General features: G+C 38.0%; 43 protein-coding genes and 1 pseudogene. 14 read left to right on the forward strand and 30 right to left on the reverse strand.

The window, feature by feature from the left end; translation table 11 throughout:
* The first annotated feature begins 531 nt into the window (after positions 1-531).
* Complete coding sequence (locus Rain11_RS09250) at positions 532-1017, forward strand: hypothetical protein (protein WP_101359079.1); 486 nt, start codon at positions 532-534, stop codon at positions 1015-1017.
* Positions 1018-1169: 152 nt separating this feature from the next.
* On the opposite strand, the pseudogene Rain11_RS14270 reads toward Rain11_RS09250, so the two are convergent.
* The 6 genes and pseudogenes from Rain11_RS14270 to Rain11_RS09290 form a co-directional block, all read right to left on the reverse strand.
* Positions 1170-1868: pseudogene (locus Rain11_RS14270) on the reverse strand (IS1 family transposase).
* A gap of 99 nt (positions 1869-1967) precedes the next feature.
* Positions 1968-2543, reverse strand: coding sequence for a hypothetical protein (locus Rain11_RS09270; protein WP_101359083.1), 576 nt, complete (start codon positions 2541-2543; stop codon positions 1968-1970).
* A gap of 4 nt (positions 2544-2547) precedes the next feature.
* Positions 2548-3234 (reverse strand): hypothetical protein, encoded by a 687-nt coding sequence (locus Rain11_RS09275; protein ID WP_101359084.1) that lies wholly within the window; start codon positions 3232-3234, stop codon positions 2548-2550.
* Between the two features lie 378 nt (positions 3235-3612).
* Positions 3613-4764, reverse strand: coding sequence for a glycosyltransferase family 4 protein (locus Rain11_RS09280; protein ID WP_101359085.1), 1152 nt, complete (start codon positions 4762-4764; stop codon positions 3613-3615).
* Positions 4764-6581 (reverse strand): PAS domain-containing protein, encoded by a 1818-nt coding sequence (locus Rain11_RS09285; protein ID WP_101359086.1) that lies wholly within the window; start codon positions 6579-6581, stop codon positions 4764-4766. The genes Rain11_RS09280 and Rain11_RS09285 overlap by 1 nt, the downstream gene beginning before the upstream one ends.
* A gap of 10 nt (positions 6582-6591) precedes the next feature.
* Entirely contained in the window at positions 6592-8607 is a 2016-nt protein-coding gene (locus Rain11_RS09290; protein WP_101359122.1) for a urocanate hydratase, read from the reverse strand.
* Between the two features lie 147 nt (positions 8608-8754).
* Between Rain11_RS09290 and carB the strand changes: the two genes are divergently transcribed.
* Positions 8755-11586: a carbamoyl-phosphate synthase large subunit gene (carB, locus tag Rain11_RS09295; protein ID WP_101359087.1), complete on the forward strand. Its 2832-nt coding sequence runs from the start codon at positions 8755-8757 to the stop codon at positions 11584-11586.
* Between the two features lie 3 nt (positions 11587-11589).
* Here carB and Rain11_RS09300 read toward each other — a convergent pair whose 3' ends face one another.
* From Rain11_RS09300 to Rain11_RS09320, 5 genes are read right to left on the reverse strand one after another with little or no spacing between them, the layout of a single operon-like run.
* Complete coding sequence (locus tag Rain11_RS09300; RefSeq protein ID WP_101359088.1) at positions 11590-13104, reverse strand: NAD(P)H-hydrate dehydratase; 1515 nt, start codon at positions 13102-13104, stop codon at positions 11590-11592.
* A 1-nt stretch (position 13105) separates the two neighbouring features.
* Positions 13106-13573, reverse strand: a complete 468-nt coding sequence (locus Rain11_RS09305) for a DUF1036 domain-containing protein (protein WP_101359089.1) — start codon at positions 13571-13573, stop codon at positions 13106-13108.
* A 60-nt stretch (positions 13574-13633) separates the two neighbouring features.
* Positions 13634-14431 carry an undecaprenyl-diphosphate phosphatase gene (locus Rain11_RS09310; RefSeq protein WP_101359090.1) on the reverse strand — a complete coding sequence of 266 codons (798 nt, stop codon included), beginning with the start codon at positions 14429-14431 and terminating at the stop codon, positions 13634-13636.
* Positions 14428-14640: a DUF3098 domain-containing protein gene (locus Rain11_RS09315; RefSeq protein WP_101359091.1), complete on the reverse strand. Its 213-nt coding sequence runs from the start codon at positions 14638-14640 to the stop codon at positions 14428-14430. The genes Rain11_RS09310 and Rain11_RS09315 overlap by 4 nt, the downstream gene beginning before the upstream one ends.
* A gap of 49 nt (positions 14641-14689) precedes the next feature.
* Positions 14690-15514, reverse strand: a complete 825-nt coding sequence (locus Rain11_RS09320; RefSeq protein ID WP_101359092.1) for a bestrophin family ion channel — start codon at positions 15512-15514, stop codon at positions 14690-14692.
* A gap of 126 nt (positions 15515-15640) precedes the next feature.
* Here Rain11_RS09320 and lnt point away from each other — a divergent pair, with 126 nt between their 5' ends.
* The 6 genes from lnt to dnaN all read left to right on the forward strand — a co-directional run bounded on the left by lnt (position 15641) and on the right by dnaN (position 22397).
* Positions 15641-17254, forward strand: a complete 1614-nt coding sequence (lnt, locus tag Rain11_RS09325; protein WP_101359093.1) for an apolipoprotein N-acyltransferase — start codon at positions 15641-15643, stop codon at positions 17252-17254.
* 1 nt (position 17255) lies between these two features.
* Positions 17256-18779 (forward strand): bifunctional phosphoribosylaminoimidazolecarboxamide formyltransferase/IMP cyclohydrolase, encoded by a 1524-nt coding sequence (gene purH / locus Rain11_RS09330; protein WP_101359094.1) that lies wholly within the window; start codon positions 17256-17258, stop codon positions 18777-18779.
* A gap of 12 nt (positions 18780-18791) precedes the next feature.
* Complete coding sequence (locus tag Rain11_RS09335; RefSeq protein ID WP_101359095.1) at positions 18792-19283, forward strand: DUF6702 family protein; 492 nt, start codon at positions 18792-18794, stop codon at positions 19281-19283.
* Between the two features lie 85 nt (positions 19284-19368).
* A complete protein-coding gene (gene pdhA / locus Rain11_RS09340; protein WP_101359096.1) occupies positions 19369-20397 on the forward strand; it encodes a pyruvate dehydrogenase (acetyl-transferring) E1 component subunit alpha in 1029 nt (342 codons plus the stop codon).
* 53 nt (positions 20398-20450) lie between these two features.
* Entirely contained in the window at positions 20451-21191 is a 741-nt protein-coding gene (locus Rain11_RS09345) for a lysophospholipid acyltransferase family protein (protein ID WP_101359097.1), read from the forward strand.
* A gap of 81 nt (positions 21192-21272) precedes the next feature.
* On the forward strand, positions 21273-22397 hold the full coding sequence (gene dnaN, locus Rain11_RS09350; RefSeq protein ID WP_101359123.1) for a DNA polymerase III subunit beta: 1125 nt from the start codon (positions 21273-21275) through the stop codon (positions 22395-22397).
* Between the two features lie 44 nt (positions 22398-22441).
* On the opposite strand, the gene Rain11_RS09355 is transcribed toward dnaN, so the two are convergent.
* The 3 genes from Rain11_RS09355 to tyrS are packed head-to-tail and all read right to left on the reverse strand — an operon-like array spanning position 22442 to position 25596.
* Positions 22442-23377: a Smr/MutS family protein gene (locus Rain11_RS09355; RefSeq protein WP_101359098.1), complete on the reverse strand. Its 936-nt coding sequence runs from the start codon at positions 23375-23377 to the stop codon at positions 22442-22444.
* 28 nt (positions 23378-23405) lie between these two features.
* Positions 23406-24290 (reverse strand): ACP S-malonyltransferase, encoded by an 885-nt coding sequence (gene fabD, locus Rain11_RS09360; protein WP_101359099.1) that lies wholly within the window; start codon positions 24288-24290, stop codon positions 23406-23408.
* A gap of 31 nt (positions 24291-24321) precedes the next feature.
* Positions 24322-25596: a tyrosine--tRNA ligase gene (gene tyrS, locus Rain11_RS09365; RefSeq protein WP_101359124.1), complete on the reverse strand. Its 1275-nt coding sequence runs from the start codon at positions 25594-25596 to the stop codon at positions 24322-24324.
* Positions 25597-25761: 165 nt separating this feature from the next.
* Here tyrS and Rain11_RS09370 point away from each other — a divergent pair, with 165 nt between their 5' ends.
* Together Rain11_RS09370 and Rain11_RS09375 are read left to right on the forward strand one after the other, a co-directional pair.
* Positions 25762-26262 carry a DUF6452 family protein gene (locus Rain11_RS09370; protein ID WP_101359100.1) on the forward strand — a complete coding sequence of 167 codons (501 nt, stop codon included), beginning with the start codon at positions 25762-25764 and terminating at the stop codon, positions 26260-26262.
* A 4-nt stretch (positions 26263-26266) separates the two neighbouring features.
* The gene (locus Rain11_RS09375) at positions 26267-26938 is read left to right on the forward strand and encodes a DUF6048 family protein (RefSeq protein WP_243390575.1); all 672 of its coding nucleotides are present in this window, start codon (positions 26267-26269) and stop codon (positions 26936-26938) included.
* 3 nt (positions 26939-26941) lie between these two features.
* Here Rain11_RS09375 and Rain11_RS09380 read toward each other — a convergent pair whose 3' ends face one another.
* Positions 26942-27439 (reverse strand): hypothetical protein, encoded by a 498-nt coding sequence (locus Rain11_RS09380; protein WP_101359102.1) that lies wholly within the window; start codon positions 27437-27439, stop codon positions 26942-26944.
* Between the two features lie 104 nt (positions 27440-27543).
* Here Rain11_RS09380 and Rain11_RS09385 point away from each other — a divergent pair, with 104 nt between their 5' ends.
* Positions 27544-28695: an ABC transporter substrate-binding protein gene (locus tag Rain11_RS09385; protein ID WP_101359103.1), complete on the forward strand. Its 1152-nt coding sequence runs from the start codon at positions 27544-27546 to the stop codon at positions 28693-28695.
* A gap of 2 nt (positions 28696-28697) precedes the next feature.
* On the opposite strand, the gene Rain11_RS09390 is transcribed toward Rain11_RS09385, so the two are convergent.
* From Rain11_RS09390 to Rain11_RS09415, 6 genes are all read right to left on the reverse strand, one after another.
* Positions 28698-29975, reverse strand: a complete 1278-nt coding sequence (locus Rain11_RS09390; RefSeq protein WP_101359104.1) for a DEAD/DEAH box helicase — start codon at positions 29973-29975, stop codon at positions 28698-28700.
* A gap of 111 nt (positions 29976-30086) precedes the next feature.
* Positions 30087-31931 (reverse strand): glutamine--fructose-6-phosphate transaminase (isomerizing), encoded by a 1845-nt coding sequence (gene glmS / locus Rain11_RS09395; RefSeq protein WP_101359105.1) that lies wholly within the window; start codon positions 31929-31931, stop codon positions 30087-30089.
* A gap of 18 nt (positions 31932-31949) precedes the next feature.
* Complete coding sequence (locus Rain11_RS09400) at positions 31950-33455, reverse strand: DUF4270 family protein (RefSeq protein WP_165778108.1); 1506 nt, start codon at positions 33453-33455, stop codon at positions 31950-31952.
* Complete coding sequence (locus tag Rain11_RS09405; RefSeq protein WP_101359107.1) at positions 33355-34185, reverse strand: glycogen/starch synthase; 831 nt, start codon at positions 34183-34185, stop codon at positions 33355-33357. The genes Rain11_RS09400 and Rain11_RS09405 overlap by 101 nt, the downstream gene beginning before the upstream one ends.
* Positions 34186-34313: 128 nt before the next feature.
* On the reverse strand, positions 34314-35018 hold the full coding sequence (locus Rain11_RS09410) for an ABC transporter ATP-binding protein (RefSeq protein ID WP_101359108.1): 705 nt from the start codon (positions 35016-35018) through the stop codon (positions 34314-34316).
* Positions 35011-35904, reverse strand: a complete 894-nt coding sequence (locus Rain11_RS09415) for an Rpn family recombination-promoting nuclease/putative transposase (protein ID WP_101359125.1) — start codon at positions 35902-35904, stop codon at positions 35011-35013. Before Rain11_RS09415 ends, Rain11_RS09410 begins: the two co-directional genes overlap by 8 nt.
* Before the next feature lie 119 nt (positions 35905-36023).
* Between Rain11_RS09415 and Rain11_RS09420 the strand changes: the two genes are divergently transcribed.
* The gene (locus tag Rain11_RS09420) at positions 36024-37541 is read left to right on the forward strand and encodes an Ig-like domain-containing protein (protein ID WP_101359109.1); all 1518 of its coding nucleotides are present in this window, start codon (positions 36024-36026) and stop codon (positions 37539-37541) included.
* 48 nt (positions 37542-37589) lie between these two features.
* Positions 37590-38447 carry an SGNH/GDSL hydrolase family protein gene (locus tag Rain11_RS09425; RefSeq protein ID WP_165778109.1) on the forward strand — a complete coding sequence of 286 codons (858 nt, stop codon included), beginning with the start codon at positions 37590-37592 and terminating at the stop codon, positions 38445-38447.
* Here Rain11_RS09425 and Rain11_RS09430 read toward each other — a convergent pair.
* Genes Rain11_RS09430 through Rain11_RS09445 form a run of 4 tightly spaced genes read right to left on the reverse strand, consistent with a single transcriptional unit; the run spans position 38437 to position 41432 of the window.
* Positions 38437-39579: a methionine aminotransferase gene (locus tag Rain11_RS09430; protein WP_101359111.1), complete on the reverse strand. Its 1143-nt coding sequence runs from the start codon at positions 39577-39579 to the stop codon at positions 38437-38439. The two genes, Rain11_RS09425 and Rain11_RS09430, sit on opposite strands and share 11 nt — an antisense overlap.
* Before the next feature lie 43 nt (positions 39580-39622).
* The gene (locus Rain11_RS09435; RefSeq protein ID WP_101359112.1) at positions 39623-40111 is read right to left on the reverse strand and encodes a peroxiredoxin family protein; all 489 of its coding nucleotides are present in this window, start codon (positions 40109-40111) and stop codon (positions 39623-39625) included.
* Positions 40112-40122: 11 nt separating this feature from the next.
* Positions 40123-41124: an isocitrate/isopropylmalate dehydrogenase family protein gene (locus Rain11_RS09440; protein ID WP_101359113.1), complete on the reverse strand. Its 1002-nt coding sequence runs from the start codon at positions 41122-41124 to the stop codon at positions 40123-40125.
* On the reverse strand, positions 41121-41432 hold the full coding sequence (locus Rain11_RS09445; RefSeq protein WP_101359114.1) for a YtxH domain-containing protein: 312 nt from the start codon (positions 41430-41432) through the stop codon (positions 41121-41123). Before Rain11_RS09445 ends, Rain11_RS09440 begins: the two co-directional genes overlap by 4 nt.
* Before the next feature lie 301 nt (positions 41433-41733).
* On the opposite strand from Rain11_RS09445, the gene Rain11_RS09450 reads away from it, so the two are divergent.
* The gene (locus Rain11_RS09450; RefSeq protein WP_101359115.1) at positions 41734-42831 is read left to right on the forward strand and encodes a tetratricopeptide repeat protein; all 1098 of its coding nucleotides are present in this window, start codon (positions 41734-41736) and stop codon (positions 42829-42831) included.
* Positions 42832-42891: 60 nt separating this feature from the next.
* Here Rain11_RS09450 and Rain11_RS09455 read toward each other — a convergent pair whose 3' ends face one another.
* The 5 genes from Rain11_RS09455 to Rain11_RS13915 form a co-directional block, all read right to left on the reverse strand.
* On the reverse strand, positions 42892-45321 hold the full coding sequence (locus Rain11_RS09455; protein WP_101359116.1) for a TonB-dependent receptor: 2430 nt from the start codon (positions 45319-45321) through the stop codon (positions 42892-42894).
* A 179-nt stretch (positions 45322-45500) separates the two neighbouring features.
* Positions 45501-45800 (reverse strand): hypothetical protein, encoded by a 300-nt coding sequence (locus tag Rain11_RS09460; protein WP_101359117.1) that lies wholly within the window; start codon positions 45798-45800, stop codon positions 45501-45503.
* Positions 45793-45996 (reverse strand): hypothetical protein, encoded by a 204-nt coding sequence (locus Rain11_RS09465; RefSeq protein ID WP_133121558.1) that lies wholly within the window; start codon positions 45994-45996, stop codon positions 45793-45795. The genes Rain11_RS09460 and Rain11_RS09465 overlap by 8 nt, the downstream gene beginning before the upstream one ends.
* A 111-nt stretch (positions 45997-46107) precedes the next feature.
* Complete coding sequence (locus Rain11_RS09470; protein WP_133121559.1) at positions 46108-46554, reverse strand: hypothetical protein; 447 nt, start codon at positions 46552-46554, stop codon at positions 46108-46110.
* Between the two features lie 10 nt (positions 46555-46564).
* Positions 46565-48232, reverse strand: a complete 1668-nt coding sequence (locus Rain11_RS13915; RefSeq protein ID WP_165778110.1) for a hypothetical protein — start codon at positions 48230-48232, stop codon at positions 46565-46567.
* Positions 48233-48372 lie beyond the last annotated feature (140 nt).

Raw genomic sequence — 48372 nt, forward strand, 5'->3', positions numbered from 1 at the left:
AGCTCTGCTATTTTGACCTGTTTCAGACCTTCTTTCCGTAATTTGAAAACCATATCATATAAAATTGCTCTATCCATAATTTTCTCTTTTTTCTGCAAATATAAATCTTATTATTGATTATCTATAATATCTGACTTACGCGAGCTTGGCTAATTGATAATAGCTCTGCTATTTTGACCTGTTTCAGACCTTCTTTCCGTAATTTGAAAACCATATCATATAAAATTGCTCTATCCATAATTTTCTCTTTTTTCTGCAAATATAAATCTTATTATTGATTATCTATAATATCTGACTTACGCGAGCTTGGCTAATTGATAATAGCTCTGCTATTTTGACCTGTTTCAGACCTTCTTTCCGTAATTTGAAAACCATATCATATAAAATTGCTCTATCCATAATTTTCTCTTTTTTCTGCAAATATAAATCTTATTATTGATTATCTATAATACGGAACCACAAGGCACAAATCTCTAAAATGCAGGAACTAGTGCTCTGATATTTTTGTTAAACCTTAAATTAAACTATTTTATGAAAAATATATTATTATTTGTGTATATCGTATTCATTTCAATACATGTACAAGCCCAGAACTCCACTCTTTGGTACAAAATACAAGAAATTAGACAGCAATATTTCCCTGAAACTGCTAATGAAGTCTTACACTCTACAATAGGTGGTTTCGGTACAGACCCTTATAAGTCGTATACTGGCAAATACTATAAATCACCAGTAGTCTACATTGATAATAAAGTTATCAGTTATCCAGGGCAGGCAACATCGGAGCAAGATGCTAAAGCCAAAATCAATAGTTACCAATTAACAGACATTGCAGGGATAGACTATCACGTAAAATCAAGCGTTAGTGCTGGAACTTTTGGAATGGATGGAACAAATGGTGTTATATTAGTTTATACCCAAGAATATACAGCAGCGAATCCTTGGGTGAGAGAGTTTTTCAAAATCTCTTTTGAGAATGGGCAAACGGGAGATAGAAAGAAAAAAAATGGGAAATAAACATGAAACTCAAAAGACCTCACCTTGTCAGTGTGGTCTTTTCAAAAATATTATCTCAATTGAATACAGCCCTAAAATCAGGAACCAATGCCCCTGATATTTTTGTTAAACCTTAAAAGATAATCTTTATGAAAACGATAATAGGCTGTGGTTTAGAATGTATGATAGTCATAATTCCATTGTTGAAACATAATTTTGATAGCTGCTTCGTGATACTTGTCTTTTTTAGAAAAACAAGTAGTTTTTCGTACCAAACGTCTATTTCTGGCTCGTAAAGCATTATTCACTCCCTTAATATGCCGCGTCAGATGTTTGCCAACTTGATGGTTTTGCCCTGCTAATACCTCTGCAAAAGCAGACCAATGGTCGGTACAATACTGTTCAATCTTTAAGCATTTGCAATAGTTTTTTAATCGTTTTAGCACTGCGATTGCCTATCACATAGCCTAAGACTTCATTCGTTTCAGGAGCATAAGCATAAATAAGCCATCGCTTGTGCTTTTTCTTATGCTGAACATAAGACCAAAATTCGTCAATCTGAACACTTTTGTAGTGCTTTTGCTTGGGAGTTATCACACACTTTGCAGACTGTTTAAGTAGTTGATTAACACACAAACACGACTGACTTGTAAGACCATTGCAATATCTCGTATGCCGCTATTTCTTAGCAACATACTCACTATCAGATGTTTAATTTTAGGGTCAGCTCCTTTGTACCGATAAGCCTGTTGAAACTGCTTACCACAAGATTTACACAAAAAATTTTGTGTCCCATCTTTTTTACGACCATTTTTCACTACCTTTGCACCTTGACAGTGAGGGCAGTTTACTTTTGTGAATACTTTGCACATATTACAGAAATACGCCCTCTTTATCTTTTACAAAAACATCATACAATCTTTACCACAACCCATTTTTTAATTGAAAAGTGTTAAGGTTTTTTTCATTTTTTATAGCTCTTTAAAACCAACTAACAAATATATTTTACCATCTTTATCAAAAAAAGAATAATTAGGCGTAATTACATTGTTAGGGTCAGGAGCAGGGTCATCATCATAATTCCATTGGTTGCCTTCTCTTAAGGTAAAACCTTGACAGCTTGTAGGGTCATAAATTGCATTTTTCTCGTAAGCATAGGCACCTGCAAAGCCTATTATCTGTGAAAAACATACTTGTTTAAATCTTAATTTATAGCTTTTATCTTTTTTAAGTTCTAAAGGTAGATATTGAACATCAACTTGTATTTTATTGTCTTTAATAGACTTGGGCTCAACAATTAAATTCATTAAATCCATTGAACTTCTATAATTAGTCAATAAACAAATTCCTAATTGATTGATTTTTATTTCTGTTCCTTGTGTAGTCAAAAAAGTAAGCTCTATTCTGCCCATATCCGTGGGTTTATTATATCCAAGTGGATAAGCCTTGATAGCAAGTAACCTTCCTTCTATCTCTAAAGTTTCTAAGTTTTGGGCTGAAACGGATAGAGTTAGAATTGTAAATAATAATACTAATAAATTTTTCATAACTTTATTTTTTTATGATTAAACCATTTATTACACCTTTATTTTGAACTTTATAGTTTAGTTCTTGTTTTTCAGTAGTTGGATTTACTACCATTGTTGTTATTACTTTACGTATATTTTCAAATTCGTAAATAACACTACCATAAATATACTGTACTTTTACAGTTGTTGTTGCACCTCCAACATCAAAAGTATTACCTACTATATTTGTAATCGTTTCTGTATCTTTTCTTGTTGTTACTCCTGATAAACCAAGCATGGCTGCCACTACTTCCCCTTCTTTTTGTAAAGCAATATTATGAGCTGCTGAATATACATCATAATCTTTTTTCTTGCTTTCTTCTTTGTATCCACCATCAGGTACTGCCAACCTCTCTTCAATTAAATGTACCAACAAACCTGCCAAAAAAGCGTTGTCAGGGGCTTTTTGTAAATCGGCTATATCTATTCTACCATCGGGGAAATTATCAAAAAGCACATCTGAGTCATTATTTACAATTTTGCATTCAAAAAATGTCCTCTGACCCGTTATAACATCTTCAACTAATTTGGATAGATAAGCTGATTTAGAGCTATCAGTGACATTTTCATAATCATTGTTGTTATGATTGGGGTCATTGTAAGAATTATCCCAATAAGAAGGGTTATTTTGAGCATAATCATTGGCATATTGATTATTCAGCCAAAGCAACCAATCATAATAACTACCATTGGTATAGCCATAATCAGTTTTATGGATACTTATATTTAAATAGAGTTTAGATTTTGAATCAAAAGTATGCTTTTTAACTTTATGGAGAAGGTTTTTTAGGTTATTTTTATGTTATATATTTGTGTTAAAAGTATTGTTGGGAGCTTTAAAGAAAGGTGGTTAGAACTATGCTTAACTATCTTTTATATTTTGTACCTTAAAGTTTTTCTACATTTACAAGTACGTATATTTTATCATCTTTATCAAAGAAAGACCAATTGGGGATAATCATTCAAACTATAATTTTGATTAAGTTTTCATCGTTTAAGAATTTAATCTTGAATTGTGTATGATGCAAGAGGCGAATAGTGAATAAACTCAAACATCTAATAATTCTTGATATAAACTCAGTAAGGCTTTTTTTTTCTTTTCCCAAGTAAAATGCTCTTGAATATGTTTTTGAGCATTTTTGCCGATTTCTTGGGCTTTATGTGGGTAGGCATTCCATATGCGAATGGCACGAGCCAGTTCTATTGGTCTATCAGCACGAATGAGCTTACCTAAACTTTCATTTTCAATAATTTCACGCACCACAGGCATATCTGAGGCTATCACGGGCGTGCCTACCGCCATAGACTCCAAAATTTTTAGCGGCGAACAACCTTGTTCCAAATTTCGGCTACACTCTTTCAAAGGGGCTACCGAGCATAAAGCGTGTTGCACCCAAGCCGAAAGTTCATTTTTAGCCAAGCGATATTTCCAAATGATTTTTTCTTGCAGACCTAACTTTTCGGCGAACTTATGATACATCTTACAGAAACGAGGTTTATGCGAAGCACAAATCACCAAAAAAACATCTAAATCTTGCAAAAGCCGAAAAGCACGCAGTAATGTATCTACCCCTTGCCAACTTTGTAAAGCTCCAAAATAAATAACATACTTTTCGGGCGACTCTTGGGGGCGTTCTTGGGGTAAAGGAATTTCTGCTCCATTACTGATAACACATATTTTTTCGGGCTTAATTCCTTTTTTAAGCAAAAAACCTCTGATTACCTCGGAAGGTACAACGATTTTATCACATTGCTCCAAGCAAAAATTTTCTAAATGCTGGATTTGCGTTAAAATTTTGCCCGATACTTCGTAGCGATACGATAGCTCAATGGAAGGCAAGGCATTTACCTCAAAAATTGTTCGGTAGGTTTTATGAGGATTAGCAAGTATTGGCACTCCCGACCAAATATCCCGAAAATGAACAATCTGCAAACGGGGCATTTCTTTCAAGGCAAAAGCAAGTTGCTCGCTGTAATGCTCAGTACGTTTCAAAAATTCTTTTTCTTGCAAAAATACCCTTTGAACAATGCCATTCTGCCAATTTTCCCTTTCAGGCAGTTCTTCATCTCCCAACACCCACAACAAGCCATTAGGGTAATGAGTGAGCAACAAATCGGCAAAATGATGTATATGCGTAGCCGCCCCTTTTGCCGAAGGAAAAACATCAAAGGCGGCGTATAATGAACGAATATCTTGCATTAGGATTGAGTAAGGGGCAAAATAACTTCAAAAGTGCTACTTTTTCCAAGTTCTGAAACTACATTGATTTTGCCTTGCAAACTTTCTATAATGCCCAAACTAATAGAAAGTCCCAAACCTGTGCCTTTGCCAATTTCTTTAGTGGTGTAAAATGGCTCAAAAATATGTTTGAGCTTTTCTTTATCAATACCTGTGCCACTATCGGTAATGCTTACACTTACTTTATTACCTATCAGTTTTGTCTCAATAACAATTTTACCGCTTTCTGTTTTTTTCTCCTCAATAGCGTGAATGGCATTGATGAGCAAATTCATAAATACTTGGCTGAGTTTGGTAGGGTAGGCATCAATGAGGGGTATTTGGGGGGAATATTTTTTTTCAATTTCAATCTGGTTTTTGATTTGGTTTTGTAAAAGTGCGAGCGAATTATCCAAAATTTCGTGCAAATCAGTTTTTTCTAAAACCGAATCGTTGCTTTTGGTAAAACTGCGTAAGCCTCTGACAATTTCAGCGGCTTGGTTAGCTCCTGTACGAATATTTTTGATAAGGTCTTGTGTTTCTTGCAAAATTTCCTTAAAACAAAGTTGTTCTTGAAGGTTTTGAATATTTCTTTTCTGTGAATCAAAATTTTCTTTGTTCAGTTTTTCATATTCACTGATAATTTCCAAAAGGTCATTGATATTGGCTTTCAAGCCTTCTGCACTGCCTAAAATGTAAGCAATCGGATTATTAAGCTCGTGAGCAATGCCTGCCACCAAAGTTCCCAAAGAAGCCATTTTTTCGGCTTGCACCAATTGCTCTTGCATTCTTTGAAGTTGTTCCAAAGTGGTTTTAAGCTCTTCGTTGTATTGTTTGAGGCTTTCTTGTGAGACTTTCAGTTCGGCATAAGCCGCTTTCAGTTTATCTTCTGATTCTTTTATTTTCTGAATATTGGCAATTGTACCTACAAGCCGAATAGGCACGCCAAATTTATCAAATTCTACCATTTTTGCACGATTCAGCACCCAACGATAGCTTCCATCTTTACATAGCATACGGCACTCTCGTTTGAAAGAATTGAGTTTTTTGAGTAAAAACTTGTTGTAGGCTTCTGTGAATGCTTTTCTATCTTCGGGGTGAATATAACTGAGCCAATTATCCCAAGTAATTTGGGTTTCTTGGGGCGAATAGCCTAAAATGAAATAAAAATTTTCGCTGAAATAAGCCTCTTGGTTGATTAAATCTACATCATAGATGCCGTCTTTACTGGCATATGAAACAAAGCGTAGCGTTTTTTCACTTTCTATGAGTTTTTGTTCGGCAAGTTTTCGGCTGTGTATGGAACGTAAAACACCTACTTCCAGAAAGGCTTTTCCTTGCTTTTTTCGCTTAATTTTAGAACGCAACTGATACCACTTGTATTCGCCTGTACCTGTGAGCAGAAGTAAATCGGTTTCAAAAATATCATTGTTTAGCTCTCCACGAAAAAACTTTGCTCTTTCTTGCAAAAACTTTTCTTTCTGCGAAGGTTCTATGAGGCTTAAAAAAGTTTTGGCAAATGGCGGAAAATTTTCTTTTTCGTAGCCTAAAAGGCGAATAAATTCATCAGAATACCAAATAGTTGCTTCCTCATTAAAACTTTCAGGAATAACAAATTCCCATAAGCCTTCACGCGACATTTGCGAAATTACCTTGTAGCGGTCGTAAAACTGAAAAATTTCTTCTTGCTTACTCAAAAGAAAATCTCTTTCCGCTTTTTGTTCAGTAAGCAACTTGACCAAATTTTTCAGTTCTGTTTCCGAAAGGTTATCTAAATCAAAATGAGGTAAAGCGTTCATAGTTAAGATTTCAGAACAAATTTTCCAAAAGAGTATCTTCTACTAAATTGGGCAAAGTAACTTTGAGGCGAGGTTCTTCTTGCATAGCCCGCTGAATAGCAAAAATGGCTTCTTTATTTCTTGCCCAGCTACGGCGAGCAATGCCGTTATTTACGTCCCAGTGAAGCATCATTTTGAGTCTTCTGTCGCTATCTGCCGAGCCATCAAGCACCATTCCAAAACCGCCATTGATAACTTCGCCCCAACCTACTCCTCCTCCATTGTGCAGGCTTACCCACGTAGCCCCTCGGAAGGCATCTCCTACAAAATTTTGCACTGCCATATCGGCTGTAAAACTTGAACCATCGTAAATATTGGAAGTTTCGCGGAAAGGTGAATCTGTTCCTGAAACATCGTGATGGTCTCTGCCCAGCACCACAGGGGCAGAAATTTCACCTTTGGCAATAGCTTCATTAAAGGCTTTGGCAATGTTTATTCTGCCTTCGGCATCTGCATACAAAATACGTGCTTGCGAACCTACTACCAGATTATTTTTCATAGCGTCTTTTATCCAAAGAATATTATCGGCAATTTGTTGCCGAATTTCAGCAGGAGCGTTTTCATATTGTTTTTCCAGCACTCGCAAAGCAATTTCATCAGTTTTTTGTAAATCTTTGGGGTCTTGGCTCATACAAACCCAACGGAAAGGACCAAAGCCGTAATCAAAACACATTGGACCCATAATGTCTTGCACGTAAGAAGGATATTTGAAACTCTTGCCGTCTTTTGCCCAAATATCGGCACCTGCCCGCGAGGCTTCCAGCAAAAAGGCATTGCCATAATCAAAGAAATATGTTCCTTTGGCAGTGTGGGCATTGATAAGAGCCACTTGCTTACGCAAAGACTCATACACTTTTTCCTTGAAAAGAGCAGGATTTTCAGCCATCATAAGGTTGGCTTCCTCAAAGGAAAGTCCTGCGGGATAGTAGCCTCCTGCAAAAGGATTGTGCAGTGAGGTTTGGTCAGAACCTATATCTATGAAAATATTTTCCTGCAAAAATTTTTCCCAAACATCTACTACATTCCCAAAATAAGCAAAAGAAGTGTTGGATTTTTCTTGTTGAGCCTTGCGAACTTTTTGCACAAGTTCGCTTAAATCCCTAACTATTTCATCAACCCAACCTTGCTTGTGTCTTTTTTCAAGCACTTTCCAATTGACTTCTGCAGTAACAGAAACACAACCCGCAATTTTAGCGGCTTTGGGTTGAGCACCGCTCATTCCACCTAAACCTGCCGTAACAAAAAGTTTTCCTGCAAGCCCCGAACCTGTTTTATCAATCATTCTGCCTGCGTTCAGAATGGTAATGGTAGTTCCGTGAACAATTCCCTGCGAGCCTATGTACATATACGAACCTGCCGTCATTTGTCCGTATTGCGTTACGCCTAACGCATTGAAACGTTCCCAATCATCAGGTTTAGAATAGTTCGGAATCATCATTCCGTTGGTAACTACTACGCGTGGGGCATCAGGGTGAGAAGGAAAAAGCCCAAGAGGGTGTCCTGAATACATCACGAGGGTTTGCTCGTCTGTCATTGTTGCCAAATACTGCATTGTGAGCAGATATTGAGCCCAATTCTGAAAAACAGCTCCATTTCCGCCATACGTAATGAGTTCGTGGGGGTGTTGGGCTACAGCAGGGTCTAAATTATTTTGTATCATAGCCATAATAGCCGCCGCTTGTATGCTTTTGTGCGGGTATTCGTGTATGGGGCGTGCATACATTGCATAGGTAGGGCGAAAGCGATACATATAAATTCTGCCGTACTTTTCCAGTTCCTCGGCAAACTCTTTAGCAAGCAAGGCGTGATGTTTTTTAGAAAAATACCTTAAAGCGTTGCGAATAGCGAGCTTTTTTTCGTCTTTGCTTAAAATATCTTTGCGTTTAGGGGCGTGATTGATAGTTTCGTCGTAGGCGGGCATAGGAGGCAGCTCGTCAGGAATTCCTTGTAAAATAGCCTCTTGAAAACTTTTTTCAGCAGTGAGCATATTCAAATTTATTTTTTGTTCGCTAAAAACTTGCTTAAGTTCGGAGGTTTGCAGGAATTTTGCAAGTTTTCTTTCTAAAAATATTTTACTACTTGCAAGCAGTGGCAATTTCTTAAAAATTGTATTTTTGCCGAAATTTTTACAGCAATGCCCAAAAATCCTGCTATTCGTTCTGTACTTATTATTGGTTCGGGTCCGATTGTAATTGGTCAGGCTTGTGAGTTTGATTATTCTGGCTCGCAGGCGGCTCGTTCTTTGCGTGAGGATGGTATTGAAGTTATCCTTATCAATTCCAACCCTGCGACAATAATGACCGACCCGCTCACTGCCGACCACGTCTATCTTTTACCTCTGGAACGAAAATCTATTGAATACATCTTACAACGCCACCGAATTGATGCCGTTTTGCCAACTATGGGAGGTCAGACGGCATTAAATTTAGCTATCAAGTGCCACAAAGCAGGGCTTTGGGAAAAATACGGCGTGCAGATGATTGGAGTAGATATCAATGCCATTGAAACTACCGAAGACCGCGAAAAATTCCGCTTGCGAATGATAGAACTGGGGGCAGGTGTTTGTAAAGGCGAAACTGCTACTTCCTTTTTGCGAGGCAAAGAAATTGCTCAACAAATTGGCTTTCCGCTTGTTATTCGTCCTTCTTTCACGTTGGGGGGAACAGGTGGCGGCTTTGTAAATGATGAAAAAGATTTTGATGAGGCTTTGCGTAGAGGTTTGCAGGCTTCGCCCGTACACGAAGTGCTGGTAGAGCAATCTATTTTTGGTTGGAAAGAGTTTGAGTTAGAGTTGCTTCGTGATAGCAAAGGCAATGTGATTATCATTTGCTCCATAGAAAATTTTGACCCTATGGGCATACATACAGGCGATAGCATCACGGTGGCTCCTGCTCTCACGCTTTCTGATACAACTTATCAAAAAATGCGTGATTGGGCTATCAAGGTAATGAATGGTATTGGAAATTTTGCAGGTGGCTGTAACATTCAGTTTGCAGTAAATCCGAAAAATGAAGATGAGATTATAGTCATTGAGGTTAATCCGAGGGTTTCACGCTCTTCGGCTTTGGCTAGTAAAGCTACGGGCTATCCGATTGCTAAAATTGCTGCCAAACTTGCTATCGGCTACAATTTAGACGAACTTCCCAACCAAATCACTAAAACAACTTCGGCTTATTTTGAGCCTGCTCTGGATTATGTGATAGTAAAAATTCCCCGTTGGAATTTTGATAAGTTTCGCGGAGCAGATGATAGACTTGGCTTGCAGATGAAATCGGTAGGTGAGGTTATGGGCATTGGCAGAAATTTTCAAGAGGCTTTGCAAAAGGCTTGTCAGAGTTTGGAAATCAAAAGAAATGGCTTGGGGGCTGATGGCAGAGAAATTACCGACCAACAGGTTTTACTGAAAAGTTTAGAAAACCCTTCGGGCAATCGTTTATTTCATATTTATGATGCCTTCAAAATGGGTATTTCTTTCAAAACAATTCAGAAACTTACCCAAATAGACCCTTGGTTTTTGCATCAAATAGAGGAACTTGTACTTTTGGAAAAAGAAATTCAAAAACACACTTTACAAGATATTCCTGCTCATTTGCTTTGGGAGGCAAAACGAAAAGGATATGCCGATAGACAAATTGCTCATTTATTACGCTGTTTGGAAAGTGAAGTCTATAAAAAACGCAAAGAATTAGGCATTGAGCGAGCCTATAATATGGTGGATACCTGTGCCGCTGAATTTGAAGCCGTTACGCCGTATTATTATTCTACGTTTTGTCATTCTTCGCCCCGAACTGCTCAAAAAAGTTCTCAAAGCAACAAGCCCAAAGTAGTCATTTTAGGTTCGGGACCTAACCGAATTGGGCAAGGGATTGAGTTTGATTATTCTTGCGTTCACGGTGTTTTGGCGGCGAAAGAGTGTGGCTACGAAACCATTATGATAAATTGCAACCCCGAAACGGTTTCTACGGATTTTGATATTGCCGATAAACTTTATTTTGAGCCTGTTTTTTGGGAACATATTTATGATATTATCCAAGCAGAACAACCCGAAGGCGTAATTGTGCAATTAGGCGGACAAACTGCTCTCAAACTTGCTGAAAAGCTCAATCGCTATGGTATAAAAATCATTGGTACGAGTTACGAATCTTTGGATATTGCCGAAGATAGAGGCAAGTTTTCTAATTTGCTCAAAGATTTGGGAATTCCTTATCCTCAATTTGGCGTAATAGAAGACGCCGATAGTGCCGTTGAACTTGCAAGAGAATTAGGTTTTCCGTTGCTAGTACGCCCTAGTTATGTGTTGGGCGGGCAAAGTATGAAGATTGTCATCAATGAGCAGGAATTAGAGGAACACGTCGTAAAAATCTTAAACGATAACCCTGATAATAAAATTCTGCTTGACCACTTTTTAGAAGGGGCTATTGAAGCTGAAGCCGATGCCATTTGCGATGGTGAAGAGGTGTATATCATTGGCATAATGGAACATATTGAACCTGCGGGTATTCATTCAGGCGATAGCAATGCTGTTTTGCCTCATTTCTCGCTTAATCCGATGATGATTGAGCAAATTGAGATCTATACTAAAAAAATAGCTTTGGCACTCAATACCGTAGGGCTTATCAACATTCAATTTGCTATCAAAGATAACAAGGTGTATGTGATTGAGGCAAATCCACGTGCCAGCCGAACCGTGCCTTTTATTTGCAAAGCCTATCAAGAACCTTACATCAACTATGCCGTAAAAATAATGCTCGGCAAAAATAAGCTCAAAGATTTCAGTTTCAATCCTAAACGCAAAGGTTATGCAATTAAGCAACCTGTGTTTTCTTTTGAAAAGTTTCCGAATGTCAATAAAGAATTAGGTCCTGAAATGAAATCCACAGGCGAGGCAATTCTTTTCATTGAAAACCTTATGGACGATACATTCCAAAAACTTTACGAGGAACGTAATTTGTATTTGAGTAGGTAATTTTTACGAAACAGAAAGTTTAGCAAAAGCAATAGGCAATTCCTCTAAAAGCATAGTAGGCGTAATGGCAATAGCATTTCGTTTTTGTTGAGCCAAATCGCCTGCCAGTCCGTGTGCATATACGCCTATGCAAAGAGCTTTTTCAGGCGAGTATCCTTGTGCTAAAAGGGCAGTAATGATGCCTGCAAGTACATCACCCATACCGCCTGTTGCCATAGCGGGATTGCCTGTGGGGTTGAAAAAGATTTTCCCCTGTGGTGTAGCAATTCGCGAATAAGCCCCTTTGAAAAGTACAAAACAATGATATTTTTGAGCAAAAGCAGTTTGCTTTTCTAATGCTTCGTGGTCATTTTGCCAAGAACCTGCCAAACGTTCAAATTCTTTGGGGTGCGGAGTAAGAATGCTATTGACAGGTAGTAGCGAAAGCCAATCAGGGTTTTGAGCTAAAATATTCAAGGCATCGGCATCAAGCACCAGCGGAGCTTGAGCTTTTTGTAAAAGATTTTTCAAGAAAACTTGCGTTTCCTCGTGCAAACCTATTCCACAACCCACTCCAACTGCTTTGAAACTTGAAAAATCGTGATTATCGTTGCGAATATAATTTTGAGCCGAAGAAAGTAACAGCATTGCTTCGGGAACGGCTGTTTGTAGAGGTGAGTAATTGCAAGGGGGTACTAAAAGAGTAAGCAAACCTGTACCTGCAAGCAAACAGGCTTTTGCCGCAAGAATGGAAGCTCCCCCTTTGCCTAAACTGCCTGCTACAAGCAAGCTATGACCGAAAGTACCCTTGTGAGCAAAAATAGGACGAGGCAAACGCTCCTGATACCAACTTTTTACTAAATTTTCCGAAAGTAGAAAATAATTGCAGGGCATTTCCCGCTCATATTCTTTGAGCAAGCCAATATCTAATACTGCAATTTTGCCTGCAAAATTGCCTGTTTGAGGCAAAAGCATATTGAGCTTGGCTTGATGAAAGGTAAGCGTGTAATTAGCCCTAAAAATAGTGCTTTCAGCGGGTTGGGGTTGGTCGGCATACATTCCCGAAGGGATATCAATAGCAATTTTAAGATTAGGCAAATTATTTATTTTTTTCAACAAATCAGCCAGCCAACCCTCCAAAGGACGCGAAAGCCCTACGCCAAAAATAGCATCTATGCAAACACTTTCAGCAGGAATATGCAAGTTGCAATTTTGTGCATTCAGCAATGTGATAGGAATTTCTTTGGGTAATCTTTCGTGATTGATTTGACAATCAATAGAAATTTGGGGGCTATTTTCAATCCAAAACACCTCTACTTCTTTTCCCTGATTATGCAAAAGCCGAGCAATTGCCAAGCCATCGCCACCATTATTGCCTCTGCCTGCCAAAATGGTAAAATTTTGGGTAGAAAGGTTCTGCAAAATCCATTTTACACATTCACAGGCGGCGGTTTCCATTAAATCAATGGACGAAATAGGTTTATGCGAAATAGTGAGTTTATCTAACTCACGAATTTGCGATGCGGAAAGTATTTTCATATCATTCTAAAAGATTGACCTGAAAAAAACCTTTCGGATTCCATTTCATTTCTCGGAAAGGGTAGGCTTCTAATTGTTGTATTTCTTGCTGAGAGAGTTCATTATCCAGAGCAGTTGCTAATGCAGAATTATTGGCATAAGCAATATGAAAAGGCGAAGTAGGATGCACCATATAAAACAGACTTCCGCCCCAGTTGTCATTGCGATTCAGGGTATTGTGAGCGTGGTAGAATACTCCTTTCTCTCTTTGAATATTTTTGAGCCATAAGGTTTTACTTTTCTCTTTTTTTACTTCAAACCAACCATAGGTACAAAGGGCAATATCACCTTCGGGCATACGTTTATGATAAGCCACTGCCACATAAACATTTTTCTGACTGCGATTAAAAAACGTAACCCTTACACTATCTTGCGAAAAAGCAGAAAACACTGCAAAGAAAAAAACAAAAGCAAAAGCCCAAATTTTCATAGTTTCAAGGGATTTAGAGATAGGCAAAGATACAGAAAATTTGAAAAGGGCAAATAAAAATTACAGCATCTCCAATTTCACACCCGCCCAAAGCAAAATTAGAATGAGCAGACCCACTACAATTCTATACCAACCAAAAAGACGAAAACCATATTTAGTAAGATAACCAATGAAAAACTTGATAGCAAGCAAAGCCACTACAAAGGCTATGCTATTTCCTACAAGGAGAGTAAGCCACGATTTTTGAGCTTGTTCGATGAAAATTTCTTTTGTATCCCAAATACTTTTAGCAGTAGCGGCAAACATAGTGGGTAAAGCCAAAAAAAACGAGAATTCAGCAGAAGTACGGCGGTTAAGTCCTTGCGTGAGACCTCCTACGATGGTTGCCGCCGAACGGCTCACACCCGGTACCATTGCTAAACACTGAAAACAACCTATCCAAAAGGCAGTTTGGTAGGAAATTTCTTGAAGTTCTGTGTTTTTCTCGTTTTTGGCAAACCATTTATCTACAAAAAGCAAAATGATTCCTCCTCCAAGCAAAGCAAAGGCTACCACATCAACTCTTTCTAAAAGAGTATCAATATGTTTTTTGAGTAAAGCCCCCACCAAAACAGCGGGAATAAATCCAACTAAAAGTTTAATGTAAAATGCAATGCTTTGAAAAAAGCGTTTCCAGTACAGCACTACTACCGAAAAAATTGCCCCAAGCTGAATAGCTACAATGTAAGTTTTGAAAAAATCATCGGCTTTCATTTGAGCCAAAGCGGCAGTAAGTATCATATGTCCCGTGGAAGAGATAGGCAAAAATTCGGTAATGCCCTCTACGATAGCCAGTAAAATTGCTTCCCAAAGGCTCATTTTTTAGACTTGTAAAAGATTGCCACAAATTGTACCAAAAAACCCAAAAGCAGTACGATAGGTCCTAGCGTGATACCTAAAAAGCCAAATCCATAAGGTTCTTTGTCCGAAGCCATAATGATAAAGCCAAGTAAAATAAGCAAAAGCCCAAGTATCATTATGAAATAATTGGCTCTATCGAAAGGAAAGATAGGTTGCTTGTTGGTCATAGCAAGTTTTTGGCAAAGAAAAGTGTTTTTTCGCAGAAAGACAAATTTTTTAGATATTCTGCTCTGTTTTGAAATTAGCTACATCTTTGATGCTAACGTTTTCAATCATAGTACGCATTTCGCTTAAATCTAACTGAATATCATCTTCGCCGTACTGGTCAAAAGGGTTTTCCAATTGTTCTTGAATATTGATAAGGCTTACAAATACGAAACTATACAAAACAGCTGAAATATAACCAATAACAGGGTAGGTACTATCTTTGAGATGATACGCAAAATAAGGAGCATACAACACAGGAAAACTATAAAGAAAAAAAATGGCATACACACGCAAAGAGTAAGGGGTTCGGTAATACAAAATTTTCTTCATTCGCTCAAAATCGGCAACGGCACGTGTGAAATATTGGTCGGCTCGGGAAAGTTCGCTAGGGGTTACACCTACCTTACGAAAGGTTTGAATGAAAAGTGAAATTTCATCAAAACTACGATAAATGGGCTTTTCTAATTCGGCTTGTTTTTCGGTTTGGTTGTTGGTGAAAAAGGCAATGATATGTCCCATAGTTTTGAGTAGTAAAGTAGCACTTTTTCTGCAGTAATTTTCGTGTTCGCTACTTACCCAATTTTTACTTGCATAAAAAAGCCCCATAAAATTAGATTTCATAGAGGCATAACTCATAATCGCATCTTCACGTCTGCGATAAGCACTATTGATAGAAAACACCACAGGAAAAATAATCGCCGTACCCACAAGCGTAATAGGCAAATCCCCCACAAAATTAAACTCCTTGCAGTAGTAAGTACCGATTACTGAAAGAGTAGTGATAATGAAGGTTTTGTAATTAATGATATTCCAAAGGCTTCTAAATAATTTCATTGTGATAGTGCTTTTAGCAAAATTACAAAATTAACATTAGCTTAACAATTTTTTAACAAAAAACTTTCTTTTTCGGCAACGATACTGCTGTTTTCTTGCTATTTTTGGCTCGCAATTTGAGTATTTATGCGAAAATTACTTCAAAATAATCGTATACTCGTTTTTATTATCCCTGTTTTTTTGAGCTTGGCTTGGTATGTGCCTATGGGTTTTGTGGGCTTATGGATAGGCTTTGCCTTGATTTTACAATTTGAAAAAAATTTATCACAACGAAAATTTCGTTTAATTAGATTTTGGAGCGGGGTATATCTGATACTCTTTCTATGGAACTTGCTCACTACTTGGTGGGTAAAAAATGCTACTTTGGAAGGTGCTATCGCAATGATGATTGCCAACACTTTACTGATGACTTTCCCTTTCGTGGCTTTTTATTTTGTAAAAAAACATTTGTCTTACGTTTGGGCTTTATGGGCTTTGGCTGTTTTTTGGATAACTTTTGAGTATGCTCATCTGAATTGGCAGTTAAGTTGGACTTGGCTCAATTTGGGCAATGGTTTTGCTTATTCGCATTGGGCGGTGCAGTGGTATGAATATACAGGTACTCTCGGCGGAACACTTTGGGTTTGGGCTGTAAGTATTTTGTTTTGGCAAACTTTACAAAAGGGATTTTTTCAAAAACAAATATTAATTTTGGCTTTGGTTGTTTTGTTGCCCGTACTGCTATCTTTGATTTTATACTTTTCTTATGAGGAACAAGGCAAAAACGTTGAAGTAACAGTAGTTCAGCCGAATATAGACCCTTATACCGAAAAATTTATTGGTACAGAAAAATTTATTCCTTACGACAAGCAAGCCGAAATACTGCTACAACTGGCAAGAGAAAAAATTTCCCCGCAAACCAAGCTATTACTTTTTCCCGAAACAGCTTTTGACGAAGGCTATGATGAAAAAAGTATTTTTCAGTACGCACCTATTCAGAAAATCAGAAGTTTTTTGAAAGAAAATCCACAAATTTCGGTGCTTGGTGGTACTACCTCTTGGCTTATTTACGGCAAAGAAAAACGTACTACCACAGCTCGCCAAAATGAACAAGTGGGCTTTTATGATGTGTTTAATACGGCAATGTTTTTGCGTAACGAAGTAGATAGCGTGGCTTTTTATCATAAATCTAAACTTGTACCACTTGTAGAATCAATGCCTTACGCTGAAATCATTGAAAAGATTTTGGGCAATTTGGTGATTGAATTGGGTGGAACTTCGGGAGGTTTAGGCTTTCAGAAAGAGGCTGAGGTTTTTTTTGATAATTCATTTGCCTACGCTCCCATTATTTGCTATGAGTCTATTTTCGGCGAATATGTAGCAAACTACGTAAGAAAGGGTGCAAATATTTTGTGTATCATTACTAATGACGGCTGGTGGGGTGATACGCCCGGCTACCGACAACACTGGCAAATGGCTCGCCTGCGAGCAATAGAAATGCGTAGGGCTGTGGCTCGTTCTGCTAATACAGGTATTTCGGGTTTTTTCAATCAGCGGGGAGATGTGATAGAACAAACTCCTTTTTGGGTACGTGATGTTCGTAGGCAAACTTTACAAGCCAACACAAAAAATACTTTGTATGTATTATGGGGCGACTGGCTCGGCAAAATTGCCTCTTGGATTTCACTTGCTTTTCTTGTTTGGGCTATATTGTTGAAATTTTGGAGTAAAAAAAGAAATTCGTTGCAAAACTTGGTATAAAATGAAAATTCAATCAGCTTTAATTTCGGTATTTTACAAAGACGGATTAGAGGAAATTATCCGCACCCTACACGCACAATGCGTACGATTGTATTCCACAGGTGGCACACAGCAATTTATTGAAGGCTTGGGCGTGCCTGTAACAGCCGTAGAAAATCTTACGGATTACCCATCTATTTTAGGAGGACGAGTAAAAACTTTGCACCCTAAAATTTTCGGAGGAATTTTGGCAAGGCGTTCGCATAACCAAGACCAAGCCGAACTTGCTCAATACGAAATTCCTACCATAGACCTTGTGATTGTAGATTTGTATCCTTTTGAAGAAACCTTGCAAAAAGGAGCAACTGAAAGCGAAATCATTGAAAAAATTGATATTGGGGGTATTTCTCTTATTCGTGCTGCTGCCAAAAATTTTCAAGATGTACTCATCATAGCCTCTAAAAATCAATATGCCTATTTTTTAGAGCTTTTGCAAAAGCAAAACGGAGAATTTACTCTTGAACAACGCAAATACTTCGCAACGCAAGCCTTTGCTATTAGTTCGCATTACGATACGGCAATTTTTAAGTATTTCAATGCACAGACCAACGCTCAAATAGCATTTAAGGAAAGTATTTTAGAGAGCCATCAGTTGCGTTATGGTGAAAATCCTCATCAAAAGGGCTATTTCTTTGGCGATTTAGAAAAAATGTTTGAGCAACTTAATGGCAAAGAATTGAGCTACAATAATTTAGTAGATATTGACGCCGCTGTGGGCTTGATAGATGAATTTGAACCTCATACGTCTGCCTGTGCTATTATCAAGCATACCAACGCTTGTGGTTGTGCTTTGGGTGAAAGTGTTTTAGATGCCTATCAGAAAGCTCTCGCCGCTGACCCTGTTTCGGCTTTTGGGGGAATTATTGTGTTTAACCAAAAAGTAAATACTGCAGTTGCCGAAGAGTTGGATAAACTTTTCTTTGAAGTGCTTATAGCTCCCGATTACGAAAAAGAGGCTTTGGAAAAACTCAAAACCAAGAAAAACCGCATCATTTTGTTACGAAAAATGACCGATTTACCTACTTGGCAGTTCAGAACTTTGCTCAATGGCGTAGTAATGCAAGAAAAAGACCTCAAAACTGAAAATGAGGCTGATTTGCAGATAGTTACCGAAAAAGCACCTTCGCAGAGTGAAATTAAAGCCTTGCTTTTTGCCTCCAAAATTGCCAAGCATACAAAATCCAACACCATTGTTTTGGCAAATGAAACACAACTTTTGGCAAGTGGTACGGGGCAAACTTCACGAGTTGATGCCCTTCGGCAGGCAATAGCCAAAGCCGAAAGTTTTGGTTTTTCGCTCCAAGGGGCGGTTATGGCGTCTGATGCATTTTTCCCTTTCCCTGATTGTGTTGAAATTGCTCACAAAGCAGGAATTACGGCGGTTATCCAGCCCGGTGGCTCTATTCGCGACCAAGAAAGTATTGACTACTGCAACCAAAACGGCTTGGCAATGGTTTTTACGGGCATCAGACATTTTAGGCACTAATTCGTAGCTTTTATGCTGTATCAATGGCTTTTATGGCTTTCTTTGAACCTAAACATTTGGCACGACTTTCATAGCAGTTTTGCCGAAATGTATTACAACCCACAGGAAAAAGCCTTTCAGGTTTCTCTGAAATTTTTTGCAGATGATTTGGAAAATGCTCTGACCAAATTTTCAGGCAAAAAATACTTTTTAGGAGGTTTGGGCAAAGACCGCTCTCCTGATGAGGTTTTAGTTAAGTATTTGGAGCAAAAATTTCGTTTGGTGCATAAATCCAAAAAGAAAGTTATACCTATACGTTATATTGGCAAAGAAATTGGCGTGGAAAGTGTTACGGCTTATTTTGAAATGCCTTTCACTGATAAACTTTCGCACTATGAACTTCATAATACTATTATGCTTGAACTTTTTGACGACCAAATAAACATTGTTCTTTTGCAGAAAGAAAACCAACGAAAATCTTTTGAGTTCAATAAACAGAAAACTAACACACTTTTGAAATTTTGATAAAAAGTTTTTTGCAAAAAACTTGCTTACCTAAAACTTTTCGCTAATTTCGCAAGCATAGAAACAATGATAATCTGTGAAGAATATGGCAAAAACAAAAAATTCTGCAAAGCAAGCACAAGAGGGATATAATTTTTCTAAAGAAACCTATTTGTTTTGGTTTGAAAAAATGCTCCTGATACGCCGTTTTGAAGAGAAGGCAGGGCAACTCTATGGAAGGCAAAAAATTAAAGGCTTTTGCCATTTATACATTGGTCAAGAGGCTTGTGCCGTAGGGGCGGTTACGGCTCTTACCAAAGATGATAAATGGATAACTGCCTATCGCGACCACGGGCATCCATTGGCTTTGGGAACTTCTGCCAATGCCGTAATGGCAGAGCTTTTTGCCAAAGCTACGGGCTGTTCCAAAGGAAAAGGCGGTTCTATGCACATTTTTGATAAATCTGTAAATTTTGCAGGCGGACACGGCATTGTAGGCGGGCAAATTCCTTTGGGTGCAGGTATTGCTTTTGCCGAAAAATACAACAAAACGAAAAATCTTTGCATTTGCTATATGGGGGACGGAGCTACTCGTCAGGGGGCTTTACACGAAACTTTCAATATGGCAATGCTATGGAAATTGCCTGTGATTTTTGTGATTGAAAACAATGGTTACGCTATGGGTACTTCGGTAAAACGAACTTCCAACGTAACAGAATTGTACCAACTCGGCGAAAGTTATGATATGCCTTCGGAGCCTGTTGATGCAATGAAAGTAGAGGAAGTTCATTTAGCTGTGGCTCGTGCCGCTGAAAGAGCAAGAAGCGGGGGCGGACCTACATTACTGGAATTTAGAACTTATCGCTATCGTGGGCATTCTATGTCTGATCCTGCCAAATATCGCACCAAAGAAGAATTAGAAGCCTACAAAGCCCTTGACCCTATTGAGCAGGTACGCAAAACTATTTTAGAAAAAAAGTTTGCCACCGAAGCAGAACTTGAAGCCATAGAGGCAAGAATCATCGCCGAAGTAGAAGCGTCCGTAGAATTTGCAGAAAATTCTCCTTATCCCGACCCCAGTGAGGCTTTCAAAGATGTATATGTGCAAGCAGATTATCCCTTCGTAATGGATTAGATAATACAGCCCTGCAAACTAATTATGCAGGGCTTTGAAAAATTCAACAAACCTTGAAAAAACATTTCAAATCTCTTTTAGGTAGAATTTATTGGCTCTATCTCGCTACCAACTTTACAATAGGCTTTCTTTTAGTTTTCCCTTGGCTGATGCTTTCGCATTATGCTAAAATACCTTTGCTCAACACTTGGGTTTGCAAAATTTGGCATTGGTGTTTTTATATTACCTTGGGAATTTGGGTGAAAAACAAGTATAAAGCTCGCTTTTCAGCTCGTAGAACTTATATTTTTTGTGCTAATCATACTTCTTTTTTAGATATAGCCACTATGGCAGGGCTGATGAAAGGAAATTATGCTTTTGTGGGAAAAAGTGATATTATTCACGTGCCACTTTTTGGCTTGATGTTCCGAAAAATGCATATTCCCGTGGATAGAGAAAGCAAAATGGCTTCGGCAAAAGCTTTTTTGCAAATGAAAAAATCCTTACAAAGTGGAAAAAGCCTAATTATTTTCCCCGAAGGGGGAATTCTTACGCAAAATCCTCCTCAAATGGTTGAGTTCAAAGAAGGGGCATTTCGTTTGGCAATAGAAACACAGACGCCTATTGTACCCATTACGCTCAAATGGGCTTGGAAAGTTCTCCCTGATGATAATACCCGAAGAGCGTATCCTCATTTTTTAGAAAATATCATTCACCCTGCCATAGAAACACAAACTTTAAGTCTGCAAAATCTTGATGAACTTAAAAGAGCAGTATTTAAGGTTATTCAGTCGGGTTTTGAAAAAAATCTTTGAGGCAACTTTCATTTTTGCAGAAATTTCGTAGATTTGCAAACTTAAAACGTGTTGTGTATGATTGCCAAACAAGAAACAAATATGAAATTCACCATTTCTGTCTCTGCTTTACAAAAACAACTTGCTATCATCAATGGTGTGATTAGCAACAATCCTATTGTGCCGATTTTGGAAAATTTTCTGTTTGAGCTCAAAGAAGGAACTCTCACCATTACCGCTTCCGATTTGCAAACAACAATGATTACTCGTTTGCCCGTAGCGGCAGGGGCAGATATCAACGTGGCAATCCCTGCAAAAATTCTTACCGATACACTCAAAAGCCTTCCCGACCAGCCTGTAACTTTTGAAATAGATAACGAAACTTTCGTAGTGGAAATTCATTCTGAAAATGGGAGATACAAACTTGCAGGCGAAAATGCTGATGATTTTCCTCGCGTGCCTAATGCAGAAACGAATTTCAAAATGCAGTTACCTGCTAAAATATTAGCATCGGCTATCACAGGAACGCTCTTTGCTACCAGCACAGATGAGTTGCGTCCTGCTATGAATGGTGTTTTTTTTGATTTAAGAGAAGATGCAAGCAATTTTGTATCTACTGATGGCAATAGACTTATCCGTTATCGCCGTACCGACCTCAAAAACTCTCAAAAGTTGGGTGTAATTATTCCTAAAAAAGCACTTAACCTGATGAAATCGGCTTTGCCCAATGATGAAACGCCTGTTAGTATAGCCTTCAACAAATCAAATGCTTTTTTCCGATTTGCAGATACACAGGTAATTTGCCGTCTGATTGATGAACGTTTCCCTGATTATGAAAATGCAATTCCTGCAAATAATCCCAACCACCTAACGGTTTCTCGTACCGAACTGCTTGCTTCGCTCAAACGCATTGTTATTTATGCTAATAGAAACACGCATCTTGTTCGCTTCAAAATCAGCAGTGATAATCTTTTCATTTCTGCCGAAGATTTAGATTTTTCTAACGAAGCTAACGAAAATCTGACTTGCAACTACGAGGGTGAGGAGATGGAGATAGGCTTCAATGCTAAATTTTTGATTGAAATGCTTTCTAGTTTGGAAAGTAAGGAGGTGGTTTTTGAGCTTTCTTCACCCAACCGAGCAGGTATCATATTACCTACTGAAAAGCAAGAAGGTGAAGATGTTTTGATGCTTCTAATGCCACTGATGTTGAGCAGTTATGCGTAAAATTTTGTAGCAAAAAGGCAGATTTCAAGGTCTGCCTTTCTATTTTACTTGAGTTTGATAAAAGTTGCTCCATAGCCAAACTTTTCTTTTTGAGCATCTTTGTAAAAAGCTACTTGTGGGTGTTTGCTGATTTTTTTATGAATTTCCTGACGCAAAGTACCGTTTCCTACGCCGTGAATAAAGGTAATTTCAGAAAGTCCGTTAGCAATAGCACTATCTAAACATTTTTCAAAAACTTCAAGCTGATAGCTTAGAATATCGCTTGCTGAAAGAGAATGATAGTCCTGCAAAAGATTTTCAATGTGTAAATCCACAATGGAGTTTGTAGGTGAAAGTTTCTCGTGGCAGGCATAAATGCTTTGTGTCTGAATGCTTTCTGAAATTTTTTGCGTGGTTTCTTGGCTAATTGTTTCTTTATCCAACTGAAAAAGGTAGCCTTTTTTGCCTAAAATAGGCACATCTTGCATCGTTTTGAACTGATTTGCTCTAAATCTTTGCTTTTTCTGTAAAATAGTAGGTAGTGAAGCTGGTTTAGCAGAAGCATAAATCATTTGCACCCAATACGTTCCCCAACTTTCTAAATGAGCTATGCTTACTTCCTCAACTTTTTGTGAGCTTTGCGGTTCTAAAACACCTTTGCAGATAGTAAAAGCCTTTTCTTGTTGCTCTTTATGAATTGCAAAAGGCAAAGACCAATCGGTGTTATTGAGGCAATACAAGGCAAATTTTTGGTCGTTGAGCGGTAAAAAAGCAAAATAAATACCTACTGCAGACTGAACCTCAGGGGCAAGTATTTTACTATTTTTTTCTTGCGACTGAAAACGTTTGCTCTCTTCGGGAGAAACCAAAACTACTTCACGTTTTTGTACAGGTATTGTGAAGCCATCTTCAATTTCTACTTCTACCATATCCCCCTTGATAGCAACTATTACACCTGCTTCTCTGCCGTGCAGGAGCCGAACTTTATCGCCAACATTCATACAATTAAAACATTAAATTCTTGCCAACCTATAAAGATACTGCACTTGCCTGCGAAACAATCTTTTTCACCAAACCCTGCAAAACCTTACCAGGACCGCACTCAATAAATTCGCTAGCTCCGTCTTGGCTCATAGCCAGCACCGATTGTGTCCATTTTACAGGTGCAGTGAGTTGAGCAATAAGATTTTTCTTAATTATTTCAGGGTCGCTTACGGCTTTTGCTACCGCATTCTGATATACAGGACAAATAGGTTTAGAAAAAGTAGTATTTTCAATAGCCTTTTGTAACTCCTCTTGGGCGGGGAGCATAAGGGGCGAATGAAAAGCCCCTCCTACTTGTAAAATCAAGGCTCTTTTGGCTCCTGCTTGTTTCAGACGCTCACAGGCAAGCTCTACGGCTTGCACCGAACCTGAAATTACAAGCTGACCAGGACAATTGTAATTGGCAGGTACTACTATGTAATCGGGGTTTTCTTTGCGAATTTCTTCACAAATTTTTTCTACTTTTTCATCTTCCAAGCCCAACACTGCCGCCATTGTAGAAGGGGTTATTTCGCAGGCTTTTTGCATAGCTTCGGCACGTTTGGCAACAAGCCGTAAGCCATCTTCAAAAGAAAGTGTTTTATTGGCGACCAGTGCCGAAAACTCTCCTAACGAATGCCCCGCAACCATATCGGGCTGAATATCGTGAGCAATAGCCAAAGCTACGGAATGCAAAAAAATGGCAGGTTGGGTAACTTTGGTTTGTTTCAGTTCCTCGTCTGTTCCTGCAAACATCACCTCTGTAATACGGAAACCTAAAATTTCATTAGCTTGCTCAAAGAGTTGGCGGGCAATGGGGTTGCTTTCGTATAAATCTTTACCCATTCCGCTGAATTGCGAACCTTGTCCGGGAAAAATGTATGCTTTCATTGCTTAAATGTTTGATAGTGAAAAAATTTGCCTAAACAACTTGAATAAGCACGTAATTCGTTTTACCTTTTTGTGCCAAGATATATTTTCCTTGCAATAGTTCAAAATCAGTTGGGGTAGCTTCGGGTGAAGTAATTTTGATTTTATTGATACTCACAGCATTGTTTTGTATTGCTTTACGAGTTTCACCTTTGGAACTGAAAACACCTGCTTCCGCAAGAAAATCAACCACATTCTTACATTCAGAACGTTTGTCTTTGCTGATTTTCACTTGCGGCACGCCTTCAAATACTTCCAAAAGTGTTTTTTCGTCAAGTTTTTTCAAATCTTCTACTGCATCTTTACCAAAAAGAATATTAGAGGCTCTTATGGCATTTTGTAAATCGTGTGAGCTGTGAATACGTTCTGTAAGTTCTTGGGCAAGGGCTTTTTGTAAAATACGCTTTTCGGGACTTTGAGAATGTTCGTTTTCTAAAATTTCTATCTCGTTTTGAGTTTTAAGTGAAAAAACTCTTATCAGACGAGGCATATCGGCATCAGCTTGATTGATAAAAAACTGATAAAACTTATAGGGGCTGGTCATAGAGGCATCAAGCCAAACGTTGCCGCTTTCTGATTTGCCAAATTTTGAGCCATCGGCTTTGGTAAGCAAAGGCGTAGTAAGAGCGTATGCTTCACCGCCTTCTATTCGGCGTATAAGTTCAGTGCCTGTGGTGATATTGCCCCATTGGTCGGAGCCTCCCATTTGAAGTTTTACGTTTTTATGTTTGTAAAGCCAATAAAAATCAAAGCCTTGCAAAAGCTGATAGCTAAACTCTGTGAAAGAAATACCTCCCCCTTCGCCCAAACGATTTTTCACGGAGTCCTTTGCCATCATATAATTCACCGTGATATGTTTGCCTACTTTTCTTAAAAACTCTAAAAAGCCCATTTCTTTGAACCAGTCATAATTATTGACCATTTCGGCGGCATTTGAGCCTTGAAAATCCAAAAACTTTTGCAGTTGTTTTCTAATACCTTCTTGGTTTTTCTGTAAAGTCTCCTCATCAAGAAACTTTCTTTCTTCACTTTTGCCCGAAGGGTCGCCAATCATACCTGTTGCACCGCCCACCAAAGCGAAAGGTTTATGCCCTGCCCGCTGAAAATGCACCAGTAGCATAATAGTTGCCAAGTTGCCAATATGCAAAGAACTAGCGGTAGGGTCAAAGCCGATATATCCTGCTGTCGGATTTTCTAAAAGTTTTTCCGTATCTGGCATATAATCGTGTAACATTCCTCGCCAACGCAGTTCTTCAATAAAATTCATACGCATAGCCTAAAAAAATTGAAATTCAAGGTTTAATAATTTGGGAAAAATAAAGCCTTTGGAGGCTAATTTTTCAGCGTGGCAATTTAGCTAAAAATCTTTTATGCCCAAACAAAAAGTGTATTGCGAAAATCCTTGTAAATTTGCAAAAATCAGAGAGAAACTATGAAAATGTATGCTTGGATTTTTGTTATGTTGTTGATAGGCACAACTGCCTGCATACAATTGGAAACCATTTGTGCCGATGCGGTAGAAGTGCCTGTTAGTGTAAATTTTAAGCAAAAAATTAAATTCAAAGATAGGTTTAATCGTGATTCGGTGGTGGTGAGAGATACCTTTATTTTTCTTGATTTCATTCAACCCGTAGGTTTTGATACACTTTTATTTACACCTCAAAAACCAAGCGACTCTTTTCGAGCAGTTCGTTTGCCCTATAATCCTTTGCAAGATACCATTCGTTATGTTTTTCGTTATCGCAGGGGGAATGTTTCACGAAAAGATACTTTATTTTTAGGCTATTCAAGGCGTATTTTGCTTACTTCGCCCCGATGCGGTGTCCGTAACGATTATGAAAATACTCGCATCTTGCATCATACTTTTGATTCGCTTACGCTTAAAAATACGCAAAATAATGTTTCTTTGGAGATTTTTTATTTTTTCAATTAGCTTAATGCTTGCTTTGCAAAGTTTTGCACAAAAAGATACACTTTCGTCAAACGATAGTTTGAAAAGAACATTAATTTCTGTAAAGCCTTTTGCCACAAAGAAAAAGCGTATAAAAACTTTTGATACTTTAACTTTCAGAGCAGGGTTTGATTTAATTGGCACAGGTCAAAGGCTTATTACAAACAAATTTGCTTTGCACCTGAACACCGATTTAGCTTTTCGGAATAAAAATCTTGTAGTTAGCGAATTTACTTGGGCGAGTCGTAAAGATGTTCAAAAAGCTACCTATTTCGCACAAGCGAGCATTTTACGCTTGGGTTGGATGCATAATTTTTTACATAAACAGAGTAAAATTGATGTTTTTGCGATTGGATTGCGGTTTGCTAACGCTTGGTACAAAGAAGAAATGCAAACCACATTGCAAAATTCTATTTTTGGGACAGAACCTGTAGCTTTCAGACAAAATTTGCAAGCATCTTGGATAGAGCTAAATATGGAGCTAAAAGCCAAAATTTGGAAAAATCTACTTATGGGATATTGCTTGCGGTATCAGTTTAAGCCAGATGTTCGTGGGGAGCAGATTTTTGAGAGTTATGGCATACCCAGTATAGGACGCACAGGACGCAACAATTGGGGTTTTCAGTATGGTATTTGGTGGTTTTTGGGGAAAAAGTGAAAGTTATCCATAGACCCCACCACTTCCCGAAACTCCATTCATAAAACTTGAAAGATACAATGTAGCATAAAACAGACAGGCTAATAATTGATGATTTTCTTGCAAAGTTTTTTCTATAACTTCAAAGTCGTATTCGTAAGATAGTTTTCCCCATTTGAAACGAGATGAAACTTCTAACAAATTTTTTTTCTCTTGGTTTTGAACCTGAATTTTCGGTTTCCAAAAACCTTTGTAACGAATAGAATAAGTTTTACCTTCATAATTCAGATTGATTTTTCCGAGCCAACTGAGCTGATACGAAGCAATTTGTTCTTTATCCTTAAATACCAGAATTTCCTGTCCCCAAAAACCTTGTGGCTCAAAATCTATTTGTACGCCTCCTTCCACATAGGCGTGAGCTTTGAAAGAAAGCAAATCTTCATACTCCAAAGTCAATAGTTTTTCATTATTTTCGTTTAACAAAATGTATTTGCGAATGCCAATACTTTCTCCTTTGAGCATACACCAAACGGGTTTTCTACAAACATACAAGAAATTTGAAAAAATACAAAAAAATTATCTAAAATGCTATTTTTGCGAAAAACTTTTACAAAACCTGCCTCTTTATGATTTTTCGTTGGCTTTTGGCTTTAATGTTAGCGTCATTCTTGTTTTTTTCTTGCAAAATCCAAGAAAGTAAAACTAAAAATACACAAGAACTTACTGAAAAAATTCTCCCAAAGTATGCCAAAGGCTTTTTTTGGGAAAAAGGCGAAAAAAACTATTTTGTTTTGTATGTAACACAACCTTTCAGCGACAAAACGGATACATTACGCTACATTTTGGCAAAAAATAAGCAAGATGTTCCTGAAAAATTACGACATTTAAGTTTTATTCAAATACCGCTTAAACGTTTCGTAAGCACTTCTACTACGCATATTCCTGCTTTGGAGGCATTGGGTAGCCTGCACACCCTTGTAGCGAGTAATAGCTTGCAGTATGTATATTCGGAAGTTGTACAGAAAATGGCTGAACAAGGGAAAATCGCGGCTTTAAGCGAAGAAGGTTTAGAAGTTGAAAAAATCCTTGCTTTGCAACCTGATTTACTAATGGTTTCAGCTATGCCCGCAACTAAAATGGGAATTTACCAGAAAATTCAGCAGGCAGGTATTCCTGTTTTACCAAACTCAGAATGGCTTGAAGAACACCCTTTGGGCAAAGCCGAATGGATAAAACTTTTTGGGTTGCTTTTGCAAAAAGAAAACGAAGCCAACACTTTTTTTGAAAATATTGAGCAAGAGTACCTAAAACTCAAAAATCTGGCTCAAAAGGTGCAGAAACCTCGTAAAGTAGCTTTGGGTATGCCACAAAAGGAAATTTGGTATGTACCTGCGGGAAAAAGTTTTGGAGCAATTTTTCTGAAAGATGCTAATTTAGAATATGCTTTTGCATCAGATACAGGCAAAGGAAGTTTGCAGTTAAGCAAAGAACTTGTTTTTAGCAAGTTTGTAGGTGCTTCGCTTTGGCTAAATGCTGAAATCCCCCCTCAACTGCATAGCAAGGCTTTTTGTGAGTATGCTCAAATAGAAGCCGTACGCAAAAATGAAATTTATGATAGACAGAAACGTCTTTCCCCAAAAGGAGGCAACGACTATTGGGAGCGGGCTGTTATTCACCCCGAGGAGGTTCTCGGCGACCTTATCCAAATCGCCTATCCCGAACTTTTACCCCAAAGAGAGCTTGTATATTATCGTAAAATAGCAGTTTCCTGCCCTTGAAGCTACTTTTTCTTACGCTTGTTGGTAGGTCTTTTCTTGTGTTTTTTTTCGTGGAAAGCTCCTTGAAAATCAGGGTTTTCTTTGCGTTTTTGAGCATCAATTTGTCTTGCGATGGCTTGTTTTTCTTCAAAGGGGGTTTCGTAAATTTTTACTTCCGCAGGAATGGTTGCTTTGGGAATAGACATCTTGATAATTTGCTCAATTTTGCTGATATGATACATTTCTGCTTCGTTGGCAAAAGTAATAGCGATACCTGTGTGTTTGGCTCTGCCTGTGCGACCTATTCTATGCACGTACTCTTCGTACAAAATAGGTACATCAAAGTTGATAACGTGGCTTACGTGGCTAATATCTATGCCACGAGCGGCAACATCAGTAGCTACTAAAATCCGAATTTCATCGTTTTTGAAAGTCTCAATGGCATTGAGGCGGGCATTCTGGTCTTTGTTGGCGTGAATAACTTTTACATTCTCTTCTCCAAATTTGCGAGCTACAAATTTGTAGATGTTGTTGGCATTTTCTTTGGTTTTGGTAAAAATAATTACCTTCTGACAATTTTCTTGCGTAAGAAAATATTGCAAAAGTTCAATTTTGGTTCGGAAATTAGGCACTTCGTACAAAAATTGTTCTACGGTTTCGGCGGGGGTAGCTTGCGGCGTGATTTCCACTCGCATAGGAAACTCTAAAAACTCCTCTGAAAGTTTAATGACTTTTTCGGGCATTGTAGCTGAAAAAAGCAGGTTCTGACGCTTTTTAGCGGGGATAATTTCTAAAATCTTACGAATTTGAGGCATAAAGCCCATATCCATCATTCTATCGGCTTCATCAAGCACAAGCGTTCGGATTTCTTTGGTAGCAAGTTCATTGGTGAAGTAAATATCCATAAATCTGCCCGGTGTTGCTATCAGAATATCTACACCTTGTTTTACTTCCTCTAACTGGGGTTTTATACCTTTGCCTCCAAATACGGCTACTACACGTAAATCTGTGTATTTGGCAAGAACTTGCACATTTTCTTTGATTTGCAGGCATAGTTCTCGGGTAGGGGCAAGTATCAAGGCTCTAGGAGTAGAACCTTGGGCATATTTGAGCTTCATCAGCAAAGGCAGGGTATAAGCGGCGGTTTTGCCTGTACCAGTTTGGGCAATACCCAAAAGATCGTGTCCTGCGAGTATCAAAGGAATAGCTTTCTGCTGAATTTCGGTAGGTTCTTGATAGCCCGCTTCTGCAATGGCATTAAGCAATTGGCGATTGAGCTTTAAGTCTTCAAAAGTAGGCATTTTTCAATCATTTTATTAAGTACTTCCATCTTTTCTTTGATGAAAACGACCACATCGTTTCTCTTGTGATGTGGTCGTTAGAATGTTTTTTCAAATATTTCTATGCCAAAGTTACTCAACGGTAACGGATTTAGCCAAGTTACGAGGTTTATCTACATCGTCTACTAAATGCGTTGCAATATAGTAGGAAAGCAGTTGTAAAGGAATTACCGTAAGAATAGGCGAAAATGCCTCGTGAGTTTGAGGAATTTCAATAGTAAATTCTGCTAAATCTTTGATTTCTTTGTCGCCCTCATTCACAACAGCAATAATCCTACCTTTGCGGGCTTTGATTTCTTGCACGTTGCTCACAATTTTTTCGTATGTGCTATCTTTGGGGGCAATAAACACCACAGGCATATTTTCATCTATCAGGGCGATGGGTCCGTGTTTCATTTCGGCGGCGGGGTATCCTTCGGCGTGAATGTAAGAGATTTCTTTGAGTTTCAAAGCTCCTTCCAAAGCCACAGGGAAGTTGAAGCCTCTACCCAAGTACAAGAAATTTCTTGCTCCTTTGAACTCTTCAGCAATGTATTTGATTTGGCTATCTACTTTATGCAAAATATACTCTACTTTGTCAGGGATAGTTGTAAGTTCGGTGATAAGTTCCTGAAACTTAGATTCTGTGATTGTACCTTTGGCTCTGCCTATGATAAGAGCCATCATTGTAAGCACGGTAATTTGCCCTGTAAAGGCTTTGGTACTGGCTACGCCTATCTCAGGTCCTGCGTGTATGTATGCCCCTGCGTGGGTAGCTCTCGGAATAGAGGAGCCTACTACATTACACACACCAAAAATAATAGCTCCTTTGCTTTTGGCGAGTTCTACTGCGGCAAGGGTATCGGCGGTTTCTCCTGATTGTGAAATAGCAATCACTACATCACCCTCCCGAATTACAGGATTTCTATAACGAAACTCTGATGCATACTCTACTTCTACGGGAATTCGGGCAAATTCTTCAAATAAATACTCACCTACCAAACCAGCGTGCCAAGAAGTGCCGCAACCCAAAATAATAATTCTATCTGCATTGATGAGTTTTTGCTGATATTCTATTAAGCCTCCTAAAACCAAATGATTTTTTTCGGCATTGATACGCCCACGCATAGCATCACGTAGAGATTTTGGTTGCTCAAAAATTTCTTTGAGCGTAAAATGCGGGAAACCTCCTTTCTCAATTTGAGAAAGTTCCAAATCCAATGTTTGAATGTAAGGAGTAATAGGTAAATCTTCAATGGTGCGGATTTGCAATTTACCATTACGTATTACAACAATTTCTTGGTCATTGAGGTAAATTACCTTTTTGGTATGCTCTACGATAGGGGTAGCATCAGAAGCTAAAAAATATTCGCCTTCGCCAACCCCTACCACCAAAGGGCTACCTTTACGTGCCGCAACAAGCTGAGTGCTATCTTCTTTGGAAATAATCACAATGGCATAAGCTCCTACCACTTGCGTCATTGCAAGTCTTACGGCTTCGTCCAAAGAGCATTGCTCGTGATTTTTAATGTGTTCTATGAGGTTGATAAAAACTTCTGAATCTGTATCGCTACGAAACTTATAGCCTTTGCTCATCAAATCTTGTTTGAGAGCCGCATAGTTTTCAATGATACCATTGTGAATTATTGCCATATTTTTATTGGCAGAATAGTGCGGGTGAGCGTTGGTATCATTGGGTTCGCCGTGAGTAGCCCAACGAGTGTGTCCTATGCCTATATTGCTATGTAAATATTCTTTTTCTTTTTCAAGCAGTTCGGCAAGTTCTTTTACTTTTCCTTTTTTCTTGTAAATATTCAAACCGCCATTGAGCAAGGCTATCCCTGCACTATCATACCCGCGATATTCTAACTTTTGCAATCCGCTAATAATAATCGGATATGCTTCTTTTTCGCCTACATACGCTACAATGCCACACATAAACTAAAAATTTTGGTTTTATTTGACTATGGTATAAAATATTCTTAACTGCATTTTTCGGGTTGCTCGCTTCGGACTGCTAACAATCATTCGGTAAATAGCTGTATTTGCTAAGTCTGAAGACAAAATAAAACCAGAATTAGGAAACTTATTCACACCTTTGTAACGAGGATTTAAGCCATTGAGTACATATTGTAAATAAGTGGTGATTTCCATATTATAGCTATTGCTGATGCTATTGAAGGTTGCGGCGAAAGGTTTATCAAAACCAAAAGGATTATTGCCTTCTGCTTGGATACGGGCATCTAAGGTATCCTGAATGATAACGCCTTGCCCTAAACGTGTTTCAGCAAAACGCAAGAAATATTTGACAAGTTTGCCATTTTCATCAAGGCGAAGCATATCCAATCTGCGAGGTAATTTGTAAAACTGATTATGTGAATTTTCTACGGGATAGACTACTAAATCTGCTTTGTTGATAGCAATTGTTTTATCTTTTACAAGTTCTTTTAGATAAGGGAAAATAACTTTGGTACGAATTCCCAAAGATTCTTGAATAAAGGTTTGTTGGTTGGTTACGGACGAGGGCAATGTTTGATAGGCATTAGTGAGTGTTTGAAGTGGGGTACTGGTACGATTGGCAGACACGTGGTTGAAACGCTGTGAGTTATAGCGTTCATTGCTCACATCTTCTGCCGAAGTTGCATTACGAACTACTATTCGGTAAATTTGTTCGCTGCCGTTATCACCGATAAACTTGATTTCAATGGCGGCAGGAATTTGGTCGGTTACACGGAAACCCCAAATAGCATTGCCCCCTTGCGAAACCAAAGCAAAACCCTTTACGAAAGCATCTAATTCGGCTTGGGTAAGTTCATCGTTAGCATTCAAATTTACTAAATTTACAATTTCATCTCGGAAACTATCAGAAAGTGGTATTTCAATTTTTCCAAAAGCAGAAGTCTGTGTTCCTGAAAAAGTATAAGAACCTACAGGAGTAGGCTCGTAGTTGAGCATATCATAATTGTAATAGACACGGTTGGGGTTAATTTTTTCTGTAAGGCGATGCACCGAAAGCGTCTGTACTTGTGAGCTATCTCCATATACAAAATTGATAGGAAGTGAAAAAACCGCAGAAATAAATTGCGGGTTTGCCCCGAAAGAAAAAGTTTTGTTGAAAGGCTGCACATTAAAGAAACTTGCCGCCTTAATTTGTCCCAGTACAGGGTCGGTGTATTCGCCTGCCAAAATAATTTCTCGGTTGGTAGTGGCAATGCTATCAAGAAGTATTGTAGAAGTTTCAATGCTTACGGTATCCGTAAAAATAACCCCAAGATTTTGGGGTTGTAATTCACTTCCAATAGTGGTAGATTTGTTGCAGGCACTCCATAATAGAGCAAAGCAACACCAAGATAATAATTTTCTAACGGCTACTAAGTTCATTGTAAAGGTTGAAGTATGAGTCCGATAGTGCTTGGCTTTGTTCTGAACTTCCAAAAGGTAAGTGATTGATGATGCACTCATTTTTAATTTCATTGAGTAAGTTTTGCAGTTTTTCGCTATATTCCTCTTCGGCACTTATCACCATATCAGCATATTTTATGCCAGTTTTGATGATGCTTTCAAAAGTAGCTTGTGAAAGATGCTCTACGGCGGCGTCATCAATATCCAACATTTTTACTTTTTCTATCAAATCTTTACCAAACTGATGATTAAAGTGGTTATCAAAAATGCTGAAAATAGATTTTGTATTTTGAAAAATAGGGTCTTTGCGGTAAGTGGTTTTCAGATACATTGGGATAAAGCTCGTCATCCAGTCGTTGCAGTGGATAATATCAGGAGCCCAGCCCAATTTTTTGATAGTTTCTAAAACCCCTTTGCAGAAAAATATGGCTCTTTCGTCGTTATCTTCAAAAAAGCGATTATCTTTATCAACAAAAACTGACTTTCTATGGAAGTAATCTTCGTTATCAATAAAATAAACTTGCATTTTGGCATTCGGCACGGAGGCAACTTTGATTGTGAGAGGTTTTTCTTCATCGCCTACTGAAATATTGATACCTGAAAGTCTAACAACTTCGTGGAGGCGATTTTTACGTTCATTGATTGTACCAAAGCGAGGTACCAAGATTCTGATTTCCATTCCCCTTTCTTGCATAGCTTGTGGAATGTGTCTGACGAAATCGGCTACTTTGCTAGTTTGGAGGAAAGGGGCTATTTCACTGGCAACGTACAAAATACGAAGTTTTGACATAGACGAAAAGATTAGAATAGATACGAAGCACAAATTCGGGTGCAAGTTACGAAAATTTTTTCAAAAATTATTCTTTTTTCAAAAAAATCTTTTCATACTTGCGAATTTTTGCAAGCAAAAAGTCCTTTTTACGCTTCAAGAAACCCCCAAACCTGTTCAGCTTGCCATTTATTTAAGAAAAGATGCTTTTTTTCATTATTAAGAATTAAAAGTTTGTCGGCATATTCAAGGGCAAGGTTTATTTCGTGAGTAGAGACTAATACACATTTACGCTCTTCTTTGGCAATTCTTTGAAATAGTTGCAAAATTTGTTTTCTGAAATAAACATCAAGAAAGGCGGTAGGTTCGTCAGCCACCACAATAGGGGTATCTTGGGCAATAGCTCGGGCAATCATAACTCTTTGTCTTTCGCCGTCACTGAGGTTTTGCAGTTTTTTATTCAACAATGCCTTTACGTGTGTTTTTGTGATAGCTTCTTGCACTGCTTGGGTATCTTTTTCTTGAATTTGTGATAGCCAATTGAGGTGAGGAGTTCTGCCGAGCAATATAGTTTCAAAAACACTAAGGGCATAAGCAGAAGTAGGTGTATTTGGAAGTACAATGCTAATAGTTTGGGAAATTTCTTTTGCAGAAAGTTCCTGAATATTTTTTTGAAAAACTTTGATAGTGCCTTCAAATTTCAAAGATCCACTTATACATTGCAATAAGGAAGATTTGCCTGTTCCATTTCTACCTAAAATACAGATAAGTTCGCCTTGCAAACCCTGAAAACTGATATTTTCAAAAATTTTTTTCTGCCCGAAAGCGAGTGAAATGTTTTCTACTTCAAGCATTTAATTTTTTCCTAATTTTTGCAATTTCACTTTTAGAAAAACCCGTTAATTCGGCAATAATTTCATCATCAAAGCCCTTCTGAATGGCATTTAGCACAACATTCTCTTTGGTTTTCTCAATACCTTTCTCAATGCCTTTTTCCATACCTCGCTCTATACCTTTTTCCATACCTTCTAGCAGAGTAGTTTCTAATACATTTTTCCAATCGCGAGCATATTTTTCACTTTGTATGTATGCTTCTCTTTCCTTGGGCGAATAACCAGCAATTTCGGCTGTACGGAAAAGTTTAGAAAATACACGTTCTTTTACTTTGGTGGGCATTTGGTCTAATTTTGTGAGGTTTTTCAGTACATAAAGCCATTTATCCAAATGATTTTTAAGTTCTTTTTCTTGCTTTTCAAATTTGGGCATTTCAATGTAAATAAATCGCAATTTTTCATTAAATACTTTTCCTGTGTTTTTTTCAATGAGTTGCACATCGTGAATGTATTGTGAGGGGTGGGTATCATCAAAAGTGAAATCCATCAGGGCAATGGTATAAACGGCATTGAGTTTGAAATTCCAATCGCCTGTGATGGCTTGCTCTTGGAGTGGGAAAGTAGCATAATACAGGCTTCTGTCTTTGAAATAAAGTTGCCTTGCCTTTTGGAGTTCAACAATATATTTTTCACCTTTGTCATTTTCGCAATAAAGGTCAAAAATAGCTTTGCGATCTTCGGGAGTATTGCCTAAATTTTCGGTTCTGAGAAAATTTAATGTTTTTATTTTACCTTTTTCAGGAAGCAAACTTTCGAGAAAATCAATGAGTAAGTCCTTATTCTCTTCGGTGCCAAAAATTTTTTTGAAGCCAAAATCTGTAAAAGGATTGATATAACGCCCAGGCATATTTGTTTTTTTCCACAAAAATACTAAAATTTCACTTCTTAAAAAACTCCTTGCGAGCAAAACATTTACCTTTTGAAGTTTAGTGGTATCAATGAAAAAATGCTTAAAAACTTTTACTGATGAGAAAATATTTCTTGCTTTTTTTGTTACTGCTTGAAGGGATTATCGCAAAATCATTACCTACTGATACTTTGCTATTTCCCGCTCGTAATGCTACATTAGTTCCTAATAATGTTCGTTTGAGAATTTATTTTAACGAAAATATGCAAAAGGGGCTCTCGGGCAGTGTGAAAATTTTTGATGCCGCAAGCAATAACCAAATTTTCTTTATTCCAATTACTTGCACCTGCATTACGGTTTCGGGCAATTGGGCAGAAATTATTATGCCCGCTTCACTTTCCTTCAATCAAGTAGTATATGTGATAATTGCAACGGGGACGTTCAAAAATATGGTAGGAGAAGAATTTGCAGGCTTTGATGATGCTTTTGATTGGCGTTTTTCTATTGCCAATGGGCTTGTTTCGCATCAAAGTTTTAATCCCACAAATGCTACGCAGTGTCTTTCTTTGCAACAAAATACTTTTCAGATTGCGTTTTCTGCTCCTGTAATGGCTGTGCCATCGGGAAAGATTAGAATTTTTGAAAAAGCAACCAATATTTTACACGAGCAAATTCCTGTTCAAAGCTCGCGTGTGCTTATTAGTGGGCAGGTAGTTTCTTTTCTGCTCAATCAGCCTTTATCACCTTTTCGTGAGTATTATATCACCATTGAACCTGCAAGTTTTAAGACCTCTGCGGGTGCTGTGTATGAGGGTATTTATGATAATTTTGTATGGAGTTTTCGGACTACTTTGGCAAAACCATCGGTTGCTCAAACAAATCTTGCAGTATGTGTCAATAGCTCCGTTTTTCTGAGGGTTACTCACCCAACGGCTACGCAATTTCGCTGGTACAGAGGCAATAATCCTAATCCTATCACTAACCCAATAGGTCAAATTATCGTTTCGGATACACTTTTTCTCAATATTGCACAAAACACTACTTTGTATGTAAGTGCTTGGCAAGCAGGTTGCGAAAGCGAAAAAGTAGCTATTGAAATTATTGCTAAACCTTTGCCCAACCCTACTCTGCCTCCTGCTGAAATTCGTATAGGTAAAAATGTGCCATTTACGTTAGAAGCTAACGGAGGCGTAACTTATCAATGGCGGCCTTCAGAAAATCTTTCTAATCCCAATTCTGCTGTTACGCAAGCCATTGTAACGGAAAATACCACTTTTCAAGTAACTATCACAAATGCCGAAGGTTGTAGTGTGGTGCGAAGTGTGCAGGTGATTGTTGATGATAGCGAAAAAGATTTCTTTTTGCCTACACTTTTCAGCCCTAATAATGATGGCATACACGATTATTTGAAAATTATGGGAAAAAATATTGCCGAAATAGAGTGGAGTATCTATGATAGAAACGGAAAATTGCTCTATCGCACTCGTAGTGTTTGGGAGGCTATGAATATAGGCTGGGACGGCACATTTCAGGGTGTTCCCCAACCCCAAGAAATGTATATTTGGACTATTCAGGGCAAATTTTCAGATGGCTCAACAATTCCTCAAAAAGCGGGTAGTTTCTTACTTTTACGTTAGCACAATTTTTTGTAACTTACAAGCGTTTTTCATAGTAAAAATTTGATGATGAACGCTTTACTTTTGCTTGCTGTCATTTTACTGCTTGTGCTTATAGCAGGGGGCGTGATTTACGCATATCTCTATCGCTTTTTATTCAAAACGGCACATAATAATCCTCAAAATTTTTTGCGAAATGCTAATCAAACAGGTAAAAAACGTATTCTTTTTGCAGGAGATAGCCTCACTTGTGGCAATATGAGTGCCGACTATACTAAAATGGTTGCTGATAAACTCGGAGAAAATTATGAGTATATCAATGCAGGAGTAAATGCTGACTTGGCTTACAATCTTTGGCAAAGGCTTGATGAAATCATTGCTTGCCAACCTGAATGGGTTAGCATTTTGATAGGAACAAATGATGCAAATGCTACGCTTTTCAAAGAAAATCAGGCGGTTTATCAGAAACTCAAAAAACTTCCTCAACCTGCTACAATTTTTTGGTACGAAGAGAACCTTTGCAAAATTATAGAACGTCTGCAAAATGAAACCCCTGCCCAAATAGCACTTGTTTCTATGCCTGTGTTAGGCGAAAATTTGAAACATAAAGCGAATGCTCACATCAGAGAGTATGTAGAGGTAGTGAAAAAGGTTGCTCAAAAGTATCAAGTAGATTATGTGCCTTTTTACGAAAAACACGTGGAGTTTTTAGAGCAAAAACCTGGTATTTGCAAGCAATACCACCCCAACCATAAACTTATTGAACTGGCAATGTTTCAGCGATATATTTTGCGTAGAACTTGGGACGAAATTGCTCAAACACACGGCTTTCATACGGTTACGGATTTTATTCATCTCAACTCTGTGGGAGCTAAAATACTCGCTGATTTAATTTGTGAATGGATTGAAGGAAAAACTAAATTTTAATGAGCTTTTCTACGGCTTTTTCTAATGTTGTATTTTCTTTGGCAAAACAAAAACGTAAAAGGTTGTAGTCGTTTTGTTTGCTATAAAAAACGGATAGCGGAATAGGAGCTACGCCAAATTCTTTGGTCATACGGATAGCAAAATCGGTATCTTTTTCTTCTGAAATTTGGGCATAAGAAACAAGCTGAAAGTAAGTACCTTCTACTTTTTTCAGTTCAAAGCGGGTGCTTTGCAAAAGTTTTTGAAAAAAATCTCTTTTTTGCTGATAAAATTCACCGAGTTCTTGATACAGACTTTTTTCTTTCAGAATTTCGTAAAAAGCTATTTGAGCAGGTAAATTCACGCAAAAAACGTTGTACTGATGAACTTTGCGAAATTCGTTCATTAAGTTTTCAGGGGCTACCACATATCCAACTTTCCAGCCTGTAACGTGATAAGTTTTGCCAAAAGAAAATATTGCAAAGCTACGTTTAGCAAGTTCAGGGTAGCGTAATACGCTTTCGTGAGGTTGGCTATCAAAAATGATATGTTCGTATACTTCATCGCTGATGATGAAAATATCTGTACCTTTGGTAAGTTTTTCCAGCTCTTGCAGGTCTTTCTTTTTGAGCGTACTACCTGTGGGGTTGTGTGGCGAGTTGATAAGGATTAGCTTGGTTTTTTTAGAAATAAGTTTTTTGACTTGCCCCCAAGGAATAGAAAAATCTTGGGGGTTAAGTTCTACAAATTTGGGAATACCTTTGCAAAGACGTATAGCAGGCAAATAGCTGTCATAAACAGGTTCAATCAGAATAGCCTCCTCATCGGGATTTAGCAGAGTTAGAATAGCTGTAAAAATAGCTTGGGTTGCTCCTGCTGTAATGGTAATTTCAGTTTGGGGGTTGCAGGTAAAGTCGTAACTCTCTTGAATTTTTTCGGCAATTTTCTCACGCAAGGGCATATACCCTTGCATAGGTGCGTATTGGTTCGCACCTTGTTTCATTGCCTTGCATTTGGCTTCAATGAGTTTGGGGTGTGGCGAAAAATCGGGGAAACCTTGCGAAAGATTGATAGCTCCATACTCTTTCGCCAAAGCACTCATTTGTGTAAAAATAGTAGTTTTTACATCAGGTAATTTAGAGAAGAGTTGCATAGTTATATTCAGTTTCAAAATTCGTTTGATAGAAAATTAGCTTTCACTTATTCTGTAATAATTCCTGAATTTTCTTATCAATCAATTGCGGAGTTTCGGGGGCATTATTGACAATCATCAGTCCTTTTTCGTTTAGGACAATGTTGCCCTTTTCGTCTATGACGATATTAGTCGGATAGCCTTGCACTCCCCATTTTTGAGCAATAGAGCGAGCATTAGCAATATGTTTGTAGTCAAATTTTTCATTGGCAAGAAAACTTTTGAGCGTTTCTTCATCATCGGTGCAAAGTGCAAGAAAAACCACATTTTTATCCTTGTACTTTTCTGTAAGTTTTTGTAGATAAGGAATTTCTATAATACAAGGTTTGCACGCCTTGAACCAAAAATTTAAGACTACAATTTTACCTTTTAACTCGCTGAGCTTGATTTGCTCACCTGTGATAGTGGTAGCTTCAAAGTCGGTAATTTTTTGGGCAATCCCATTTGTGATAATTGCCCAAAAGAAAAAAAGAAATAAAACCGCCTTTTTCATAAAAAACTTTTTTATGCAAGATTGGCAATTACATTTTGGGTAAAAGTTTTGGTATTGGCTTTACCACCTAAATCGCCTGTACATAGTTCTTTTATAGCAAGGGTTTTATCCAAAGCGGTATCAATGCGTTTAGCCACTTCACTTTCGCCCAAGTATTCCAACATCATAATAGCAGAACGCAAAATAGCCGTAGGATTAGCAATGCCTTTGCCTGCAATATCGGGGGCGGTGCCGTGTACTGCTTCAAAAATGGCAATTTCATCGCCAATATTGGCACCGGGTACCACGCCCAAACCGCCTACTAAGCCCGCACACAGGTCGGAAAGTATATCGCCGAAAAGATTGGAGGTTACAATTACATCAAATTGCTCGGGCTTGGTAACCAGTTGCATACACATATTATCAATGATTTTATCGTTCCATTCTACATCAGGATAATCTTTGGAAACGATTTGTGCCGCTTCCAACATCATTCCTCCTGATTTTTTGAGAATGTTGGCTTTATGTACTACGGTTACTTTTTTGCGTTTATATTTTTTAGCATACTCAAAAGCCGCCTTCACGATACGCAAACAACCTTTCATTGAAATACGACTGATAGAATCTACAATTTGCAGGCGTTCATCATACAAAATCAAACCTGAATACAGCCCTTCGGTATTTTCACGGAAAAGCACCAAATCTACATCTGTAAAACGTGTATTGATACCTACTGTGTTTTTGCAAGGACGTACATTTTGGTACAAATCATATTTCTGACGCAAAGAAACATTGATACTCTTAAATCCGCCACCTACGGGGGTTTCTACGGGACCTTTGAGGGCTACTTTGTTACGCTCAATAGATTCTAAAAGGCTATTAGGCATTAGTTCGCCATATTTCTCGTAAGCCGTTTTGCCTGCAATTTGAACTTCCCATTCAATTGGGGCATTCGCCGCCTTAAACACTTCTTGAACAGCTTCTACGATTTCTGTTCCTATGCCATCGCCGGGTATGAGGGTTACGGTTTTCATTCTTTATGCTTGATTTGTTCCATTAAGTTTTCTACGTCTTTCAAAAGTGTTTCTGCTTTATTTTTGGCTTCATTTACAACTTGCTCGCCTTTGGTTTTTGCCATACTGATATGCTCTTCTTTGCCTTCTTTGAGCTTTTTGAGAAATTCTAAAAGTTGCTCACGCATTTTTTTGAGCTGATAAGTAAGTTTCTTGCGAGTTACTTTTCCTTCGTTAGGAGCAAAAAGTACTCCCAAAACAGCCCCTACACTTGCACCTACAAGCAGACCTAGCCAAAAATGGTCTTTTTTTGATGATTTCTCTTCCATACAATAAGTTTTTGGTTTGGCTTGCAATTTACATTTTTTAACCAAGATTTTCGGAAGGAAAGAAAATTTTTTGACCGAAAAACAAAAAAGTTCCCCATATGGGAAACTTCTTTGCCTCATAATAAAACAACATCAACACTTTCTGGCTTTTGAGCACAGAAGAAGTTTGTGCAACAAAGTTGCAAAAACAATTTTTAATTTGCAACAATATTGCAAAATATTTTGTGAGTTTGTTTCGTTTGTTTTTTGAGGAATGTTTGTTAGCTTTGCAAGCGATGTATTACTAAAAATTTGTTGTTTTATGAAAAAAATATTTGGGCTTATTTGTTTTTTGGGTTTTGGGATAGCCAACCCAATTCAGGCACAGGTTGGTTCTGCAATGGTAAATTTAGAGCAGGGAAAATTAGATAAAGCCAAAGAAGCTATTGATAAAGCCTTGCAAAATGAAAAAGATGCTCAAAAATCTAAAACTTGGTTTGTGAAAGGAGAGGTGTATAGTGCTATTGCTCAAAGTCCTATTCCCAATTTTGCAAATTTAGATAAGAATGCGGCTCGTACGGCTTTGCAAGCCTATCGGAAAGCAATGGAGCTTGAACCTAACCAAAAAGGATACTACAAAGATGCTGAAAATGCTATCAAAACAAAGTTATATGCTTGTGCGATAAATCAAGGAGCAAACTTGTATAATTCAAAAGAAAAAGATTTGGCAAATGCTCTGATAGCTTTTGAAGTAGCTCACGAAGCTAATCCTTCGGATACTACGGCTGTTACTTATGTTTCGGCATTGGCTTGGGAAACTAAAAATTATGACAAATTTTTAGAATATGCCGAAAAAATTCAAAAAATGAATTTTCACCCTTCTACAAAGAAAGTTACACAGATACAAATGGCTTACTTGTATGCTGAAAGAAAAAATACAACCAAAGCCCTCGAGATTTTGGAAAATGGAATTAAACAATATCCCAATGATAAACAAATCTGGGGACTTACTGCCGAATTGTACGAGCAACAAGTTAAAAATGGCGGACAGAATAATTTGATTGAATTTTACGAAAGAGCTGTAAAACAATTCCCTAACGATGCTGATTTTTGGAAACTTTTGGGGTACGCCTATTGGAATAAAGCCGTTGAAGTAGAAAAAGAAATTCGCAAGAAAAAAGAAGCCGAAGGACTTACAGGCGAACTGAAAGACCCTAAAAAGCAACAAAAAGCCCGTGAATACAATACGATTGTAGATAATGAAATCAAAAAGGCTATCCCTCCGCTTGAAAAGGCAGACCAACTCAAACCCAACGATTTTGATATAATGGATTTGCTCCGTGCTTGTTACGAAACACTCGGATTGAAAGATAAAAAGGCTGAAATGGATAAGAAAATTAAAGCCATCGGAAGAGAATAAGATTGAAATCGGATTATTTTTACGGCGAAGCCTTCGCTGAAAGCGAAGGCTTCGCCGTATCTAAAACTCTACTATAAACCCAATCGTAGGAAGTACCGTAGGGTCGTTGTTTTCTAAAATCACAGGAACGGCATTACTGCCATCTATGCGTATGGGCTGTCCATCGGTAGTGGCAAAGCCCGAGTTGTCGGGCGTTCTTTGGAAAGTATATTGCGGGAATGCAGGACTGGGCAGTACAAAAGCATTCACTACGTCAAGATACAAATCCAAAGTCCAACGGCGGTAGTTGATTTTTTTATCTAATCGGAAATCAAAAGATTGAAATGCCCCTAAGCGTTGCGTGTTATATTGTGAAAGGTCTAATATGCCTTCACCTATGCTCAAATAATTTCTACGAGAGGCTTCCAAATCAAAGGGTGTAAAGGGTGCCCCGCCCTGATAGCGGTATTTCAAGCCAATTTCCCAACCTTTATTGAATTTCCTCCCTAAAATTCCTGAAAAAAGATGTCTTGTATCCCAAGCTGAAACAATGTATTTGCCGTTCAGGTCGGTATATTCAGACCAAAAAAGCGTGTAAGAAGCAGTGAAAAATAAGTTTTTTACTAATTTTTGCTGTGCAAAAAGTTCAATTCCGTAAGTTCTGCCTTTACCCGTAGGGCTTACAGACTCATTGCCAATTGCTCCAAAATTACCTCCCTGATTTGCCAAAGAAACCCCTTCACGCAAAGAAATAGGATAGTTTTCATAAGTTTTATAAAAACCTTCCAAAGTAAAACGCAGACTCGGTTTGGGCATAAATTCTACACCTGCCGTAAAGTGATTGTTAGCAATATATGGTGTGTTTCTATTGACTAAACTTCCTTGCTCATCTCTGAAACCCAACACCGTGTAAATCGGAATTTTGTAATAACGTCCTACCGAAGCCGAAGCAAACCATTTGTCGTTCATCTGATAGGAGGTAGAAATACGAGGAGAAAGCGTTCTATAAAATTGCAAACCTGTATCGGTAAAAGTGTTCATATCGCTACGCAGACCCGCAGATATACCCCAGCGGTCTATGGTTTTGCTTACTTGTCCGAAAAAGCCAAAGCGGAAAAATTCAATGGCTGAATTAGCACGTATATCTATTTGAGGCTGAATAATATTCCCGAAATCATCTCTGATTTCTCTGCGAAAACGATTGAAAAAATCATTGTTGAATTTCACGTATTGCAAAACACCCCCATAACTCCATTTCCACGTACCTTCTTTTTTGTTGAAGTCTATGCGTAATTTGTTTTCAATTTCTTGGGAACGTACTCGTAAAGTACGGCGGCTTTCATCATCAAATTGAGCGTCTTCAAATCTATCTAAACGATTTTCAAACATATTGCGACTTAAAGCAATATTTACATAACCTTTGGGGATAAGCCTTTTAAGTACAAAGCCTGTCGTATAGTTCCACTGATTGATGGCAGGGTTTGAGCGTAAAATGTATTCTTTGGTTACGTCAGACTTGCGAGGTACGCCAAAAGTAAATTCATCAATAGCTCCCAATCCAATAGCTGTAAGCGTAGTTTTGCTATCCAGTTGGCTACTTACTTTATACTGAAAATCCCAATAGTTGGGACGAATGGGTAAATCCAAAGCCGCAAACAAAAATTGCAAGTATGACCTTCGTACAGAAGCCAAATAAGTCGTTTTTTTAGATAAAGGACCTTCAAAGGTAGTAGCAAGTTCTGTTCCTGATAGTCGGATATTACCCGAAAATCGTTCAGGGTTGCCGTTTCTTTGCTTAAATTCAAGCACTGAGGAAAGGGCATTATCAAAGCGAGCGTGAAAAGCCGAACTGCTTAAAGTTACATCTTCAATAAAAGAAACATTCAAAATACCCGTAGGACCACCTGCGGCTCCTTGCGTAGCAAAATGGTTGATAACAAGCACTTCAATACCATCTAAATAATACACATTTTCGTTAGGAGCACCGCCACGAATGATTATATCATTCCGAAATCCACCCACCGAACCCGCTGTGCCACCTACGCCCGGTAGAGCCTGTACTACACGAGAAATGTCAAAATTACCGCCTGGGTTACTACGAATTTCTTCTGTGGTAAGTTTCTGCACTGATAGAGGCGTTTCCAAAGTTGCCGCAGAAGCCGATTTAGAAGTTTTTTCAGTAACTTCTACAGCTTCAATGTTTTGCTCGTCTTCTAATTCAAAGTTAAGAATTTGAGCATTTCCCGAAGTTACAACCACATTGTATTTGGTTTGGCTTTGGTAGCCCACTACCGAAGCTGTAATATTATAGCTTCCTGTGGCTATTTCTAAACGAAAATTACCATTTTCGTCAGATGTGGTGCCTATTTCGGTGTTTTCAACCTTGATAACTGCACCTACTAAAACTTCTTGGGTGTTTTTGTCTTTGATAGAGCCTAAAATGATGCCTTTGGATTGTGAGAGAGCTGAAAAAGAAAAGAAAGCAAGTTGTAAAATGTAAAAAAATCGCATAGCCTTAAAAATTTAGAAAATCAACATCAGAACTGCTAAAATGAATATATTGTTTGAAAGTTGTCTAAATTTTTCGGTTGTGTCTTGGCTGTCAGAATCTTACGGATTTAACTCACAAAGCCCTCATTTTCGGTGAGGGCTTTGTGGATTTATTTGACTATAATACTGCTCTTACCCTATCAATCTTCACATCCTAAGTGCTCACAAATATAGTAGTAGCGTACTCTGATTACTTTGCACTCGTTGGGGTTAAGCCTATTCCTGCTATCTAAATCTATAATATACACGTATTTCAATCCCATAAAGTAATCTAATAGCTCTCTTGCACGCATATTGTAAACTATATTCGTTAATCCTTGCATATCAATGGCTATTCCGTTGAATAAGTTAGGGTCTTTGTAGGTGTAAGAATTTCGGTCTAAAGTGTAAAATAGCTCTAACGATATTCTATTGCCTCCTCCAAATGTTAAATCAAACATATAAGAATCCTGTTACTCTATTCGTCCATTTTTCTTTACAGGAGTAATGTCGCAAAAAGAATTCTCCATTGATAGCACGGCTATATTTAAGCACCAAAGTATTTTGGTTCTGTCCAAAATTTGGCAAAAGTAGAGCGTTACTTCTTTGATGAAAAATCATCAACAAAAACAAGATTGAAAATAGTATCTTTTTCATAAATGCTTTGGGTTTAAGGACTAGCAAGATATCAGAGGCATTGGTTCCTGTTTTTCAGGCTATTCGTATTCTAATGAAAAAACTCCACTCTTGAAGGTGGAGTTTTATTACCTATTTTCCTGACTTTTTCTTTCTTTCTATTATTTGTCCGTTTTCTAATGAGTAATCAAAGTAATTTCGGATATTAGGGTGTTGGTCTATATACTGCCGAGTATAGATATGTATTACTCCATTAGCATTTCCAAATATAGCTGCTGTTCTGCTGTCATTTTCCCACACATCTATTCCTGCTATTTGATTTAGGTCATATTGGTCTAAAATATAGTAACTATTTAAGTTGGCAAAAACAATTTTATTATCAATTGTAATCAGAGGTTGATTGGTTATTAAACCATATTTTGTATTCTCGTAATGTATAACATTATTGTATGCAATAGGGAACCAATCTCTTTTAATGGTATCTACCAAGGCCCTCAGAGTAGAATTTTGTTGTGCTTGTACATTTACATTCACAAACAAACAGCTTATTACAACTATTACAAAAACAAATTTTTTCATAAAAGAAACTTTAAGGTTTAACAAAAATATCGCTTGGATTGTTCGAATTTTGCAGGTTTGTTCCTTGCGGGTTAGTGAATATAGTGATTTGCGTTCTTGGTAAATCTTGATATAAGGGTACACCATTATTATCAGCGGCAGCCTCTAATCCAATTTGTAAAACAGTTGTTGAATTTATTTGATAAAAAGTATTAACAGGCTTCATATTTATGTCCCTTACACCATAATACACCCCAACATCAATTATGTACTGCCTATCATAAGCCTCAACCTCATCAAGTAAATCATACAATACACCTGCTCCTCCTGTTGTTTTATCAAAAGATATCTTTCCCTTTTCAAACTGAAATGCGTGTTTCATTTCATGAGCTTTTAAGCCTAAATTAACATAAGCATTTTGCCCAAAAGAATTTGTGGGAAACCCTATCAGAATCTTACCATTAGTAGGATCATAGGCTATCCAGCCTATTTTTGGATGCCCACTTGAAGTAAAATGATATTTCCATTTAGATTTTTCAATTACTTTTAACTCTGATTTTGCCTTTTCTAGCTCTCTTATTTTTCTACCCAAGTTTATTTTTTGTTGCTCACTCCATTCAAAATTTCCAGGAGGATTGAGCAAATAATGTTCTGTTTCTTTAATTTGCTCAACAAGATGTTGTTTGTAAGTAACATAATATCCGTGAGGGTCTTCAAAATTCGGTGGTAAATAGTTCGGGTCAAAAGGTTTATCCTGTCCCCAGTCATCTTGGCATTTGCTACAAGGTGTGATAGGTAAAGGTTCGGCTGGCGGCTCTCCACCAACAGGTGGCGAAGGCGGTTCATCAGGTGGCAAATTAACACCGCCTCCTCCTGAACCTCCACCCCCACCAGAGCCTCCGCCACTTCCTCCACCACCGCCGCAAGGGATAACGGTGGTTTTGGGTCCTCCACCATTGCAAGGTTCCCAAGAAATAGATACGACTCCACAATTGATTATTGTATGAGGACACGAATAGGTAGGCGGTGGTGGAATTTCAGCACCAGAACTTGGGGTACCAGGTCCATCAGAGCAATTCACACAATTATACGCTACATCATAAACCAAAATACCTGATTCAGGGTTAGCATCCATTTGTAAATTGGCTAAAATGGTATTTTTCTGCTCGGCAATATCATTCCGAGTTGTAATTAGCTCAACAATATGACTGCTTTCAACTTCACCTTGCTGGTTTAATATGGTTCTAAGCCTACGAATATAGTATAAATTTGATTGATAGTTCACAGAAACTTTCCTGAAAACAGGTGTTAGCAGAACTGTTTTGCCTTGTTGGTTTTGCAGAGTCGTCGTGCTATCCCAAGCAGGGTAAAAAGTAATCCACTCAACAGACTCTGAAATAGAGTTTGTTCCTCTACCAAGAGTGGAGTTTTGCTTTTTCAGACTTAAAAGTTTTTGCTGTTGGAGAGCAAAAAAGGTCTTTGCTTTTTGAATAGCAGAACTTTGTAGATGTTCATTTCGAGGAGCGACTTCTTTGGTAGGTTTACAAGCCCAAAAAGGCAGGCAGATACCTAAAATCGCAATCCACTTTAATTTTCCAAGTGGGGGGGGTAATTCATTGATTTTCTTTGTTTTAGCATAAAAATTAAGTGTTTGAGTTAAAACTGGTGCAAAGAAAGCCTGTGTATGAAAAAAAGTCAAATATCAGATATTAACGTGAGTTAAGCGGCAATATCTTGAAAAAGTTCAAAATTTGTAAGTAGATTTTTTTCTTGAAAATCTCTAATAGTGGGCTTTTTATCTAGGAATTTGTAGGCAATAATTCCAGACCACAAATTGAC

Source organism: Raineya orbicola (genome assembly GCF_002843425.1).
Lineage (GTDB): Bacteria > Bacteroidota > Bacteroidia > Cytophagales > Thermonemataceae > Raineya > Raineya orbicola.

Bases quoted from the DNA above. Each gene is read 5' to 3' on its own strand.
- fabD (WP_101359099.1), bottom strand. From the start codon at position 24,290: ATGAAAGCATACATTTTTCCCGGACAAGGTTCGCAATTCAGCGGAATG.
- Rain11_RS09370 (WP_101359100.1), top strand. From the start codon at position 25,762: ATGAAAATGTATGCTTGGATTTTTGTTATGTTGTTGATAGGCACAACT.
- Rain11_RS09400 (WP_165778108.1), bottom strand. From the start codon at position 33,455: ATGAGTGCATCATCAATCACTTACCTTTTGGAAGTTCAGAACAAAGCC.
- carB (WP_101359087.1), top strand. From the start codon at position 8,755: ATGCCCAAAAATCCTGCTATTCGTTCTGTACTTATTATTGGTTCGGGT.
- Rain11_RS09405 (WP_101359107.1), bottom strand. From the start codon at position 34,185: ATGTCAAAACTTCGTATTTTGTACGTTGCCAGTGAAATAGCCCCTTTC.
- Rain11_RS09450 (WP_101359115.1), top strand. From the start codon at position 41,734: ATGAAAAAAATATTTGGGCTTATTTGTTTTTTGGGTTTTGGGATAGCC.
- Rain11_RS09385 (WP_101359103.1), top strand. From the start codon at position 27,544: ATGATTTTTCGTTGGCTTTTGGCTTTAATGTTAGCGTCATTCTTGTTT.
- Rain11_RS09300 (WP_101359088.1), bottom strand. From the start codon at position 13,104: ATGAAAATACTTTCCGCATCGCAAATTCGTGAGTTAGATAAACTCACT.
- Rain11_RS09250 (WP_101359079.1), top strand. From the start codon at position 532: ATGAAAAATATATTATTATTTGTGTATATCGTATTCATTTCAATACAT.
- Rain11_RS09460 (WP_101359117.1), bottom strand. From the start codon at position 45,800: ATGTTTGATTTAACATTTGGAGGAGGCAATAGAATATCGTTAGAGCTA.
- Rain11_RS09335 (WP_101359095.1), top strand. From the start codon at position 18,792: ATGCTGTATCAATGGCTTTTATGGCTTTCTTTGAACCTAAACATTTGG.
- Rain11_RS09455 (WP_101359116.1), bottom strand. From the start codon at position 45,321: ATGCGATTTTTTTACATTTTACAACTTGCTTTCTTTTCTTTTTCAGCT.
- Rain11_RS09390 (WP_101359104.1), bottom strand. From the start codon at position 29,975: ATGCCTACTTTTGAAGACTTAAAGCTCAATCGCCAATTGCTTAATGCC.
- Rain11_RS09410 (WP_101359108.1), bottom strand. From the start codon at position 35,018: ATGCTTGAAGTAGAAAACATTTCACTCGCTTTCGGGCAGAAAAAAATT.
- Rain11_RS09320 (WP_101359092.1), bottom strand. From the start codon at position 15,514: ATGAAATTATTTAGAAGCCTTTGGAATATCATTAATTACAAAACCTTC.
- Rain11_RS09440 (WP_101359113.1), bottom strand. From the start codon at position 41,124: ATGAAAACCGTAACCCTCATACCCGGCGATGGCATAGGAACAGAAATC.
- purH (WP_101359094.1), top strand. From the start codon at position 17,256: ATGAAAATTCAATCAGCTTTAATTTCGGTATTTTACAAAGACGGATTA.
- Rain11_RS09435 (WP_101359112.1), bottom strand. From the start codon at position 40,111: ATGAAAAAGGCGGTTTTATTTCTTTTTTTCTTTTGGGCAATTATCACA.
- dnaN (WP_101359123.1), top strand. From the start codon at position 21,273: ATGAAATTCACCATTTCTGTCTCTGCTTTACAAAAACAACTTGCTATC.
- Rain11_RS09425 (WP_165778109.1), top strand. From the start codon at position 37,590: ATGAACGCTTTACTTTTGCTTGCTGTCATTTTACTGCTTGTGCTTATA.
- tyrS (WP_101359124.1), bottom strand. From the start codon at position 25,596: ATGAATTTTATTGAAGAACTGCGTTGGCGAGGAATGTTACACGATTAT.
- Rain11_RS09355 (WP_101359098.1), bottom strand. From the start codon at position 23,377: ATGAATGTTGGCGATAAAGTTCGGCTCCTGCACGGCAGAGAAGCAGGT.
- Rain11_RS09290 (WP_101359122.1), bottom strand. From the start codon at position 8,607: ATGCTCACTGCTGAAAAAAGTTTTCAAGAGGCTATTTTACAAGGAATT.
- Rain11_RS09315 (WP_101359091.1), bottom strand. From the start codon at position 14,640: ATGACCAACAAGCAACCTATCTTTCCTTTCGATAGAGCCAATTATTTC.
- Rain11_RS09280 (WP_101359085.1), bottom strand. From the start codon at position 4,764: ATGCAAGATATTCGTTCATTATACGCCGCCTTTGATGTTTTTCCTTCG.
- Rain11_RS09375 (WP_243390575.1), top strand. From the start codon at position 26,267: ATGCTTGCTTTGCAAAGTTTTGCACAAAAAGATACACTTTCGTCAAAC.
- lnt (WP_101359093.1), top strand. From the start codon at position 15,641: ATGCGAAAATTACTTCAAAATAATCGTATACTCGTTTTTATTATCCCT.
- Rain11_RS09270 (WP_101359083.1), bottom strand. From the start codon at position 2,543: ATGAAAAATTTATTAGTATTATTATTTACAATTCTAACTCTATCCGTT.
- Rain11_RS09430 (WP_101359111.1), bottom strand. From the start codon at position 39,579: ATGCAACTCTTCTCTAAATTACCTGATGTAAAAACTACTATTTTTACA.
- Rain11_RS09285 (WP_101359086.1), bottom strand. From the start codon at position 6,581: ATGAACGCTTTACCTCATTTTGATTTAGATAACCTTTCGGAAACAGAA.
- Rain11_RS09465 (WP_133121558.1), bottom strand. From the start codon at position 45,996: ATGAAAAAGATACTATTTTCAATCTTGTTTTTGTTGATGATTTTTCAT.
- Rain11_RS09420 (WP_101359109.1), top strand. From the start codon at position 36,024: ATGAGAAAATATTTCTTGCTTTTTTTGTTACTGCTTGAAGGGATTATC.
- glmS (WP_101359105.1), bottom strand. From the start codon at position 31,931: ATGTGTGGCATTGTAGCGTATGTAGGCGAAAAAGAAGCATATCCGATT.
- Rain11_RS09305 (WP_101359089.1), bottom strand. From the start codon at position 13,573: ATGAAAATTTGGGCTTTTGCTTTTGTTTTTTTCTTTGCAGTGTTTTCT.
- Rain11_RS09310 (WP_101359090.1), bottom strand. From the start codon at position 14,431: ATGAGCCTTTGGGAAGCAATTTTACTGGCTATCGTAGAGGGCATTACC.
- Rain11_RS09445 (WP_101359114.1), bottom strand. From the start codon at position 41,432: ATGGAAGAGAAATCATCAAAAAAAGACCATTTTTGGCTAGGTCTGCTT.
- Rain11_RS09380 (WP_101359102.1), bottom strand. From the start codon at position 27,439: ATGCTCAAAGGAGAAAGTATTGGCATTCGCAAATACATTTTGTTAAAC.
- Rain11_RS09415 (WP_101359125.1), bottom strand. From the start codon at position 35,904: ATGCCTGGGCGTTATATCAATCCTTTTACAGATTTTGGCTTCAAAAAA.
- Rain11_RS09470 (WP_133121559.1), bottom strand. From the start codon at position 46,554: ATGAAAAAATTTGTTTTTGTAATAGTTGTAATAAGCTGTTTGTTTGTG.
- pdhA (WP_101359096.1), top strand. From the start codon at position 19,369: ATGGCAAAAACAAAAAATTCTGCAAAGCAAGCACAAGAGGGATATAAT.